The organism is Acetobacter tropicalis, from assembly GCF_030644465.1.
Taxonomy (GTDB): domain Bacteria; phylum Pseudomonadota; class Alphaproteobacteria; order Acetobacterales; family Acetobacteraceae; genus Acetobacter; species Acetobacter tropicalis.
The window spans coordinates 2,385,001-2,442,671 of record NZ_JAUYUW010000001.1; the positions used below are offsets into that span (position 1 = coordinate 2,385,001).

The following is a 57,671-nucleotide window of genomic DNA, read 5'->3' on the forward strand; positions in this document are numbered from 1 at the left end:
GCTGAAGGAACTAGGCAAATTACTCGTGTAACTTCGGGATAAGCGAGACCCGTTGGTGGGCAACCATTGGCGGGTGGCACAGACCAGGGGGTAGCGACTGTTTAGTAAAAACACAGGGCTCTGCGAAGTCGAAAGACGACGTATAGGGCCTGACGCCTGCCCGGTGCCGGAAGGTTAAGAGGAGGTGTGAGAGCACTGAATTGAAGCCCCGGTAAACGGCGGCCGTAACTATAACGGTCCTAAGGTAGCGAAATTCCTTGTCGGGTAAGTTCCGACCTGCACGAATGGCGTAACGACTTCCCCGCTGTCTCCAGCATCGGCTCAGCGAAATTGAATTCCCCGTGAAGATGCGGGGTATCCGCGGTCAGACGGAAAGACCCTATGAACCTTTACTGCAGCTTTACAGTGGCATCAGAGACATTCTGTGTAGGATAGGTGGGAGGCTTTGAAGCGGGGGCGCCAGTTCCCGTGGAGCCATCCTTGAAATACCACCCTGAATTTTTCTGATGTCTAACCGCGGTCAGTTAGCCTGATCCGGGACCCTGTATGGTGGGCAGTTTGACTGGGGCGGTCGCCTCCCAAAGTGTAACGGAGGCGCGCGATGGTGGGCTCAGGCCGGTCGGAAACCGGCTGTTGAGTGCAATGGCATAAGCCCGCCTGACTGCGAGAGTGACAGCTCGAGCAGAGACGAAAGTCGGCCATAGTGATCCGGTGGTCCCGCGTGGAAGGGCCATCGCTCAACGGATAAAAGGTACTCTAGGGATAACAGGCTGATCTCCCCCAAGAGTCCACATCGACGGGGAGGTTTGGCACCTCGATGTCGGCTCATCACATCCTGGGGCTGGAGCAGGTCCCAAGGGTTCGGCTGTTCGCCGATTAAAGTGGTACGTGAGCTGGGTTTAGAACGTCGTGAGACAGTTCGGTCCCTATCTGCCGTGGATGTTGGAGACTTGAGAGGATTTGTCCCTAGTACGAGAGGACCGGGATGAACACACCTCTGGTGCACCGGTTGTCGCGCCAGCGGCACCGCCGGGTAGCTAAGTGTGGACGGGATAACCGCTGAAAGCATCTAAGCGGGAAACCCACCTCAAAACTAGGTCTCCCCAAGGGCCGTGATAGACCATCACGTCAATAGGCCAGGTGTGAAAGCGCAGTAATGCGTGCAGCTAACTGGTCCTAATCGCCCAATAGGCTCACTCTCTTACCGTTCCCTTAAAAGAACGGCCCGTGCACAGAAATCATCCATGCAAAACGTCATACTTCATCATACCCAACCGTCCACACCACCCCAACTCAAGGGTGATTTGGATGACCTGGTGGCCATGGCGGGGAGTGATCCACCCGATCCCATCCCGAACTCGGCCGTGAAAACCCCCAGCGCCTATGATACTGCGGCTTAAGTCGTGGGAAAGTCGGTCGCCGCCAGGTCTTCCAAATCACCCAAAAATCAACACAAACGCGGGGTGGAGCAGCCCGGTAGCTCGTCAGGCTCATAACCTGAAGGCCGCAGGTTCAAATCCTGCCCCCGCAACCAGTGAATCCTGTTTAATATCAAACGCTTAGGCCGCCCATCGGGCGGCCTTTTGCGTTTCTGCTCCACGCGCAGGATGCGTATAGGATGCAATCGGGAGTGAAAGCGCAGCGTAGTTTGGGCTGATTTCACGTGTGCGTGAACGTGGGAGCGAGGTTCTTTAGGCAGTCCGGTCAGACTCGAACCGCAATGTCGTGAGCAAAGTTCTGGCCAAGAGCTTCAGTTGTGATCGACGCCATACGATATCCGTTCGCCGGGTTGCTCAGATAGGCCAGATAAGCACCGGCGCGGCCGCCATCGCCCCCATCAAGATCGGTGCGATCGCTCACGACGAGGCCTCGTTGTCTTAGACCCGGTTCGAGCAGGCGAAGGATATCCAGATAGAGCCCTTTCGAGGCATCAAGCAGGATCAGGTCGATTGGCTGCGGCACATCGCGGGCAAGCGCAGTCATGGCATCTCCGATGCGGATATGCCCGTGCACCCTCACTCTGGCGTGGCGACTGTCACCGTGCCGGTCGAAGGACGTTTTCGTGTGCTCGAACGACTGGTGAAGTAGAAAAGCTCCACAAGACGCCTCCTGCGTCTTGCGCGAGGACGGATCGTCCATATTCGCCGAAGATGACCCTCTGGCCGAGAATGTCCAGCGCGTGGCTCTGTATCCGCTGGAGCAGTTCCGGGCTTTCCGCGACATCCTAGAAAAGGGGCTTGTCCGAGGAGGAAATCGCGGCCGCGTTCTTCGTTCCCGTCACCGCCTGCGCTTGATGACGGTCTCCGAAAAGCTACTGGATATCTACGAGTAGGACGGCATGCGGCTTGAGCAACTGATGGCATTTTCCATCAACGACGATGCGGGCCGTCAGGAGCAGGTCTGGGAATTCGTCGCCCAGAGTCATAATCGCGCCCTATGTCATCCGCCAAATGCTGACCGAAAAGACAATCCGGGCGTCGGATGCTCATGGTCTCGTCGGTTTCCTGATACGAGCTTAGAACCCTCAGATGACCGGCACCCAGTGTGCATCTATTGCAAAACAGGCTTGGGCTGCAAACAGACTGGTTGAGGATGTTCTGAGGGAGCGAGTGCCAATGTCATCTGAAATGCTGATTAAACATCTAAAGCCCGAAATAATAACGATGCCTTTAAGAAAGAAGAAAAAGACCTCAATTTTATGAGAAATCTCTCCAAACTTCAGTGGAGTGAGTGGTTAAGGTAGTTCAGTCACTTTAATTATGGGAGCATATTTCCTTTAATTATAAACGTGATTTTTAATTCAAGTATATTATAATATTATTTGATTATGAAAAGGTTTTTGTTGATCCTCTACTTATAGCTAGATGACGGTTTCCAGTGATTCAGGAGTAAGGCATTGGTCACCACTGACACAGAGCTCATAGCCATCGCAGCGCCTGCGATAATGGGGTTGAGCAGACCGAATGCAGCGAGAGGGACCCCCAAGGTGTTATAGACAAAAGCGAAGAAAAGATTTTGCCTGACTTTGGCAAGTGTTGCCTGTGAGAGTGAGAGTGCATCCAGAACTCCAGCCAGATTATTTCTCATCAAGACAATGTCTGCTGTATCTCGTGCAATATCTGCTCCCGTTCCAATTGCAAAACTGACATCGGCGGCGGCAAGGGCAGGTGCATCATTGATGCCGTCTCCTAACATGCCGACACAGTGCCCGGATGCGTGAAATTTCTTTACAGCATCGGCTTTTCCCTCAGGCAGGACTGCAGCCATATAGTTCTCTATGCCGGCCTGCTGAGCGACCACCCGCGCTGTACGCTCATTATCACCTGTCAGCATAACAACTGTTATCCCAGCTTTTTTCAGGGCTTTAACGGTAGAAACGGCATCGGGACGAAGATGATCAGATAGAGCGATAAACCCGAGAAACTGCTCACCTTTTCCCACGCCAACAACAGTTTTTCCTTCCTCTTCCAGATTGGAGATAAGCGTATCATTTTCTATAAAACCATTCTTTTTCAGGAAATTTGGAGATCCAAGATAAGCGGAAAAACCATCCACCTGACCGATAACCCCCATGCCAGGAATGGCGTTTACACTCTTTGCAAGGGGAGCTTTTATTCCTTTTGAGTCCGCATATTCCACAATGGCACGAGCAAGAGGATGTTCAGAGCCTGCTTCTAGTGCAGACGCTACAGAAAGGAGGTCTTCCTGTCTGACGCCCGCTGCCGAAATGACATCACTGACTGTCGGTTTCCCTTGTGTCAGAGTTCCTGTCTTATCAACAATCAGAGTGGTCAGTTTTTGTGCCTGTTCAAGAGCATCTGCATTTCGGAAGAGAATGCCTGCCCGCGCCCCCAGTCCTGTACCTACCATAATGGCTGTGGGGGTTGCCAAGCCTAGGGAGCAGGGGCACGCAATGACAAGAACAGATACAGTCGATATCAAACTCCATGTTATATTGCCTGTAATGCCCCACCCAATCAGAAACGTTATGGCTGCAATAACAATAATCGCAGGCACAAAAATTCCAGATACCTTGTCAGCCAGCCGTTGAACACTTGCTTTTGAGCCCTGCGCCTGCTCAACCATTTTGACTATATGCGCGAGCGCCGTATTGGTTCCAACCCCGGTAGTTTTCACGCGTAACATGCCGTTGGCGTTCATGGTCCCACCAAAAACCTGATCTGTTTTCTGCTTTAAAACAGGAACGCTCTCACCTGTCAGCATGGCTTCATTGACATCAGAAGCGCCTTCAAGAACTATTCCGTCAACAGGGACAGTTTCACCAGGCCGCACAATAAAAATATCGCCAATGGAGACATCCGCTACAGGACGATCAGATATACCTCCATTGCTTTCTATATGAGCAATCTGAGGTTGAAGTTGCAGCAGGCTTTCCAATCCTGCTCCTGTTTGACGTCTGGCGCGCATCTCCATTAACTTGCCAAGAGAAATCAGGGTGATGATGGAAACGCTGGTTTCAAAATAAAGGGGCAGGTCTAGTTTGAGTAATACGACAGCCAGGCTGAAAAAATAGGCGATGCTGGTTCCTAAAACGACCAGAACATCCATATTGGCCGCGCCACCACGGAGCGCGTTCCATGCCTGTCTGTAAAACCGTCCACCGCAGAAAAACTGTACTGGGGTCGCTAACACCAGTTGTAACCACCCCGGCATCATCCCAATGTGACTGAAAAACATTGTGATCATTTGAACAAAGAAGGGGATGGAAAAAGCTGCGGTCAAAAGGAAATGATTACGTTCCTTAAGCCATGCTTCTTCGCGCTGTGCACGCAGGCTTTCTGGCTTTTCTTCTTGGAAAGGAAAGGAGCCATAACCGGCTTTCTCAATGGCAGCCACAAAATTTTCTGGGGTGGCAACGCCTGGTACAAAGTGGATAAGGGCCTGCTCTGTTGCGAAGTTAACAGTTGCCTGTGTGGCGGGGAGTCTGTTGAGAATTTTTTCGATACGAGTGGCGCAGGCCGAGCAGGTCATGCCTGTTAGAGACAAGGTCAGGCTTTGTTGCTCGACTGTGAAGCCTGCCTTGCGGATAGCATCAATAATCGTGTTGAGGGGGGGGGCGGAGGCATCAAGCTGGAGCTGAACTTTTTCGGAGGCAAGATTGACGGTCGCCTCTACTCCTTTAAGGCGATTAAGAATTTTTTCGATACGGGCAGCGCAGGCGGCGCATGTCATGCCTCCAACGGAAAAACTGACGGCGTTTGACATGTTTATCGCTCCTCAAGAACGTCTTGCTTGATTATACCCCATACCGGTATTTTCAACATATCATAGTTGGTCTGTTTGGCGAGAGAAGAGTCTCCGCATCTTCCAACGCCTTACTCTTGAAGCAGAAGGGGGAGCAGACAGTTTCCTTCAGAAACATCTTGGCGGATGTGGAAAGGGGGTGAGGAGAATGGACATGCAGGCTCTGGTAACTCTGTGAGGAGGTCTGAAAGGCAAATGATCTAAACTTCCGTTTTCTTGGATATCTGATCTATGCCGTAAATTAAGTGTGGGTGTGTATTAAGCGCAGAGATATTCTGATAAATCAGATAGAGTAATCTGATACACATACCGGGCAACTGACGGGAAAACCATGAAAACGGCGCAGAAGGAATCTGCTTTTTCAGCAGCATGTGAAGCATGTGCTCCTCCAGAGAGCGTGGCAGATAAACGGGTGCAACAGCCTAGAAAAAAAGCCCTTATCAACCGTTTGCGCCGGATAGAGGGCCAGATTGGTGGCGTTCTGAGTATGGTAGAGGATGATCGCTACTGCGTGGACATCCTGATGCAGATATCCGCAGTGAAATCAGCTCTGGATGGTGTCGCAATTCAGATTTTATCGACCCATGCCAATGGGTGTGTGCGTAAGGCTGTGAAAGAAGATGACGGAGATGAAGCAATAGAAGAATTGCTTGGGGTTATTCGTAAAATGATACGGTAATACAAGAAGAACAGGTAGAAAAACCCTTCTTGATCGGTCACAGCAGGATCATAACTATTGAAATTGCTCGTGAGGTAAAAACTCGGATAGAAGTTTTTCGAACCCTCCAGAAACATTGTTCTCAAAAATTTGAGAACAATGCAGAATATGAAGAAAAGATGCTGAACTGCCTGTTTTTTCTTCAGCATCCCGTTCTCTTGCTTCTCTTTGTTTTATCAGCAAAGCGCAGACCGATTATTTCTCAAACAAGAGTGTCTAACGATCCAAAGTTTCTGAAGGGGGAGAGAGGGGCTGCCCCATATCCATTTTCTGACATTCTTTTTCTTCTTGTTGCATTTTAGAAGGGAGAGTTTGTCCCTGCTTTCGCAACAAATCAATTTTATCACACAACGCCATCTGCTGATCCATGGTGAGGTGGGACATATCAGTCGGAAGCGATGGTTTTTCCTGCGCACGATCCTGATTTGCCTTTGAGACAGGTAGAGTGTGAAGAGATCTTTGAGGATGTGGCTCTGCTTGAGCTACATTTATGAAAAAAGACGTAATAATAACTATGGAAAGAGAAAGCATAACACAAAATCCTGAGAAAAATGAGAGATTAGAACCAGCTGCGTATTCCAAAAGTAAACCTTAGGGAGCCGGTTTCTTCTCCGTGATCGTGGGCAATTCTTCGGGCCTGAGTGAGATAACCCGCATAGGTAAAGGCGATGTAAGGCGCAAATTTTCGCCAGAGTTCATAACGAAGTCTCAATCCTGTATCCACATCGGAAAGGCCAGCGCCAACGCGCCTGCCTGTGTCGGATTTGGTGTAGAGGTTCAGTTCTGCCTGAGGTTGTAAAATCAGGCGGTTGGTTAATAGAAAATCGTAAGAGCCTTCAAAGCGGGCAGCAAAGCGTCCTCTATCACTGACATAAGCGGTAGCCTGCACTTCAAACTGATAAAGGGCTAGGCCCTGTAAGCCCAATGCCCCCCATGTGCGTGTGGGGCCATCATCAATGTCTGTCCGAATACCACCTTGAACATCAAAGTATGTTGAAATTGCCCGACTATATAAAAGTTCGTGGTCTCCATCGTGCAGGCGTCCCCGTTCCAGGGTTCCTTCGGTTTTCAGCCAGAGCTTATTATAATCCGATCCATACCAGGCCTCACCATCCCAACGGAAATCCGTTCCCCGCGCAGCGTAGCGGCCTTCGAACTCGTCCAGAATGCCATGGAAATAACGACCCTGATCCATAACAGGGGAGATGTGCCCAAGTGAAACCACGGGAATTTCAGAAGGCGCATCCGCTGCATGATACTCTTTTGGGGCCGCCCATGAACTGGTTGCGCCTGTCAGCATGCAGGCCGAAACAGTTGCAAGCCACAAAATCTGTTTCATTCCACAATCACCGTGCGAAACATGCCCAGATCCATATGCAGCATAAGGTGGCAGTGATACGCCCATGTGCCTGCCACATCAGCCGTAACCAGATAGCTCAGGCGGGAACCCGGTTGCGCGATAATGGTGTGCTTGTAAGGGCGGAACGCGCCTTGTCCGTTTTCCAGTTCGCTCCACAACCCATGGAGGTGAATGGGGTGCTCCATCATGGTATCGTTAATCAGGGTGAAGCGGACACGCTCACCTTTTTTGAGGCGGATAGGCCCGGATTCTGAATATTTACGCCCATTGAAACCCCAGATGTAGCGCTCCATATTGCCTGTTAGATGCAGGATGATTTCGCGTGTTGGGGGGCGTGGGTCTGCACCCGGTCGCGTTGCCCGTAACTGTTTGTAAGTGAGAACGCGCCGACCGTTATGTTCCAGTCCATCTCCGGGGCTATCTAACCGATTAATCGGCATAATGGCCACGTTCTGGTTTTCCACATTCAGCGGCGGCGGACCGGGGTCATCCACTTCCAGAGGTGGTGCGGGCATGGAGCCCATATGATGCATATGAGCTGATCCCATTTCAGGCATATCCATGCTAGCCATATCGTGCCCAGGCATGGACATATCCCCCATAGTCTCGCCGGGTCTCATGGTTCCCATACCCATGTCGATCATGGTGCGCACAGGGCGCGGGTCCATGGGCGGAATGGTACCAATCATGCCTGGGCGTGGGGCAAGAGTGCCACGTGCATAGCCTGTGCGGTCCTCACTCTGTGCAAAAATGGTGTAGGCCTGATTATCCTGCGGGCACACAATCACATCATATGTTTCCGCCACGCCAATGCGGAATTCATCCACGGGCACCGGCTCTACATCGTTCCCGTCAGCCTGCACGACAAGCATTTCCAGACCGGGAATACGCACATCAAACAGCGTCATGGAGGAGGCATTTATGAAGCGCAGCCGAACCCGTTCACCGGGGCGGAACAGGCCGTTCCAGTTCATATCCGGGGCATGGCCATTCAGGAGATAGGTATAGATAACGCCGCTTACATCAGAGATATCTGTGGCAGCCATACGCATGCGGGACCATGCAAGCCGGTCCTTGAGAGCTGCCCATGCACCTTTGGCGGCGCGGGCATCCTGCGGAAAGGAGGCTGCCGTGCGTTGCCTGAATGTATAATAGTCATCCTGCATTTTGAGATTGCTGATCATGTCCATGGGGGACACATCTGTCCATTCGGACAGAACAATCACATAATCCCGTTCACAGTAGTTGGGGTCAGGGTGGGCAGGGTCAATCACAATGGCCCCGTATAGTCCCTGTGCTTCTTGCATGCCGGAATGGCTGTGGTACCAGTAGGTTCCACTTTGATGCACGCGAAACCGATAGGTAAACGTGTCTCCCGGTTTGATGCCATCAAAGCTCAGGCCGGGTACGCCATCCATATCAGAGGGCACACGGATGCCGTGCCAATGGATGGAAGTGTCCTCATGCTTCAGGGTGTTGGTAACAGAGACGGAAACAGTGTCTCCTTGTTTCCATCGCAGAATAGGGCCTGGAACCGCATTCCCGATACAGGGCGCATTCAGGCTTTTATGGTCAATGGTCGTGCGGGTGTGGCCAACAGTCAGGTTCCATAGGGAGGAGGCTTGCGCAGGCAAAATGCCAGATGCGCTGGCCATTGCTGAAGCCTGATGCGGTAGTGTTGCCACCACACCTCCAGCACCCAACCCCTGAATAAACCGACGACGAGTCACCCCACTTCGTTGAGAGAACGAAATGGACATCAGAAAAATCCGAACAGGAAATGTACAACATCCTTTTTGTCCGTAAGGACCGCAGGACAGACTTTACATATCTGGCACTCAGAATGTGCGGATTTTGGGCGGGGGAAGCAGGGGAAGGCTGTCTGTTCCTATAAATCCAGCCGCTTTGTGAAACGCAAATGGCTGTCTACTGATCACCGGATAATAGAGAGACTTGGGAGACGAGGACGGCGGGGGAATGTCCGCTGCCGCGGTATGGGCGTCACAACATTTTTCATGATGGTGGACAGGTGGGGAATGTATGGAATGATGCATTCCGTTACATCCCGTCTCTGCTCTGTCATGGCAGTGAGCCACGACTATGCTGACCACATGCGCCTGTGCCTGAACGGGAGAAACGCCACCAAGCAGTCCGATCTGCATGAGCAGGCACGCAAACAGACTGATTGCGATCCGGCCATACATCCTGACCATTTAGCGCTCCTTGTTAAACTGACACACCTCGTATCGGTTTCAGTATACCCATGGGGGGCATATTGGAAAAGCTTTTATGTCGTGGAGAAAGGAGGCTCAGCATTTGCTCTCAGATTGTCAGGTGCGTGTGCTCACGAACAAAAGAAGAAAGACGCATGTTTGGCGTGTAGCTTGAGGTGCGGCACAGCTCCCTCTCGGGATTGTCCTTTCGGCTGGGCTGCGCCGCGCTTTGCGGATGATCAGGGTTTAGGCTGGCCGGTGGTGAGGGCGGCATTTAGAACAGAGGCAAGACGAACGCCCGCTTTCATAAGCTGCTCCCGGACAACAGTTTGGGCTGCTGCATCATATCCGGGGGGAAGGGTAATGGGAGCGCTGTCCTGAGAGCACCCAGCCGGGGTGTTCAGAATGTAGGCATATTGCTTGGCAAACGTGAAACTTTCTTGTGCCCAGTCTGCGGGTGTGCCCTGCTGCCACTTCTGTTTATCGTCATACGTAATCTGCATGAAGAGTTTGTCAGCCAGACTGGTGGGGTTGGGGTCAAGCTCGGAGACCAGCGCTGTATCCCAGTAGGAATGCAGGTTTGTGGTGCGGGGGCCCCCTAAAGCAATCCGCACACAATTTCCGCCTTTGTCATGATTATCCGCAGCATGCAGAGGTTGGTGAATATCTCCTACAAAATGCACAATATATTTTAGAGCCAGAATACGCTCTGCCGTTGGGGTTGTTCGGTCAGCCAGTTCTTTTTCAAATTGGGGGAGTTTGTTGACCACACAGTCCTGAGCAGGGCCAGCGCTGGCCAGGCCGGTTTGCGCGGGAAAATTGTAGCACGCCTGTGCCAGATCAGGATGGTCCAGTTCGATATCAACAAAGTGCCATTCGCCAGTTTCCTTGTGTCCGGCAGCCCGCCAGGAATCAGCCCAGGTGGAACGGGACACAAAGTCCGGCGGGGTGAGGGTGTCTTTATCCTGGCTCAGGAGGCTGGTGATCGTGTTCCGCACATCGGGCGTCAGATAGTCCCAAGCAAGTGCAGCCACCACCTGATGGCCTTCTCGTCCCCAAGCCAAAGCTTGGCTGCTGGAGGCCCCCACAGCCAGCATGACGCTGACCGCGACAGAGAAAGAGCGAGCACGTATTTTCATATAATGTTACTTTTCTGTAATTATTTTGCTTCTTTCGAAAATGTAGTTGTTTTTAGGAATGGCAGCCATTAAAAAATGCCTTATCTCATTACGATAAAAAAACAAAATGTCAGTTGCTTAAAACCTGTGGGGGCGGTGCGTCCGGAGGAAATATGAAATTATTATGAATGTCTTCTATTAGTAAAACAACTGAATAAACTGCGCGGCAAGTTCCTCCCATATTCCTCACTGAAAGTAGGATTGAATGTCTTCCAAGCGGCACTTCTCAGTTCTTGCCTGCCTGATCTGTTCGACTGTTCTGTCGTCACCTCTCGTGGCGCTGGCTGACACAGTGTCTGAAAAGAAGGCTGCTGGTAGCACGACCAGGTCCCAGCCCGCTAAGGAGACCAAGCCGTCTCAACAGAAGGCCGCTCTTCCAACCATGATGGGGCAAACCTCTCCAACAGATGAAAATGTGGAAGTGCGCGGCCACACGCGTGATCTGGGGGATGGGGATACTGGGCGTGCGTTTGGTGGGGGGCTCATGACGCCAACGGATTCTCCAAAATCTGTTTCTGCGGTCACCCGTGATTATATTGCCAAGCAGAACCCGGCCCTTAACCCGATGCAGTTGCTTCAGCTCCTGCCGGGTGCAAACGTTTCTGATACGGATCCTCTTGGTATGACGGGCGGCAATATGTCCGTCCGTGGCCTGACAGAATCCCAGATGGGCTTTACGCTGGAAGGCTTCCCTATCAATGATATCGGGAATTTTGCCGTCTATCCGCAGGAAATTGTTGATGCCGAAAACCTGAAGACCGTTCGGTTGGCGCAGGGATCTGCCGATCTGGATAGTCCGCATATCAGTGCGTCTGGCGGTGTGGTCGATATGTATATGATCGACCCCAAGAAGACCATGGGGGGGCATGTGGACATGACCTACGGGTCCTATAACGCAACGCGGGGCTTCGCTCGGTTTGATACGGGCTATATTGGGAACACCAACCTGCGTGCCTATTTCTCCTATTCGCAGGCGCGGCAGGACCACTGGCGCGGGCCCGGCTGGGAAAACAAGAAACACGGTGAAATGAAAATCGTGAATGACTGGGGCGATGGAAACCGTATTTCTCTTGCCGTAGTTGGAAACTCTTTGAAAAACAATGCTTACCCCAACGTTACGAAGGCAAGCTGGAACAAATGGGGAATTGGGTTTGATAACCCGGTGGGCAGCAGTGGACTGGTGAGTGGTGACCCGCCCAATACGGTCTATGAACGGCATTACGTGAAAGGGGATAGCAATTATTACAAAATGCGCCCTAATCCGTTCACCAATATCTATGCCTCAATGCCGTCCACTTTCAAGCTGACTGATCATCTGGTACTGACCGAAACACCTTACTTCTGGTATGGTTACGGCAATGGTGGTGGCGCGTATTCTACAAACATGAGCCAGATGTCTTATGGCAGCCAGACGCTGCCGGGCTCCATAAACGGCCAGACTCCGTCAGGCAATGTGATGTTGTACAATCCATCCCTGACGGAAACCTATCGTCCGGGAGCGACAACAAAGCTGACATGGACTGCAGGCATCAACCGTTTGATGGTTGGATACTGGTTTGAGTATTCGAAGCAGCGCCAGACCTCTCCTTATAGCGAAGTGAGCAGTGATGGCACGCCGCTGAGCTTGTGGGGAGACAGCAATAATGTGGTGCTGAGCAACGGTCAGACCGCTCAGTATCGTAATACGTTAACCCAGACACAGGTTCACACGCCATTTATTGGCGATAGTCTTTCCCTTCTTCATGGCAAGCTGACACTTGATGCAGGCCTGAAATATTCCATCGTCAAGCGGCGGGGCACCAACTATCTGCCAGATGTTGGCCAGAAATACGTCAATACAAACTACTATCAAGCTCTGCCAACGGCGGCGATCCGGTACAAGATTGATACCCACAATCAGGTTTTTGTCTCTGTTGCTACCAATTATCGTATGCCGCAGAACTATGCGCTCTATGATTCAGGTACCTATCAGGCTGGCCGAGGGTACAGCACGCAGGCCAATCCTGACCAGAAGCCTGAAATCTCCATTTCGGAAGAAGTGGGTTGGCGTTATCAGGATGATCTGATTTCAAGCTCCGTGACCTATTTCCATTACAACTTCACCAACCGCCTGTTTACACAGACTCTGGTCAATGAACGGGGACAGACCTGGACAACCAACATCAACGGGGGTGGTGAACATTCTGATGGTGTGGATGCAGAAATCGGCACCCGTCCTTTCCACCATGTTCGGCCTTATGTTTCCTTTGAATATCTGCATGCGGTGACAGACAGCAATCTGCCGGTTTCCTCAGGTTCCATAACGGATTACATGCATACCAAAGGCAAGGCAGCGCCTCAGGCACCGGCATATCAGGTTGGTTTTGGCCTGGATTATGATGATGGACACCGCTTTGCCGGCTTCAACCTCAAATATGTTGCAAAGCAGTATTCCACCTTCATGAATGATGAGCACATTCCAGGATATGTGCGTATGAATATCAATGTGGGCTACCGTCTGCCAAAAATGGGTATTTTTAAAAGCCCGACCATTCGCCTGAATCTGCAAAACATCTCTAATGAGCGGTATCTGAGCTGGATCAATGGTACGCAGGTGAATGCAAAATCAACCACGGGGATCTTTGGAAATACAATCCGTGGAAGCTCGGCGACTTATAAAATTGCCTCACCGTTTGCGGCGATCGCAACCATCAGCAGTGATTTTTAAAGGAACTGGTCTCTTCCTCTCAGGCAGGGTATCATAACGGCCTTGTATTGACTGAGAGGAAAACCATGCCGGTTATCGGGCGTAGAGGGCTGCTGAAAAGTGGTGGTGGATTAGTTACGGCAGGCCTTCTGGCGTCCATAAACAGGGCGCTGGCCATTCCGGCGGAGCGGCGGAGTGGCACTCTTGAAGATGTAGAGCATATTGTGGTGCTCATGCAGGAAAACCGCTCCTTCGACCATTATTTCGGGCATCTGAGTGGGGTGCGTGGGGTGGCAGACCGTCATCCCGTTCGCTCTCCAGATGGCACGCCTGTCTGGTCTCAGTGGCGCCAAAAAGCAGGGGAAGGGCGGATCATGCCCTTCCAGTTGCGCACCCATGTAACCAGTGCGCAGTGCGTGCTTGACCTTGATCATAACTGGAAGCCCACTCACGCGGCAATCAATGCTGGATGGAATGATCAATGGCCCCGGCATAAAACCGACATGACTATGGGCTACTATACGCGCGAAGACATTCCATATCATTACGCGCTGGCAGATGCCTTTACGGTCTGTGATCACTATTTCTGCTCTACCCCTACGCAAACGCACCCCAACCGTTTTTACCTCATGACCGGTACGGTTGATGCGGATGGAGTGGGTGGCGGCCCGGTTCTGGATAATGTGGACTGGGTGGACCGTGCGTTTTACCCTGAAGTGCCGGGCCCCTTTAGCTGGACAACCTATCCGGAGCGGCTGGAAGCGGCCGGTGTCAGTTGGCAGGTTTATCAGCAGGGGCTTTCTCCTTCCGATGTAGAGAACGGAAACTTTGGTACCAATGTGCTGATGAATTTCCGTAATTATGTGGACGCGCCGGAGGGTTCGCCTCTGCATCAACGTGCCATGACAAAACGCACGCTGGATAATCTACGGCAGGATGTCATGGCGGATCGTCTGCCACAGGTTTCATGGCTACTGCCGCCTGCGGCTTATTCTGAACATCCGCGTTGGACGCCGGGTTACGGCGCAACTTATATTGCCAGAGTGCTGAATGCCCTGACAGCCAACCCGCAAGTGTGGGCCAAAACCGTTCTGCTTGTCATGTATGACGAAAATGACGGCTATTTTGATCACGTGCCTCCGCCACAGCCTCCAACACCCGTATTGCCCGGTAAAAGCACGGTAGAGACACGCGGTGAAATTCATGACCGGATTACACCGTATGAACCCAAACGTTATACAGCAGATATGTTGCCGTATGGGTTGGGGCCGCGTGTTCCCATGCTGGCGCTTTCTCCATGGAGCACGGGTGGTTTTGTGTGCTCGGAAGTATTTGATCACACGTCTGTTCTCCGCTTTATTGAAGCTCGTTTTGGCGTGCGTGAGGAAAACATCACCCCATGGCGTCGCTCTATTTGCGGTGACCTGACAAGCGCGTTTGATTTTTCACGCAATCAGGGCCTCAAGGGTGGGTTGCCGGATACAGCGGATTACAAGCAGCAGGTTGATCAGTCCTGTAAACTGCCAGACCCGGCAGTGCCGGTGCAAAGCAGCCTTTCTGATATTGGAGAGCAGGAACCCGGGCGCCGTCCTGCCCGTGCGCTTCCGTATGTTCTTGCTGTTAATGAAGTGGATGGCCCCGCTGGTAGCCTGACACTTCAGTTTGAAAACCATGGAACAACAGGGGCATGTTTTTACGTCTATCAGGACAAGACCAGCGAAAAGCCGCGTCGTTACACGGTGGGAGCTGGAGCTTCTCTTCAGGATGAATGGCGTGAGGCTGAGGGCTATGAGCTTCGCTTGACGGTTATTGGTCCCAATGGGTTTGCGCGTTATTTCCACCGTCCGAGCCGGACGGCGGTGCGTGTAACCGCTCAGGAAAATACCCACACCGGCGGCCTGACACTCGCATTTTCCAACCGAACTCACCGCCCGCAAACGCTCCATCTGCATGACAATGCTTACGGTCAACCGCAGCAAACTGTGGTGGTGCCTGCCAATGGCGTGTCCCACACAGTGCTCACGCTTGCCAAGAGTGATCATTGGTATGATGTTAGCGTGCGTGTAGCATCTGAACCCAAAACAGAGAGCCGCTTTGCAGGCCATGTGGAAACAGGCAAGCCGAGCAGAACAGACCCGGCGCTGGGAAAGCCTGTTCTGCAATAAACAATTCTCAGAGCATAGAGCTCCAAGAAAACACTTTTCTTCTGAGATAAAGAGAGGCCGTGCCAAAAATTTTGGCACGGCCTGTTTTGTGCCTGTGTTTTCAAGAAGAGGGAGCAGCCACTGATAGGCTTTTTCTGGCCGACTTTTACCAGCCCCGCCAGCCGGAGCAAGCTTAAAACCTGTGTGGCAAGACCTACGGGCCACGGCTTAGGGATGAAAACCGTAGCTCTCTTTTCTACAGCGCCGTTTCAGTTAGCAAGAAGCGTATTATGTGCGGTGTCTGCTTCAAACTGCTTAAAATTATTCTCAAGCGCCATTTGTAAACGGGCTTTTTCGCTCGTGGCCAGAAAAGAACGGCATTGTGAGGTTTCTGAAGCACGGCAGGCTGAAACAATATACCCATCCTGCCACAGGCTTGCCCCGGGAATGAAGGAATAGATCAACCCATTGCGGGAAAGCTGCTTCAGTTCCTGATATGTCAGTGGCCATGTTGTGGCGGCGCGTAGATATTCTTGCGTCAGGTCTCCACGTGATACCCCTTCATCATCAGTAGAAAGGGCAACAGGAACACCGGCCCGGCGATACATGGCAAAGGGATGAGCCTTGCCCTTGATGTTGAGGATAATATCATTGCTGGTCAGGTTGATTTCTACCATAACCTTTTTCTGCGCCATTTCCTTCAAAAGGCCCGTGGCATCATTTTCCCACATGATATCTACCCCGTGTCCGATACGGCGGGCATTGGCTACCTCTATGGCGGAGCGAATATGGTGTGTCAGGCCTTCCGGCGGTACAAGGCCCGGTGTTAGTTCGCCAGCATGCAGGCTGAGTTTTATGTCCGGGTAGACAGCGTTTAACGCCTGAAACATGCGCATATGCTGGTCATAATCGCGCATGGCAATGGGGTCATCTTCCGGGCAGACAAAATTGACGCCCACAAAGCGGGGATCTGTATGGGCCATTTCATAGCCTGCATACAACTGCGCAAACACAGCAGATGGGGCAACGGTGCGCAGGGTTTGGTAAAGATAATGCACTGTTACAGCGCAACCGGGGTGAGCCTGCGGCGTACCGCAGTGCAGCACGTGTTGGGCTTGCTGTTCCATGTCGTCTGTTTCATGGCGGGCTTGGGCAACCAGTTTGGGAAGGTCTGCCTGAAGGGTTTTCATGGCCTGCTCATAATTCTCACCATGAAGAGGATGGGCGTTTCCGCTCGCAATCATACCGCCCAAGCCGGGTGAGATCATCAGTTCCACATACGTGATGTGATCTTGCGCAGCGCGGTCAAGCGCTTCCGCTAGACTGTCCCCGGCATGTTTTTCGGTTGCGGAGCCAAAACCTGCAAAGCTTGCAAAAAAATGGTCATGGCCTGACCGATCATTAGCCGTAGGCACAAAATCCCGCATGGAAAGGGCATCAATCATGCGGTTTTCGGCTGTTTCATCAGAGGGGAGGTCTGTTGCCGGTTTTTCGCCTTTTGCCGGGGTGGAGGTGCATGCACGGGGCAAGATTGTGCCCTGTTCAACTGAAACGCACAGCCCATCCTGCGCGGCCCATTTCAGATAACTTTCCGCATAAATGGCACCCACGAGATGGTTATGAAGGTCCGCTCCTTTGGGGAACTGGCGCATGAACACAGCAAGCCGCACGGGGTCTGTTTGCAGGGTGCTGAACATATGGGCCGTTTTCTGCTCGTCAGACGTTGCAGCCTGACAGAGGGAAAACGGCGTTGTCAGAACAGCGCAGGCCAGTAACAAGGAACGTAAAAACATACAGAAACACCATCCGGTAGAGACGTGGTTTATAGTTCCTGCGTAACAGAAACCATTCCACTCACATATCGGATTTATACATAAAAACAGGGGGCTCTCAAAACCCTGCACCACGCTTGAAGCTGAGGGTGAGAGAGTGTGGAAGCCTGCCTGATCAGAGAATTCCTTTACCGTTAAGGCGTGGCCGGTGCGGTATAGCGCAGAATACTGGCAACAGCGGCATCATGTGGCAGAGGGGTGCCGTAGCTGTTGTGGTAGCGCGTGGCAAAGGCGTCCCGCTCAAGCCGCTCACAATAGTCCAGATACCGGATAAGGGCCCGTTCCGCTCTGCGGTTGGGGCCATGCACCCGTTTATAATGTCGCCACAGGATCAGTGCATTAACGGACCACGCATCATACGCGTGTTCCCTTAGCCTCTGGCGAATGGACGGTGGCAGTTGTTCAAAGGCGGACCATTCATCGCCCGTATGCCGGTGCCAGATTTCATGACGCAGCGTGCGCTCGTTTGAGGGGGGAGTAATCTGTCCTTCCGAGTTGGATCTGTGGGGGTGGTGAGTAAACTGATACGCCGACATGCCACCCTCCATTATGCTGCTTCTCGCCGCCAGACGGGAAAGGGGTCTGGCAGGTGGGCATAGCGTTCAGGGTCAAAGCGGCCAGTGCCATCCTCTGGCGTCAGGCAGGCGTCCAATGCGGCGCGTAGGGCGGGCTCATCCATGTCCTGCGTGCCAATGAACACAATTTCCTGTCGTCGGTCTCCAAACACAGGGTCCCACTTGCTCAGTACAAAATCGCGCCACTGGTCAGTTTCCGGCCACTGGCTTTTGGGAATGGCCGCCCACCACAAGCCAATGGCCTGATTGCGTACCAGTGCGCCCGCTTGTCCAAGTTCCCCTACCCAGTCCGGGCGCGTGGCCAGCCAGAAATGCCCCTTGGCGCGCACTACGCCCGGCCAGTTGGCATCCAGAAAAGTCTTGAATTTAGCGGGCACGAAGGGACGGCGAGCGCGATAGACAAAACTACGGATGCCGTATTCCTCGGTTTCCGGCGTGTGGTCTTTAAAGCCATAAAGCTCTTTGAACCATAGAGGATGCTGATGGGCTTTGTCATAATCAAACCGGCCCGTGTTCAGCACACGCTCAAGGGGAACCTTCCCCATGTCCGTTTCAATAACATCCGCATCAGGGTTCAGTGCCAGCACAATCTGGCGGGCTGCTTCTCCCTGCTCCGGCGTGGCGGTAGAGACCTTGTTGATGACCACCACATCTGCAAATTCAATCTGTTCTACCAACAGATCGACCAAGGCACGGTCATCTTCCTCGCCTGCGGTTTCACCGCGGTCTTTCAGGAAGTCGGTTGAGGCGTAATCGTTAAGCAGATTTACGGCATCCACCACAGTGACCATGGTGTCCAGCCTTGCGCTATCGCTCAGGCTGTTGCCGTCTTCATCCCGGAATTCAAAGGTTGCGGCAACAGGCAGCGGCTCTGCAATGCCGGTTGATTCAATCAGCAGATAGTCAAATTTACCCTCTGCCGCCAGCCGATGAACTTCCTGCAATAGATCATCCCGCAAGGTGCAGCAGATGCACCCATTGGTCATTTCCACCAGTTTTTCATCAGTGCGGGAAAGATCGCCTCCGCCTTCTCGCACAAGATCAGCGTCAATATTCACTTCGCTCATGTCATTCACAATAACGGCGACCTTCCGGCCTTCCCGATTATTGAGAATATGGTTCAACACCGTCGTCTTTCCCGCCCCCAGAAAGCCGGAAAGGACGGTAACGGGCAGCAATGCGGGCATGGAGGGGGCTCCCTGAAGCTGAGTTCAATAACGTGATAACTGTTATAATATAACATAACATAACATTCAGTGCTCTTTCAATCGTGCGGAATGTTCTGGAAGCATGGGGGAGAAGACGGCTGTTTTCTTGACACTTCCTGCCTTTTGGCGGCATCAACCGGGCGTGATGGTTCTCTCCCTGTCAGGGAGCGATGTAAAAGGGAACCGGGTGCGGTTTTGCCATGCAAGGCCAAAGCCTGGGCTGTCCCCGCAACTGTAAGCGGCATGTCCTGCACATACTGGCTGGTACGTCAGGCCACTGGGAGCCTCTCCTGGGAAGGTTGGTGCAGGATGACCTACCGCAAGCCAGGAAACCTGCCATCAGCCGGGGTTGCAGACGAGAAGTGCTGATCGGGGGGTGTCAGCAAAGTGACTGGACCAGGGGTGCTCCTAAAGTTTTCGGGGTGGTCAGGGTCGGACTTTCTCTCGTGGCGACGTCTTTCTTACCGCGAGGCCTTGTTTCTCTGATGTTCCGCAATACTTTTCTCATCAGTTCCACTCTTCTCACGTTGTGGGGTAGTTCCGCGCTGGCGGCGGATGCGCCTGTTTCACCGCCGCTAAAAGCACAACCTGCCAAAAAACAGTCCGTCGCCACACCTACTCCGGTTTCTGTGCAGCCTGTTCCCAGCCAGCTCGTCTCCGAACTGATAACAGTCAGTGCTGCCCGAACGCCCACACGCACGGATGATATTGGCACGGCACTGACCATTGTTACGGAAGAACAGATGCTGACCCAGCAGCGCCGCACGTTGCCAGATATTCTGGCACGCCAGCCGGGGCTGAACGTGGTGCGCTCTGGCGGGTTTGGGGCCACAACGTCCATTTTGATGCGCGGTAATAACGCCAATGAAGTCAAGGTCCGGCTGGACGGCATGGACGTGAACGATGGCAGTTCAGCCAGCGGTATGTTCGATGCGGGTCAGTTTGTTACAGATGGTCTGGGCCGCATAGAAATTTTGCGCGGGCCACAAAGCGGTTTGTATGGTGCGGATGCCATGGCAGGCGTGATTGATATGACCACTGCGCAGGGGCAGGGGCGTTTCAAGCCGTTTGTGCGGATAGAAGGGGGGTCTTACGGCACCTTCAATCAGGTTATCGGCGCGCGCGGGAGCAAGGGGCGCTTCCACTACAATGTCGAACTCTCTCATTACCGGATGGAAGGGTTTCACGGCATTCCGCGTTATATTGACCGCTATTATGGGGCGACACGGGAGCAACGGCATAAAGGTAACCGTAACGACAACCGGTCTGCCACTATCCGTCTTGGGTATGATGTCACCCGAAATTTCGATCTGGGGCTGACTGCTCGCCTCATTCAAAGCAATTACCACACCTATTCCCTCTATGATCTGCAAAGCGAGGCCTACGGGGGAGGGAATGTGCGTGAGCAGAACAACATGAATGAGGCTGTGGTGCGCGGCACTGCGCATCTCGTGTCTTTTAATGGTTTTTTTGATCAGGTTATTGGACTTGGGTACATGACCAACCGTAACCGCTGGAATGAAACGGGCCTCTATGCCACCGGACCGGATTATTACCGTTCAAGCCGCCTGAAAATTGACTGGCACGGTACGTTTGATTTCAAGAAATACGGCACGCTCCTGATTGGTGCGGAGCATTTTCATGATACGTTTGATTCCAGCCATACGGCGGCCTCAGCGTATGATACCGGCTATCACACACAGGCTGGTATGGATACGACGGCAGGATATGGCCAGTATCAGGGCAGCTGGAACCATATTCTCTACGGTGCGGCTAACGTGCGGTATGATTCCAATTCCCGCTACGGGCATTATGTAACGTGGCGTGTTGCCCCTTCCATCCATGTGCCGGGCACTGGTACCATCATTAAAGCCAGCGCGGGTTCAGGCTTCCATGGCCCCACGTTGTATCAGCTTTTTTCCAGTCAGGTCGGTTCCAGCTATTCCCAGACGGGTAATCCGAACCTGCGGGCGGAAAGGCTGATCGGGTATGATGCCGGGGTGGAACAGAAACTGCTGGGGGATAAGCTGCATTTTGGCGCTACATGGTATGATAACCGCGTCAAAAACCTGATCCAGTCCACGGAAAATATCCAGATGGTGGGGGGATATCCCTATTATCAGTATTCCTATGGCAACGTGGCGCGCGCGCGTATGTATGGTGTGGAAGCTTTTCTTGACTGGAAGGCCCTCAAAACGTTGGACTTCAACCTGAATTATACCTGGACCCACGCACGGGATGTCAGCAGTGATCTGGCCTTGCAGCGTCGTCCGCAACACAAGTTCAACTTCAATACAACCTGGACCCCTATTCAGGATCTGACGTTCTCGGGGAATATCCTGTACGTCAGCGGGTGGCGTGATCTGCCGGTTATCGGGACATCCTATTGCAGCACCTGCGGCAAGGGGCACGGCTACTTCACCATAGATATTGCGGCCAATTACAAGATTAACCGCTATGTCAGCATTTTTGCGCGCGCCGACAATCTTCTTAACCGGCAGTATGAAGAGCCAATTGGTTATCTTCAGCCGGGCAGAGGGGGATATGGCGGTGTGACCCTGAGCTACTGATGCGGAGGTGGCTGCATCTGCTGGGGTTGTGTAGCCTGCTGGTGGCAGCGCTGCCTGCTCCGGCGCGGGCTGCCAAACGGATTGTATCCATGAATCTTTGTACGGATCAGTTGGCTCTGATGTTGGCTGACCGGGCCGAGATTGTGGGGCTTAGTCCGCTGGTGCAGGATTGTTCTGGGTCGGTCTTGTGTCAAAAAGCACAGGATGTTCCGGTTCTGTCGTCAACGGCGGAAAATGTGATTGGTGCGCATCCGGATGTGGTGCTGGCAGGACAGTTCACGGCCCGCGTTGCCGTGAAAGCTGCGCGGGAGGTTGGGGCGAAGGTTCTTACTCTTCCACCGGCCTCTTCTCTGGCGGAGATTCCAGTACAGATCATGCAGGTGGCACAGGCTGTTGGGCACCCTGAACGAGGCCAACAGATGGTGGATGCCTTCCTGAAAAGACTTGCGCTTCTCAGCATCTCACGTCAGGCGGAGGACCCCGTGGCCGCAGTGTATGAAGCAAATGGTTTTGTAGCAGGTGCGGGGTCTTTACCGGATGATGTGCTGGCGCATGCCGGGTTGCGTAATCTGTCAACGGTAGCTGGTATCACAGTGGCCGGACGCGTGCCGCTTGAAACATTGCTGGCTCAGCAACCTGACCTTCTGGTGCGGGACAGATCAGGGCAGGGCTATTCCCTTGCGCAAGCCATGTTGGATAATCCGGTGCTGAAACGCTTTTTTTCAGGAAAACACGTCGTGGATATTCCGGCCTCCCTCTGGCTTTGTGGTCTCCCCCAAACCTTGGATGCTGTCGCCCTTCTCCGGCACGCGCGGAATAACCTGAAGCAGACGGAGGACGCAGAATGAAAACGCGGGCCTTGGTTCTGAATGGCGTGCTGGCAGGCTGTATTGTAGGCCTTTCCGCATTGTCGCTGCTTTGGGGCGAGCATGCGTTTTCTTTCACACAGGCCTTGCTGGAGTGGCTGGCAGGGCAACACACGGCCGAGGCTGTCATTCTAGGCGAATTACGCTTGCCGCGTATGCTGCTTGCTATTCTAGTGGGGGGCACTTTGGGGCTTTCTGGTGCCGTGCTGCAAGGCTATCTGCGTAATCCGTTGGCAGACCCGGGCTTGCTGGGTGTGTCAGGCGGGGCGGCTTTGGGGGCGGTATGCGTATTTTATACAGGGCTCGCACAACTGGGTTTGGCCGTGCTGCCGCTTGGGGGGCTTGCAGGTGCATTGGTGGCGGCTGTTCTGCTGGTCATGCTTGTCGGGCGGGGTGGGGCTCTTGTGCTGCTGCTTGCGGGCGCAGCACTCAGCAGTTTTACCGCTGCCTTAACGGCCATGGTGCTCAATCTGGTGCCAAGCCCTTATGCGTCTTTTGAAATCATGCGCTGGCTTATGGGATCTCTGACAGATCGGACAGTATTGGACGTTCTGCTCGTGTTGCCCGGTGTTGGTATTGGGTGTGTGCTTATGGCGTCTTCCGCACGAGCACTTGATGCCCTGATCATGGGGGAGGATGTCGCGACAACGCTTGGTTTTCGCTTTAAGGGCGTAACGGGCGTGCAGATGCGGATCGTTATGGGGACGTCTCTGGCCGTTGGGTCGTGTGTTGCTGTATCGGGGGCTATTGGCTTTGTCGGGCTTGTTGTGCCGCATCTGTTGCGCGGGCTGGCAGGCCATCGGCCATCCCGTCTGTTACTGCCTGCTTTTCTGGGAGGTGCTACTCTTCTACTGGGGGCTGATATCGTGGTGCGTCTGGCTGCTACGCACAAGGAATTGCAGATTGGTGTTGTAACGGCATTGATCGGGGCTCCTGTGTTTTTTCACAGGGTGATTCAGTTCAGAAAACGCGGAGGGTTCTGATGCTGACCGTTACTGAACTCTCCTGTCGGCATGGCGAAAATACGCTGCTGCGTTCTGCTTCCGCCACTTTCCCTGCGGGGTGTGTCACCGGGCTTATCGGGCCGAATGGCGCGGGTAAAAGCACCTTGTTGCGTCTCATGGCGGGTTTGAGTGTACCGTCTTCTGGCACAGTCTTGGCGGAGGGACGGGCTCTTTCAACCCTGACCCCCCAGAAACGGGCGCGGATGCTGGCTTACATGCCGCAGGATATTCCTCCTTTTCCGCCCATGCCGGTGCGGGAAATCGCATCGTTGGGGCGGCTGCCTTATGGGGAGGGAGCCACCAGGGCTGAATATCACCCCGCTGTTGAGCGTGCTTTGGCGCTGACAGGATTGCAGGCTCTGGCTGGCCGCACGGCTGATCAACTTTCAGGAGGGGAGAGGGCGCGCCTTATGTTGGCGCGGGCGCTGAGCACGGAAACGCCAGTTCTGCTGGCGGATGAAGCTGTGGCGGCACTTGATCCTGCCCATGCACTTGCGGTCATGCATTTACTGCGTAATCTTGCGGCTGAAGGGCGCTGTGTTGTGCTGGTAATCCATGATCTGCTACTGGCAACGCGGTTCTGTGATCAACTGGTGCTTATGAAGGACGGAGAAACCGTAACCAGTCTGCCACCATCAGATCTGAGGGAAAATATTTTACGGTCCGTTTATGGTGTTACCACCCGAAGGATAGAGCAGGGATGGGTTCCGTGGGATCTGGCAAAAACGCCTGCGGGAGAGCGTTTTCACCAGATAGTTGGGACTTAGTGTTCAGGCGGAAACAGCACTTGCTGCCCGGATGCTCGCGGCGGACATGTTGGCGCTCAGCTTTGCAACATTCTGGATATCCAGAAAGGGGTTATGGGCAATATAAAGCAATGCCTCCAGCCCTGTTGTCAGCACGGTAGAGGCAATGAAGTTCATGCGGTCTGGAGAAATGTGGAGCATATTTACTGTCTGAATAAGCTTTTTTTTCAGATCATCCAGCATCTCGCTTGTTTCTGGCATAATGAACAAACGTGCACGCACATGATGCTGGTTCAGCTCAAAAAAACGCGGTGCGCCGCTAATACTCAGTAGCTCCTGCAAGACTGCGCTTTGGCTTTTGACAAGCATTTCTTCCAGCGTGTCAGTTTCACACCGAGAGTGCAGAATGGCGTTCCGGACACGTTTGATAATTTTGATCAGCAGCAGATCAAAAATAACATCTTTGGTTTTGTAATAATTATAGAAACTTCCGGGTGAAACTGCGCTGACGGAAACAATGTCTCGTATGGTGGCAGCATCAAAACCAATAGTGGAAAAAACTTTCCATGCGGCGCTTTCCAAAGCGTCCTGTTTGAAGGCTTTTGTCATTTCGCGTTTTTGAGACGCACGGTAAGCCCCACGTTTCCGGGGGACTGCTGAACTGTCCTCAGAAAGTTTATCCTGCTGTTGCCGTGCCAACGGTGTCCACACTCCTTGCTCCTTGACGATACGGTAAAGATTTCCACAAAAAGTCAAACAAGTATAGCCGCAGGCGTATGGCTTCTAGACAGAGCTCCATAAAATAAAGACATTCATGCCAAAATTATTAACCGTTCTTTCTTTGGAAAACGATATAGGACTTGATAAGTGCTCAACTGTTGCATTGAGGACCTCAGTAGATTCAGACAATGTTGGAAGACGTGCAATACTGGATGGAGCAGAACGGGGTGGGGAGATTTGCCTCTGTCCAGAGATGTCTGGCAGCGCAGGGAGCTGCGCCAGAACAGACACGGTTTATCCTGATAGAATATCGGCGTATCTTGACGGTAGTCTATCTTCAGAACGTAACCACTTCCTGAAAGTTGAATCATGACTGATGTCTTTTCTGCAAAAAGAGTATCAAAATGCTACATTCAGGATGCTGCGGATATGACAGTGGTGTCCCGCTTTAAAAGTCATCATGTTTTTGAAAATCTGATAGAGAAAGCTGCCAAACTATCATCCCCTATACCAGTCGGTGTGGTCTGGCCCTGTGAACAGCATGCGCTTGAAGCGGCGCTGGAGGCAGGGGAACATGGCCTCATGCAGGCAGTTTTGATCGGGGATAAAGAAATTATCACCGCGTTGGCAAAAGCCTCCAATCGTGATCTTGGAAAGGCGGACATTATTGATATGCCTACACCGGAGGCTGCCGCGGCGCGGGCTGTGTCTCTGGTCAAGGAAGGTCGCCTCCGTACCTTGATGAAGGGGAGCCTGCATACGGATATCCTGATGCATTCTGTTGTGGCGCCTGAAGCAGGATTACGGACAAGCCGCCGTATCAGCCACGTTTTTTTATTGGCTCTTCCTGACTATGATGATCTGGTTTTTGTAACAGATGCGGCTATCAATATTTTTCCGGACCTGGAAGCAAAACGCGATATTGTTCAAAATGCAATTGATCTGCATATCGGGTTAGGGCTGGGAGAGCCCCGTGTTGCCCTTCTTTCTGCTGTAGAGGTTGTTAACCCTAAAATTCCCGGCACGGTGGATGCCGCCTGCTTGTGCAAGATGGCGGAGCGGAAACAGATACTGGGGGGCGTTCTGGATGGTCCTCTTGCTATGGATAATGCCATCAACAAGGAAGCCGCGCAGATCAAGGGCATTGAGTCTCCCGTAGCAGGGCGCGCCCAGATTCTTGTCTCCCCTGATCTGGAGTCAGGAAACATGCTGGCAAAAAACATGATTTTCATGTCTCATGCAGAGTCAGCAGGTGTTGTTCTTGGTGCAAAAGTGCCCATTCTGCTAACGAGCCGGGCCGATAGTGTTCAGGCGCGTCTGGTCTCCGTTGCGGTGGGCGCAGTGTATGCGGAGTATCTGGCGCGCACGGGTCTCAATGAGAAATGTTGAGTGCTTTCATTTTTCGGTAAAGGGTTGCCCGGCTTACGCCCAGACTTTGTGCGGTGGCACTCACATTGCCTTGGCAGGCCGCAAGAGCTGAACGGACAACACTTTCTTCCGCTTTCTGAAAACTCACAGTTCCTTCAGAATCCAGTTCGGCCAGCAGATTAGGGTGGTCCTGAATCATGTCATCAGTCCATCCCATCAGGGTGCGAGCAGCGTGGGTTGCGCCGGTTACTTCACCATCGGTGTTGATGGCAACCAACGGGGAGGAGCAGTCTTCCGCAGGGCCAAGCGTGAGAATTCTGTCTCCCTCATAGCGGGTGCGGAAAAGCTGCTCTTCAATGCGGCGCCCTGACAGCATCAGCGTTTCAGTGACAAGGGCGGCATACGGGCGGGTGGTGTTGCCGCTCAGGGCGGCAAGGTTCAGTGCGCCTGCAATTTGTCCCTGCGCGTCAAATACAGGCACCGCATAGCTGGCAAGAAGAGAGAAACAGAAGCGCCAGTGGTCGCCTTGCCCCAGAAAAACCGGGCATTTCTCTTTTATGCAGGTTCCAACGCCGTTTGTGCCTGCTGCAGCCTCGTTCCAGATGGCACCTTTCCGCAGATACAGGCGGCGGCAGACCGAAAGATGGGTTTCATCCACGCAGCGCGCCAGAATGGTGGCATCAGGATCAGCCAGCAGCACCATAAGGCCCATCCCCTGTACAAGCTTGAACAGCCTGCGCATCTCGCCCATGGCGGATTTTAACAGAACAGCGGAGCGGCCACTGATATGCAGGAATTCGGAGCTGGAAAGGACATCGGCTGTCCATCCCTGTGCCGGGTCCAGATTATAGGCTGACATACAACGTTGCCAGGATTGCTGAACATAGGGCGCATTCACGGATGTCAAAGGATAGGCAGTACGGCCAGGAAGAATATCACTTTCCGTCTCAGAGAGAGGTTTTTGTTTACCGTTCATGCAGTTACCAGCCAACTCGTTTTTTTATCCTCCTTGCTGGAGCAAAGAGACCATTTCTTGAGCTTTGACTTACCTGTTACTATATCTCCTTGCCGATTTTAAAGAAAATTCTGTGTGTGGCAGAGAACGGGTGAGGCTGAAAAGGCTTCCTACCAGAGATACACGAACTTCATATAATATGCGTTGGTTTCAGGGGTATTGCGTCCTTCCAGAGAATGAGAGTAGCGGCCGGTAAAGGAGACATGCTTCGAAATATTGAACATGAGACCCGGTCCCATGGCAATTTCGCGGCTGTTTGAATTATCCAGATAGTGCCCGGATGTATTATCATATGTTCCGGTAACATTCTGCCAGTCAAATGCCAGAAAAGGTTCTATTTTTTGGGTGGCTTTCCAACTGAATCGCAGGTTGGAGTAAAATACAACGCCAGGAAAATAACTGTGTTGGCCTTTGACATGCTTGGTGGAGCCGGTAACAGTTCCTGCATCGCCATCAAAGCTGAAATGTTTCCACTCATAATCAAAGATAAAACTGGAAATGTTGGACCAGTAATTGGGGGATGTTGCATCCCGTGTGCCAACGGGTGTCTGCATGAAAGTCTGAAACCCGAACGTGCTGTGCGCATTGGGCTTGAACCACGCTGCGGGTCCTACAATGGTCGGTCCGAACCCACCATAATTTGAGCCATCTGCAAGCGTGAAGCTTTCACTTTGAATGAGCTCAAACGCAAAGCCTACGTGCGGAATGGCGTCAAAACTGCGGAAATGCACGTATTTGGTCATGCCGGACCAGGTGTGGCTGCCGCCACGGGCTTCGCGCTGGCCTACGCTGTTATACGTGTTGCCTGCTGCATTTCCGTTGCCGTACTGCACAAGAACATTGAAGGGCTTGAAATCAACCGGCAGATCGTACTCGTGCGGGCCGATAATCCCGAGCGTAATGTCTGCTGCCTGGGCTGAAGATGCATAAACCAGCGCCATGCCGGGTATGACGAAACGAAGCAGAGAGCGGAGCCGCTCCGGCTTTTCTGTCAGATGCATGAGAAGAATTTCCGTAAAAAGAAACGGGGCCCCGGCAGAAGCCGGAAGCCCCGCAATAAGTCTGCTTATTGGGCGTTGGAGCCCTGAGCACCGTCGAGCGTATAAGCTATGATGTAATCACCGCTTCTTGTCCCGAGGCCACCGTGGCCACCGGCTGCAATCAGAACGTACTGCTTGCCGCCAATCTCATAGGACATGGGTGTTGCCTGACCACCTGCGGGCAGACGGTCACGCCAGATCACCTTGCCGGTGGAAAGGTCAAAGGCGCGCAGATAGTCATCTGCTGTAGCCCCCATGAACACCACGCCACCTTTGGTTACAATATTGCCACCAATATTATACATCCCGGTAGGCAGCGGCAGGTTGTTGTGGGTCCGGAAAGGCCCCGTATCCCGCGTTGTGCCAACAGGGTGCTGCCAGACAATTTTCTTGGTTACCAGGTCAATGGCCGTCAGCGTGCCCCATACTGGCCCCTTGCAAGGAATTTGGAGCGGGTTCAGCCAAGGGTTGGTGTAAGCAATGTAAGGCGTGCCATAATCCGGGGAGACGGAAAGAGCATCTCCTTTGGCGGCAGGTTCTTCACCCTTGCCATCCCACTTCGGCAGAGTGCCGGAATTTTCAAGCGTCGAACGTTTTTCCAGCCGGATGCGGAACGGCAGGTAGCTTGCATTGGCCAGCAGAATTTTGCGCTGCGGGTCAATGGTAATGCCCTGCCAGTCCACCACGCCATAGAATGCCGGATAGACAATGGTTGTCTTGCCAACATGCGGCGGTGTGAACTGCCCTTCGTAAGCGGACTGACGATACTCGATACGGCAGATCATCTGATCCAGCAGGGTGGCACCCCACATGTCCGTTTCTTTCAGGTCAGGCGGTGTAAGGGAAGGCATGGCTGTCGGGTAGGGCTGCGTGGGAGATACGCGGTCATCCGGGGCGATGCCAGCGGTGGGTACCGGTTTTTCTTCCACCGGATAACCGGGCACCGGCTGGCCGGTACGGCGGTCAAGCACAAAGAATTCCCCGCGCTTGGTGCTCTGTACCAGGGCTGGGATAGTTTCCCCATTCGGTCCTGGCAGATCAACCATGGAGGGGCCAGACGGAATGTCCATATCCCACAGATCATGATGCACGGTCTGATACGTCCAGCGGCGTTCGCCGGTTTCAATATCAAGCGCAATGGTGGCGGAGGATGTGGCATCATCAAACGGACGGCGTGATCCACCCCAGTTGTCCGGCGGGGAATTGCCGGTGGGAATGTAAACCAGACCAAGGTTGAGGTCTGCCGTATAAACGCCCCACGCGTTGGGAGTGTCGCGTGTCAACACATCATCCGGGCCGGGCTTCCAGGTTTCCGGTGTGTGGCCAGCATCCCAGACCCATTCAATTTCGCCAGTGGTGGCGTTGAATGCGCGAATGGCGCCGGAGGGTTCAAAGTTTGCCTGGTTATCAAAAATCCAGCCGCCGGTGATCACCCGGTTTTTAGCCACCATGGGCGGGGAGGTCACAAAGTGGAAGCCCAGCGGCACATGGCCAAGATACTGCCGGAGGGAAATAAAGCCGTGGTCCCCAAAATCATCACACGGTTTGCCGGTTTCCGCGTTTACGGCCACCATGCGCACGTCTGCTACCGGGGAATAAATCCGGTTGCGGCAACTTGTCTGGATTTCATCGGGGATGTGATAGTAGGACACCCCACGGCAGGCCAGATAGACGTTTTTGTCCAGATCCGCTGTGTTCGGCTTGGGGTCAAACTTCCACTTGATCTTGCCTGTTGCGGCATCAACGGCCATCACCCAGCTATGGGGAGTACACATATAAAGTGTGTCTCCAACCTTGATGGGGGTGAGTTCCAGATTGAACTCATGGCCTTGGTCCGGACCTGCAACAGTGCCTTCTCCGGCCTGCTGAACGTCACCCGTGCGCGTCATCCAAGCCCGTTTCAGGTGGGTGACATTGGCAGGCGTGATCTGCCCAACGGGAGAATAGCGGTCTCCTCCAACGGTGCGGCCGTAAGCGCTCCAGTCTCCATCCGGTTCACCATTGGAGGCCTGGTCGCTCTGCCCCTGCGCATTCATGCGGTCAGCCGGTAAACTGCCATTGATGGAATAGGAGGAGAAGCAGCTTGCCAGAACGACCAGGCTGGAGACGGCAACCGCACCCAGCACTTCGCGTTTATCGGTAAGCCAGCTTGCGCCGGTGCGCCATACCCAAGGCAGCAGCAACCAGACGCCAAGGCCAATGAGGGTAAGAAGACGGACTTCCAGCCCCCAGATATTGAAGCCCACTTCAAAAAGGGACCAGACAGTGGCCACCAGCAGCAGGGCTGCATACAGGCGGGCTGCCAGTTTGGGGTTCTTGAAGCTACTGAAGACAATGGCAAGCAGTACACCGCCTGCCAGAATATAGAACCAGGACCCACCAAGGAAGAGCAGTTCAGCCCCTCCCAGGAACAGGAATAGTCCAATAAGAGTCAGTAAGGCTGAGGTTATTATGGAAACTAACCCCTTATTACTCTCTTGCATGATGTGTTTCTCTCAGAGTGTGTTCAATCGGCCAGAGCAGCCTGTGAAGCAATCAGTTCCACGTCTGTCAGCGACCAGCGTGTCTGATGAACAGGAAGTGCCCCGAAATTGTCACTACTGAAAGAGGGATGGTCACCGATGTTTGTAGCAAAAAACCGGAACTGTTTCACGGATGAGACACTCCAGGAGACCTTATACCCTTTTTCGCCGTCAGCCTGCGGAAGGCGAGCGATCAGAAGCCTTCTCTCTCGGCGTTTCCGGGGCTCTTCGGGAGTGTCCTGAACGTGCTTCTCTGTAAGTAAAATGAAAGTGAGTTATTTTTAGAAGATAGTAAAAACAATGCGTTAAATGTCATGAACAGGAGGAAGCGCTTTGGCTTCAATCTGAAGTTCTCGTTCCATAAAGTCAAGTTCCTGACGAATTGTCCATTCTGTTTCATCGTTAATGCGTTTTTCAACAACACGTTTATGCAGAAGCTCTCGCATATTGCGGATAATATGGAACCGTAAGGATAATTCCGTTCGTTTTTCCCGAATGGCAGTCAGCCTTATCTCGTCTTCTGCGGCTTCTGTATCATCCAGACGCCTCTGCATATCCTGATATTCGTGGAGCAGTCGCGAAATAGCTTCCTGCTTCAGATCATGCGATTCGTTCTCATCTTGAAGTGCCAGATCGTTCTGCTGTTTGTGAAGAAAATGGAGTGCGACCTCAGCCAGTTCGATCCGCATGGCGTTGAGTTCACGCTGGGTAGGATCATTATCATCAGGAGCCAGACCCGCCAGAAGCGGCGGCATGGTCAGGCTTGCCAGAAGCAGTGAGCAGATGATCACCCCCGCTGCGAGCGTTACCAGAAGATCGCGGCCCGGAAAGCCGGTTGAGACGGTAGTTGCAACCGGAAGAGACAGAATGGCTGCCAGTGTCAAAGCGCCTCGTGTTCCTGCCACGGTCATGACCGCCATGGTGCGGAGGGAAGGGATGACCGTATTGCGGTGCCGTATTCGGGCAATGATGCGGCGAGCAGTAGTGGAAAGCCAGATCCAGAAAAAACGGGTCACGCTCATGATAAGCTGGATCAGGAGAATGGCTACAAGCAGTTTCCAGGGGGAAACGCCTCCTTCACGTGCAAGCTGAAAGCCGTTGCGCACCAGTTGCGGTAGTTGCAGCCCCAGAAGGAGGAAGATGGCGGCGTTAAAGGTGAAGTTCACCATGTCCCACACAGTTGCTGCACGCAGGCGTGTTTCTGTAGTGGCCTCGTTCATCACGCCGGTAAACTTTACGGTCATGCCGCCTGCTACGGCAGCCAGAATGCCTGAACAATGCAAGCTGTCAGCAATAAGGTAGATGGCAAACGGCAGGATCATAGCGAGCGTAATATGGGTCGGGGCATCATCATATCCGCGCACGAGCAAGAGGTGCTCCGCCCGGCAGGCGGCCCAGGCCAGACCACACCCGATCAGAACGCCCCCCACGGACATGACGCAAAAAACCGCCAGGGCATGCTGGAAAGAGAAGATTCCAGTCATGGCGGCGACAACGGCAAACTTGAAGCACACAAGGCCTGATGCATCGTTCAGCAGGGCTTCACCGTGCAGAATATGTACAACCCGGGCGGGGGCTTTTCCGCCTTCAATCATGCTGCCAACGGAAACGGCATCCGTGGGGGAGAGAACGGCCGCCAACGCAAAAGCGGCGGGCAGAATAATGGGCGGGATAAGCCAATGAATAAAGTAGCCACAGCCGATAGTGGTGAAAACAACCAGCCCCAGCGCAAGAAAGATAATGACATTTCGTAATTCCCCGAACTCGCGCATGGGCATGCGGTACGCATCGGCAAACAGGAGAGGGGGGATGAACAGGAGAAGAAAAATGTCTGGATCAAAGCCAACCTGCAAGCCGCCGAGTGCCGTCAAACTACCGATGGCAATCTGTATCAAAGGGAGAGGGAGGGGAATGCGGCAGATTTTTGCCAGCAAAGCGGTCAGACCTGTAACAGTCAGCAAGGCCAGCACAATAAACAAAATATTCATTAAGTTCTGTTATCCCGTCCCCAACACACTCATCAGGCTAAGCCATACTGAAAGTCATGCGGCTATAGGGTCACATTATGTAGAAAAAAAGTCACAATAACGATGTGCGGTAGCGGCAACCCCACCTTGATGCAGGGACATAGGATTAGGACATTCACCGCAGACTTTATTTTGCACCTCCATCACGCGAATGTGTGAGAGCGCAATGAGTATGCATTTTATTGGGAAGTCTTCATTAAAGCAGAAGCCATGGTTTTTGGGAGAAGCCTTTCACCAAAACATGATTTTCCAGCAAAAAGGGGAACTTAGGGCAGTAGGTGGGTTTTCAGATACATCTGGTATCACCCACTTTCTGAAGCCACACCAAATGCTCCTTTTCCCACAAGCGAGGGGGTATTTTCTTCTCAGAAGGAGGTGTGCTTCTAATTGTAAGGTAGTTTTCAATGAAAACATTTTTGTGCCTGACAACGTTCGGTCTTTTCCTGCCGTTTGCGACGGCTCTGGCTGATGATAGCGCAGATCTGCAAGATACGCTGAACAGTTGCTATGCAGGGAAGCGTAGCTGCCTGGTTGATCTCCAAGGTGCCACCAAAACCCTAACACGTCCGCTAAAAATCAATCCGGATATGGTGACGATCAGAAACGGAACATTCGAATGTATTATGAAAAGTGGCACCTGTTTTTATGTTTCACAAGAAGGTTTTCCTCGAGCCCAACAGGAAAGCATACATCGATTGGAAAATATTACGCTCCATGGAAATAAATCCATTGATGGGATAACCATGAATTACACTGATAACCAGAACCATAATATTAATGCTGAAATTACGTTATCCAGCGTATCCATCCAAGGGTTCAATCGCGGTCTCTCTTTTGGAGACAATGTATGGGGGGTGGATATGTTCAATGTTGTCATTGGCAACGGTAATATTGGCATCTACACGCAGCCGGGAGCATATAATGCGGGTGAGCGGTCAACTTTTGTTGGTGGAACCATTTATAACAATGCTATCGCCGGAATTGATGAGGAATCATGCTGGGAGTTTGACTTTGAAGGTACCAGTTTTGATTTCAACACTCAGCAAATGATTTTGAGAGGTCCTACGTCCTTTACAGGTCACATTGAAAATTCCGAAACGGAGAAACCTGAAATTGTCCTGTCCGCTCTCGTCGGGGTACCTGCTGGATCACTTTATATGAGTCCGGGCTCAACCATCACAGTGGACGGATGGGATGCAAAAAATCCCAAACAGCCATGCTATGTTGAAACTAGTCTTCCATACAATAATATGAAGATTCCAGCCACACTTTATGGGTTTGGCGGAACAAAGGGAGCTGTATGTGGCCCTGGAAAAGTGGTTACATGGGACGGTCAGGATTTCAGAAAAATAGCGACCCCACTATAAATTGGCTGGTGAAAGATAAAGAACATTATCCAACCTAAGTTTAAAAGAAGATGATCTAACCATCCATACGGCCACGTGAGAGGCTTTTGCGTCCAGAAACCCACAAATGTGTAAGGGTGTGAGAGGCGGAAGTTCTCTCCTCCTGAGTGATCGAATACATCCAGATAATACCGTAGAACAAAGGAAAACCAACCAGGAAAATTCCAATACGCAGCAGGTTTTGCGTGGGGGGAAGTGATAAAATCAATAGTCCTAGCCCAGTGAGAGCCATTGGCATAAGATGTCTCACAACGGAAGAGAGTGTTGGGTAAAGACGAATGCCAATTGTTATTCGTGCAACACTATCAAAAATGCTTCGTCCTGCCCAGACAAAAGCTGCTCCATTCACACCAAACCAATGCAGGAACAGGAGTAGAAAGGGGGCATAGAGTAATGCTTCTACAATGGAAAGGATGGCATTGATTTCCGCCCGCCCAATGCCATCCAGAAACCCTGCGGCAACGGTATCTATTCCGAAGAAAAAGACGCCAATACTCAGATACTTCATGATAACCGTACTATTATGTGCAAAATCTGGCCCGACCCAAAAGCCAAGAATATCCTGACTGAAAAGGGAGCCCAGAAAGCAGAACGGGAATAACAGGCATACAACTGTCAGGATGCTGTTACGATAAAGAGTGATGGTGGTGAGTGTGTCTTTTCGCCAGGAAGCCGCCATAGCAGGATAGGCAGTACTACTGACAGCCAACGTGATCATGGAAAGGCGAGCAACAACATCAAACGGCGTTGTATAATACGCCGTTGTTGCGGCTGAAAGTACAGTCGCAATCATGAAACGATCCATATAGGATAATATGGGAAACATCAAATTGGAGATGGTCATCCATCCGCCAATGCGAAACAATGGACGAAGTAAACTGAATGAAGGCCGTGCGGTTAAAAGGGTTGGCATAAGACGCACACAGATAAAAGCATACCCGATCGTCATAGCCAGCCTACAAAGCGCCAGCATGAGCATAACGCCTACAAGGCTGTTCCACACCTGCAAGATCAAAAGAGGGGCAAGATAATACAGAACGGATATGGGAATATTTAACAGGTTGGCGTTACGGAATGCCTGATAGGCGGACATCACCCCCCACATGGCGGCATTCATCATGACCAGCGGTGCCGTGGCGCAAAGGACCCACATGGCAACAACGGTTTCGTGCTGCAACTCAACAGGAATTTTTAACCCATTGTAGACCCATATCCGTACAAAGAAGGCTGCACATCCACCCCCTACAAGACCAAAAACGCCTAGCGTCAGAATTCCTGTCAGGGTTAGCGTGGCGCTTTCTTTATCTTCTCCATCTGAAATACGTTCTGCTATTGCCCGTGTTAATGCTCTGCCGAGTCCGAAATCGAATATCCCAAATGTACCAATCAGGCTGAGGGCGATTGTCAATACTCCCCATCGTGAGAGGCCCAATTTTGCAACCAGATAAGGGGTAATCAGAACGGCAATGGCAACGGGCCCGATCCGGCCCAACATATTCCATCCTGAATTAAACAGAACAGTGCGCATGCGTGTCAGGTTTGCACGGTCCGTAAGTGTCATGACGCTGAGGTCCTGCTTGTTTAGAGGAAAGTTTTCTAGGGAAAGTATGTTTTTATAATATATGTTTCTTATTTTTTGCACAAAATTCTAATGTTCATATTTTTTTCAAGACAGTGATTGCCCTCTGATATCATACTTTTCTCACAGAGCATTTCCTTTCTCTTGTTAAACGGATTTCATCATGTTTGAACGAGGCGGACAGGTTGAAGTTGCTCTGATGGATATGGAGGAAGGTGAGAATATTTTTTCTATTTATTGAAAATAATCTTACAAAGGGTTTAATGTTCTTTAGGAATTTTTGAAAAGTCCTCGTGTGATGAAAAAAAATATAACATTCTCAATCGTCATACCAAACTATAATTATGAACGCTACGTAAAGGAGGCGATTGAAAGTGCTCTGAATCAAGACTGGCCCAATAAGGAAATTATTGTTGTTGACGACGGGTCTACTGATGGATCGCCCGATATAATACGATCATTTGGCAACAGGATTGTTTCTGTTTTTACAGAAAATCGCGGTCAAAGAGAAGCTAATAACACTGGTTTTTCAAGAAGTTCTGGAGAAGTGGTCATCTTTTTGGATTCGGATGATATCTTGCTTCCTGGTATGTTGAAAGAAGTGGCTTCTGTCTGGCGGGAAGGTCTCAGCAAAGTCCAGGTGATTATGCAACGTGTGGATTCAAATAAGGCTCCTATCGGGCGCACCATTCCCAAATATCATTCTTCACCCACGCCAGAACAGATACGGACCTGGGTAAATGCCTCTTTTGAATATCCAAGTCCTCCAGCTTCAGGAAACGCATGGTCTCGCACCTTTCTGGAACTTATCTTTCCACTTGATGAGACATATGATGCGTTTACGGATTCAACCTGTATCGCTATGGCTCCGTACATGGGAGACATTGTCACTATTGCAAAGCCACTCGTTTTATACCGAATGCACGGTGCAAATGATAGCCAGATGACAGCAAGGGAGACAAACTATAGCAGGGAAGTTGCACGAGGATTAAAACGGTTCCAAGCAGCACAGCGCGCGTGTGCTCTCAAAAATCTATCACCACCTGATATAAGAATTCTTTTTCATGGAAGCAATTTCCTACAATTTCGTATTGCGTCACTCCGTTTAACGCCAGAATTGCATCCTCTTCCTGGTGACGGCAGAATGCGTGCGTTTCTGGATAGTCTTATGGTGTTGTTCCGTAGCGGGTTCCAGAATATATCAGATCGCTTTCTTATAATGGCTTGGTCCATAGTGACACTTTTGGCGCCAGATCGGCTTGCTCGCGTCCTTATTAAAAAACGCTATAGCTCCTAAGTAGATAAGGAGAACAGCTATGGGGAAATGGTGGCACAAAATATTATTCTATACCTTTTGTGCTTTTTCTTTCCTACATACTTAGTATTTTCTCAGGAGAAATTTTCCCGGCTAAAATATCCCGTACGGCGAGCCAATTCCCGATTACTCGTCCTCTTCTATCAATATAAGGTTCCGGTCGAATACTCCGGAAGATATTCATGCCCATATTTCGTGCGATACTACGTAAGGCATGGTCAAGCGGGTAAGTTCCTTTGTGTGCAAGGTAAATTGGATTGATAACTTGTGAATAACCGAGCTTCCTGCCGGGGGTGCGCCCTGTTTTGCTGCCCATATGCACGCCTCTAGCGGTATTGATCCTTACAACACGCCCTAAGCGTCCAGCCCGGCGAGAGAAATCAATATCTTCGTACCATGCGTAAAGAGGAAGGCGCTCATCAAAACGGAGTCCCGTCTCCTGAATAATTGAAAAACGGCACGCCATGTTACATCCATACCCGTTCCATGCTGGTTCTATGGTTGGAAGGTCTGTTACTTCAGGATGAGGGGCTTTTGCAATGATGGAACGAGCTGCTTCGAGACTGAGACCCGGTCCTTTCGCACCATCTGCAAGCACTCGCCCCGTCGCGATAGCAATATCCGAATGGATAGAGAATACTCCAGCACATTCACGTAAATAATTTTTCTCAGGAAGAAAATCATCGTCAAAAAAAATAATAATGTCAGCCTCTTCCACATGGTCCAGTATGGCATTCCGTTGATGAGATGCACCACGGGGCCCGTACAGAATATGTAACCGTGAATCTGGCACAAGCCCTTTGCAGTCATCCTCGGTTGGGGCACATACTATAACTTTGTGTGGTAGATGGCTTTGTTTAAACAGTTCGAGAACTGTTTCCTCTAAAAGTGCAGCGCGTCCACAGGTGGCGATCGCAATAACAATTTTCTGATCCTGTGCGTTCTTTCTATCATTCTGAGGTATGACTGCGGAAAGAGAAGGCTGTTCTGCTGTAATTTCCTGAGACAGGCTGAGGTGTTTTTCTGCGTAATTTTGGGAGTTCAGGTCGCTGCGAATACGTGCCTGAGCCTTTTCTACCATGTCTGCTCGTTGTTCAGGGGCATGCATAAGCGTGAGAATAGCTTGTTTTAACGCGGCCGGGTCCCTCGGTGGTACATAATAGACAGACTGACCATCAAAATAATGCCGTAATCCACCTGTGTCCGTTGCAATAACAGGAAGGCCGCGCAGTGTTGCTTCCAGAATGACTGTAATGCCAGAGGCGTGAAGGTTTGGGGTCAAAGGAGCGACCACAATATGGGCTTTATCATACAGGGAGAGTAACTGATCATTATTGGCAGCGGCAACGCGTGTTACGTGGTCTGCGCGCTTCAGTTTTTTGGTTGTAGCAATTGTGACTTGGCACGATAGACCGTCTGGAAGGTGGCTTGTCGCTTTGATCAGGGTTTTCCAATCACGATCCTGGTCATTTCCTAGAGACAGAATACGAATGGGATCGCCGGGTGTATAGGGAAGCGGAGCATACGGTTTAATTTCATCCGCTCGGATGCCAAATTTCACGCATTCCAATCTATTGTTTGGAAAGATAGCTTCTGCTTTTTTCAGATTTTCAGGGGAATGAAAAGTCAGAAGATCCGCGCGGGAGAGCAGAGAGCGTGAAATCAGTTTTCGCCAGAAGGGTTGTTGAGGCCATCTATCCATCAACCAGATGCTTTGTGCAATCAGTGGAGGATGAGCTTTGTGAGGATTTAAACGATACAGCAGCAATACAGCCATTGCTTGGCCTTCGGTATGTGTCCAGACAACATCTGCAGAGAGAATGCCTTCTCGATTATGCCATGCATGGACGAAATCAAAACCGATTATAAGACGGGCACCATAACGGATCAGACGTCTAAATAAATTTTCCGCTTTATCTTCTGAATGGATAATAGTGGCTTCCGGTCCGGCCGCCCGGTAATACCCATATGCATATGGCTCGTTAATGCCTGGTATTTCGCCTTTCTTCCACCGCGTATGCCAGTCACTTGCTCCATATCCATAACTGAGTTGGACAAAGACACGAAGGGGAGCAGAAGCTGGAGGGGGCATGAAGCATGATCCTGAGCGGAAGGTTTATTAGAAAATACTGACTGAAACGATTTTGAAATTCTGATCAGCCATCCGGGAAATAAGAGCGGTATAGGCAGTGGTGGCGTGATAACTGGAAGGAAAAGCATGACAATGGTTTCCTACCAGAACAACGTGCAGACCAAAGCGTGAGTTGACTGTGCGTGCAAAGCGACTTCCATAATCCATGACAGCCATGCGGGATGTTAGAGGGCGTCGGACAGGGCTACTGACAAAGATACGCTCGCTGGCGGGGTCATTGATACTGCACCATATCGATTGCTCTACGGTTTCTGAGCGTGCAGCATGGCTGAGAATCAAAGAAAGAGAACCAAAAAAAATAATAGAAAACAGAAAAAATTTTCGACAGCGTGAAAATATTTTCTTCATGAAAAGACTGCCTCCGTAATTTGCAAAAGAGAGCGTGCTGCTTTTTCCCAGGTAAAGGCTGCTGCACGCGATAATCCCGCCTGCCGCATTTCCTGTGCCTGAATGGGGGTATCAAGAATATGCAGAACGCTTCGGGTAATGGCCTCAGGATCATGCGGGTTGACGTAATACGCAGCCTCACCGCATATTTCGCGCAAGACAGGAATGTCGGCTGCAACAACAGGGCAGCCGCAGAGCATGGCTTCCAGTGGGGGCAGACCAAAGCCTTCATAAAGGGACGGGAAGACAAAACAGGCTGCATTTTCATAAAGAGCACGTAATTCTTTGTCACTCACGCGCCCGACATAGACAGCAGCCTTTGGCAGTGTCTGTTTACCGTGATCACTGAAAACTGTTGTGTTCACGCTACCGCTGATAACAAGAGGAGTACCGCGTTGAGCAAGAGCGTCCGCTAGATGGCTCAATTGCGCCAGATTTTTATGAGGGGCGAGATTGCCGACGGCGAGCACATACCCTTGAGAGCGTAAAGAGTGACGTTTCAAAATAGAACCATCAGCAGCCTGGCTTTTTATGTGCTCAGCACCTTCGCTGATAACAGAAATCTGTTCTGCGGGAATGCGTAGATATTTGGAGAGCTCGCTACGCGAAAAATGGGAGACCGTTATCAAATGAGCCCGGCTATAGCGCAGCAAGGTTAGAAGAACACGGTACCATGTACGAAATTTCCAGGAATAGGAATTGGGCTGACTAAAAACACCCGCATCATGAATAATGACGATGTGGCGTCTACCAAGCAGAGGGGCCGTGTTGCCAAGATTGATCAAAATACCTTTGCGTGTAGCCCAAGGAAGTTCAAACTGTTCCCATAATTGCCCACGTTGACGGCCTACTGCGCGGACAGGGTATTCATTCACCTTCTGTTCAAGAAGAACAGTGTTTGGTGTTAATGTCACAGGAGCCGAGTAGCCATTTGCCACACTCACGTGGGCTAATGCCGCGTTGATTTCTAATGCAAACCGTTGCACGCCACTTAAAGGCTGCGTCAGAAAGCGTCCATTCACGTAAATATCTGGTCTTACCAACGCACACTTTCCTTATCAGAGATTTTTAGCTTGATGCCAGAAGTCCGTAGCGTTTGTAGATATGAAAAGGATGTTTCTCGGCTTTTCCAAGACTATTGGGAGGCGCCTGTGTCAGGACGGCACCCAAAGTGCGGGCATCGTACGTATGTAGCGTGCGTAAGGCCTGCGTGAGAGTGGATGCCGATGTATGACCCCACTTTACCACCAGCACTACGCCATCGCTCTGGCGCGACAGAATGGCGGCATCCGGGAAGGCAAGAGCGGGAGGCGTGTCCAACAGGATCATGTCATACTGTGATCCGACATGCGTCAGTATCCGCCCCAGCTCTTCGGGCAAGAGCATAGCTCCGTTGCCATGGTGGCGGATGGCATCAGGTGTCAGAATATCAACACCGGGCAGCACATCCCGTTCTAGACCGGCCATAAGAGGGTCAACGGGCATCTGGTTGTTCTGTGCCACTCTGAGCGCGCCAAGTATGCGCATGGTTGAAGGGTTGCGGATGTCACAATCGATCACCAAAGCCCGTTGGCCACAGCGGCCTGTATTGGCTGCTAAGGAAAGCGCAAAAGTTGTTTTGCCCTCTCCTTGTTCTGCCGAGGTAATCAGAACAACCTTGGCGCGAAAACGGCTATGGCCGAACGATAGAACACTACGGATGGAATCTACCGTTTCAATATAAGCGGAGCGCTGGGCAGAGCCATATTGCCGCATAAGGGAGCCGGTAAAAGCGGGTACCAGCCCCAGCGCAAAAAGTCCCGGGATAGCGTCCAGTTCGTCCAGGCTGCGTATCCCTTTATGAACACGGTCAATCACGAGAGCTGATCCTGCTCCCGTCAACAGTGCAAACAGGAACGCGATGGCCATATATTGTTTGCGCGGCGGCCCTTGAGGTTTAAGAGGCGCTTCTGCACGTGAAATCAGATCGGCTTCAGCAACCTGCAGTTCCGCCTGGGTTGATGTCTGCGCGAACCGGCCAAGATAATCTTGATAAACCGTACGGGCCGCCGTTGCCTCGCTCTGCAACTGGCGGAGTGTGACATCGGCTTCGTTCTCCGCGGTTACCTGTTTCTGCAGGGTATTGACCTGTTCAGAAAGGGCGTTCACTCGCGCCTGAGCGCTTGCCAGCTCCTTGGCCGCACTATTCGCAATGCGATGGACCTCGGCCCCTATCCGGCTACGGATATGCGTTGCCGCCGCGCGTGTAGACTGGAGTTCGGGATTGGCATCCATAACAACCTGGCTCAGACTGGCGGCCCGGCTGCTAACCTGTGCTTCCTGCGCTTGTAATTGTTGAATCAGTGGTGAGGAAACAGCCTCAGGAATACTATCCAGACTTCCATTTTTAATTGCGCTACTGATTTCTGCATATCGCGCACGGTGCGCTTCCAGATCTCCACGAGCGATCATAAGCTCATGGTTCATCTGGCTTAACTGCTGGTCTGTTACCGTGGCGCCGCCGCTCATATTGTTTTCCGTGCCGGCTACGGGTGCGCGTTCCAGCTCAGCAGCGATCAAGCCATTTTTTTCACGGAAAGCCTGTACCGCTTGTTCAGCCTTGCGCAGACGTTCACGCAAGGGAACAATTTGTTCATCCAGCAGAGCATTAGCCTGCCAGGTGGCGGTAACCTTCATGCGTCTTTTAAAATCGAGATAAACGTCCGCATAGGCGTTGGCAATGCGCGCACTTGTTTGCGCATCACCCGTGCTGGCGGTGATGGTGATAATGTAGGAACGCCCATCGTTCAGAATGGAGACCCATTTGTTTAAAAGGTCACTTACAGCTTGGATACGTTCATTTTCTGTTATTGGCTCTGGTAGAGCAGGGCGTGTGAAAAGGCTTGCTACGGTATTGGATATGCGTTTGCTCAACGGTACGTAGCTAAGGTTTGCCTGAATTTCAGGATCATGGGTCAGGTCCAGCTTTTGAACCACAGCCCGGGAGATTGTGGGGCTACGCAGGATGCTGACCTCACTGTTCACCGCAACGGTATCGACTTCCGGCGAGGCGACGGTCGCTTGGAGGTCTCGGAAAGGAGCTTGCCGGGTTCCTACAATCAAAATGGAGGACGCATCATAATAAGGCTTCATGGAAAAAATAGCGATTGCAGAGGGAATGGCAATAGCCAGAGTAACAACGGCAATCGTAACCTTGTGCCGGTTCATGATACTGAAGGCATGCAAGGGCGAGACCTGCTGGGCCACCACAGGCAATGACGATTGCCCGTTATAGGGTGATGGAATTTGCAGCGTGTTCATCGCTTTTATCCTCTCACAAAGTATGGTGAGATTAAGGTTGGTTTGGAAAAAATGCGGGAGTGCTGGAGCATTATTTTACCGAGCCCCTTTTTGTGTAAGGACCGCCGGAATGGTCTTGATTAGAATGATAATATCGCGCCACAAACTCCAGTTCCGGACATACCAGTTGTCCAGTTGGACACGCTGCACATAGGATGTGTCGCTCCGTCCGCTAATCTGCCATAGCCCTGTAATGCCCGGACGTGTTGCAGTATAATAAGCGATATCTTTTCCGTAATGGGTCTGTTCTGCTGTAATGATAGGACGTGGGCCAACAAGGCTCATATCCAATTTCAGAACATTCAGGATCTGGGGCAGTTCATCCAGACTGGTCTTGCGGAGTATCCGGCCAATGCGGGTAATACGGGGGTCAGATGTAAGTTTGTAAGTGGCAGCCCATTCTGTGGCAGCTTCTGGATTATGGGCAAGAAGATCAGCCAATACGGCATCTGCATTCATAACCATTGTACGGAACTTTAGACACCGGAAGGGGCGACCATTCCGGCCAATACGGGTGTGGCCAAAAATGGCGGGTCCGCCATCCATGCGAACTAACGCATAAATTATGGCCAGAATGGGTGAAATGGCGATTAAAATCAAGGACGCAACAAACAGGTCCAACGCCATTTTTGCCGAACGATGAAATGGTTTTTCCAGATTACTCTGGAATGTCATCATCATACCATCGTGGCTGAAATAAGAATGATATGCGTAATCAAGTGGTAGCCCAGAGACAGAATACATCAGGCAAAAAGACAACCGTGTTCTGGTAATATGTTCTATGACGGCATGGCTATATGGATCCTGACTATTCAGGACCAGCATGAGTTTTGCCGCACCATGAGTTTCGAGTAAGCGATACTTCAGGTCTTCTACAGATGTTTCTAATAAACGAGTGGCAGAGAGACATCCTACAGAACGAAGACTTGGAAAACGCTCACTGGAAAAAACTTCGATAGCATGAGCGCAGGCTTCAGGCTCCCCGATGAGTAAAACAGGGAGGCGCCATACCCCCACCTGATTCAAAAGTCTTTTTGTTGTTTGCCGTAAAGAGAGGTCAATAAAAGGGAAAACCAGAAAGGGCAGGAACGTGTACAAAGGCGGGATATCAGGCCAAGAGAGTGCAATAAAGGCTATTCCACCCATAAGGGACGCCCCAATCACCTGTGCCGTTTCGTTCCAAAATGGCTGTCGGTCTGTATAATGATGTTTGTAAATAAAATATCCAGCCATAAGCGAGAAAATAATAAAATAAAAAGGAAGTATGCTTTCTGTGTAAAATGTAATCTCATTATATACTATGTTTTGGCTGGCTAAAGAAAGAGTAAAAGCCATGCAGTCCGTTATGATTAATGAGAGAGCACATATGACTTGCGCCTCCCTGTTTTTCCGTGAGGAGGATGGAGGACTCCTGCGACCTTTGGAAAAGAAAGACTCATGATCAGTGAGAATGGTAGACGGGGCAACTGCCGCGTTGGAACCGTAAACATCCATGACACACTCCGTATTATTCCGAACATGTCGAACACAAAAAATTTGATAGTGTGAGATTTATTGGATGACGGTCCAGCAGGGAGCAGCACGTCTGCTCGCCTACCTGACCACAACAAACCCTATACGCAGCGGCCTGTCTGTTGGTTGCATGATATGAGAAAAAAAAATCAAGGCGAATAACGTAAACGTGATGTCTTTTTTTTGGGGAAGTCATGCAAGGATGAAAGAGGAAAGTTAACTTATAATTGGGAAGTTTTCCTTATTTATAGACTAGCCTTCTTTCTCTCGATAAGGAGAGAAAAGCGTCTCTAGAAATCGTCATCAGTAAAAAATGTTTCCGTCCATTTCGTCACAGAATGATTGGTAGAGTGTCTGGTGCGTAAAATAATGGTCATTGGGCTGGGCTTGACTGCTTCTGTTCCGTTGTGGAGCGGCGGAAGCGCAGTTGCTCAGGTTATTGATACATACTTTCCCCCCGCAGGGAGTGCCGCAGGCGATCTGGCGCAGGAGCCTGCCCAGATACGAGCAATGGGAGAATATGCACCTCTTGGCAAGCGGTTTGGCCCTTTCCAGATCAATGCAGATGGTGGTGAAGCAATTGGATATGATACCAATGTTGACAAAATTTTAGGAGGGAAATCCAGCGCGGTTATCAACACGCAGGCGAACCTGAGTGCTGTGGCCCGATGGGGAAAACGCGATGTTCTGCACGGTAATATTGGCGTGGATGACGTGCGTTATCCTTCCCGCAGCATTCAGAACCGGACGAATTGGACCGCTAATATAGGGGGGGTGCATGATTTTGGTCATGACACTGTGGGCGCGTCCTATACCCATCTTTCTCTTGTTCAGATGCCAACAGATATGGCGGCTTTAGTTCTAAGCAGGCCTGTTCCGTATCAGGTGGACGATATAAGGCTAAGTTATACAGCCACCACGCATGGAAGAATAAGCTTTATTCCACAAGGAGGAATTCAAAGATATCATTTTAGTTTTTTCCCTCCTTCTGAATTTCAGCCGACACAAAGCTACCGAGACCGTGTGATTATTACGCAGGGTGTGACCACACAGTATGAATTGCGCCAGGATAGTCATGCTCTGCTGGTGGTGCAGGGTATGCAAATTAGATATCAGAAGCAGCTTGAAAACGCCCCGTCCCGTGATTCGAATGGCTTTTCTGTGATGGCAGGTTATGATTTCGGGCTGCATGGTCCTATCCGATTTCGGGGTGTTGTCGGTTATCAGACGCGGCGTTATCGGGCTACGGCTTTTGGCGTGATTAACTCCCCAATAGCCGAGGCAGAGTTAAAGTGGTTACCAACGCGCCTGACAACTGTTACAGCGAGTGTGCGGCATGGAATTGATGATGGTGCTTTTGAAAATATAGTTGGATATACGTTTACGGGTGCGCGTGTAGGAATAACGCATAATTATAGAAGAAATATAGTTTTCTCTGCCTATGGGCAAATGCAGAGGGCGAACTATCCGGCGACTCCTGCTTTTGTAGAAAATACTGTGCTGTACCAAGGACGCAACAGGCAATCTTTCTATGGAGGAGGAGTAGGTGCTGAATGGCTGATTAACCGGCATCTGCGTTTGTCAGCTAATTATGACTTCAGCAGTCAGAGTACCATAGGGAGTGGACGGTTTCCCGTTCATCGTTTTCTGATCAAGGTTCAGTTTACGCTCTAAAAACGTTTTCTGGTGCTGAGTATTCCACACTCAATAAAAACATAGCGGCTGGAGGAAATGACGTATGGCGACGACCCGTTCAGAATTTTACCGTGTTGCCATTGGGCGGTCGGTATGTTGGGGCGTGATTGGCACCCTGCTTGCCGGGTGCACCCCAGGGTGGAATTTAAAGCCTGTGCCATCTTATGATCCCAGCCTGTACCGCTTGGGTGTGGATGATGAAATTCGCGTCATGACATATGGGCAGGATCAGTTTACCTCCAGCTTTCGCGTTGATAGCCAGGGTAAAGTCGCTTTTCCCGTTGCGGGAAATCTGCCAGCCGAGGGGTTAACTACCGAAGAGTTTTCAGAGGAAGTAAGAAAGGCTTTGCAGTCTGCGCAGATGTTGCGAGACCCCAAAGTTGCGGTTGAAGTGTCTGCATACAGGCTTGTTTCGGTTCTGGGTGAAGTTGCAAAGCCCGGGCAATATCCTTACCAGCCTGGTATGACTTTGCTAACAGCCGTGGCAGCAGGGGGAGGTTTTACCTATCGTGCCTTGGAAAGTCGTGCTTATGTGGCCCGTCAGGAAGGGCATCATACAACGGTAGGTCTGCTCAAGCCTTATGACTATGTAAAACCGGGGGATGTTATCAAGATTTATGAGCGTCATTTCTAGAAAGAAAAAGCGCTTAGCGGCGGAGGAAAAAGCCTCCAATAAGAATAGCCCAGACAATCAGCCCCAATGCAACACCGATTACGAGACCTCGAGCAGGTCGTAATCGGCTGGGTGTGGAGATAGGGGAAGGTTCGCTGGGTGAGGTTTTGGAAGATTGCTTACGTATTTTCAGCTTCAAATGTCATGTCCCGTAACAGAGAGGCTTGGCGTGCGAGTAACTGAAAACAGATAACATTTCATCTTTTCATCTGTAAAGCACGCGCGCTTATACGTTTTGCCATTGTTTTACAATGGAACAGAGGGGCTGAGCATGAGCGATGTTACTCAGAAAAATAGGCTGCATCATAATCTACGTGTTGCCATTGTTCATGAATGGCTAGAGCATTATGCTGGGTCAGAACGTGTTGTTGAACAATTACTTATCATGTATCCGCAGGCAGAACTGTTTGCGATCGTGGACTTTATGCCCGATGCCGAACGTGTCATGCTCAAAGGAAAAGCGGTTCAGACAACATTTATTCAGCGGCTTCCCTTCGCGCGACGTTATTTTCGGTACTATCTCGGCCTCATGCCTATTGCTGTTGAGCAGTTGGATCTTGCAGGGTTTGATCTGATTATTTCGAGTAATCATGCCGTTGCAAAAGGCGTAATTACCGGACCAGATCAGGTCCATGTGTGCTACGTACATTCTCCGATGCGCTATGCGTGGGATATGCAGGCTGCCTATTTGCGGCAAAGCAATATGGAACGTGGGGTCCGTAGCCTCTATGCGCGTTGGTTGTTGCATACTTTGCGAAATTGGGATGTACGTTCGGCTGCTGGTGTTGATGTATTTGTGGCTAATTCCAATTATATCGCACGCCGTATTAAAAAGGTTTATCGGCGTGAAGCAAAGGTTGTCTATCCGCCAGTTGATATCAAGATGTTTGAAAACATCCAACATAATCGTCAGGATTACGTTGTTGTTTCAAGAATGGTACCATATAAGCGTATTGATCTGGTTGTAGAGGCCTTTTTACGTATGCCGGATAGAACTTTACATGTTGTTGGGGACGGGCCTGAACGTGAAAAAATAGAGCTTCTCGCGGCGCATGCACCTAATATTATTTTACATGGCCGGTTAAGTGATGCCGAAGTTGAAAATTATTTGTGTAAGGCAAAAGCATTTGTTTTTGCCGCGGAGGAGGATTTTGGAATTACAATGGTGGAAGCGCAGGCGTGTGGTACGCCTCTGATTGTTTTCAACCGGGGCGGTGCGCGCGATATTGTTCTGCAAGCAGATGAGAAAGAGGGACCAACGGGGATATTTTTCCGAGAACAAAGTGCTGAGGCAATTGTTGCGGCGGTTGATCAGTTTGAAGCGACATTCCCTTCTATAGAGCCGCAACTTTGCCGTGCTAATGCTCAACGTTTTTCAGAAGAAGCGTTTCGCCAAAATATGTTTAGGGTGGTTGAAAGCGCTATGTCGCTACAAAATTAGTAACGACGTAAATTAAACAAGAAAATAATAAAAATATAAGCAACCAAAAGGCAAGGAAATGACCGTACCGATTGTAGGAATGATCCTTTTCCCCTTGTGCTTGTTATTATGGACACGTCCTGTTGCCATGTTGCATATTTTGTTATTTGCAGGCGTGCTTCCCGCAGCAGCGGCTCTTGTTATCGGCGGTTTGGGTGTGCAGCCAGCTATGCTCCCGGCTTTGGCGTTTATAAGTTTTGTTCTGCTTCAGTGGATAATGGGCGTGCGGTATCCGGGAGATAGAACTGTTATGGCTCTGTGCTTTCCTTTTATCCTTGTTGTGATCTGGACCGTTATAGGTTCCCTAATTATGCCACGTCTGTTCATGAACCAGGTTATGGTCTGGCCTCAGAAGGGTGATACCGTAGGGGGACGTGTTTTACTGTCTCCAAATTTTGGTAATATTTCACAAGATATTTATCTTATTATCAATACAGCTTTAATGATTATAGCAGCACGGTTCCTGACACGAACTGATGTGAGTATTGAGAAACTGTACCGTTCTTTCCTTTTGTCAGGCTGGTGTGTTGTCATAATTTGTGCGTGGCAGTTTGCACATCGCGTCGCAGGTTTGCCGTATCCCGATATCTTTTTTTATTCCAACCCTGGGTGGGCGGTTCTTAATACTCAGATGGCAGGTCCTGTCCCACGAATTAATGCTTCATTTTCGGAACCTGCGGCCTGCGCTACGTTTCTTTGCCAAATCTTGTTTTCCTGCGTGTGGATCGTTTTACAAGGCTATTCGGTCGCATGGGCAAAATGGCTGATTCCAGCGTCTGCGTTGGCATTAGCAAGCACAACCTCCACGACTGGGTTTGCCACGATGGCCGTAGGTGTCTGCCTTCTTCCAGTCGCGATCATGCTGACAGGAGTGACCCAATTGATGGGAAATATGATGCGTCTGGCCATCGGCGGAGCCGCCGTGGTTGGCTGCGGCGTTCTTGTGTTGGTAACAGTTGCTCCCCAAATTGTACCTGCGGCACAACTGGTGTATCAGTCCACGACAGAAAAACAACAAAGCCAATCTTACCAAGATCGGTCCCAAGCGGATCGGGATTCCATGGCATTAGTTGGAGAGACGTATGGTTTGGGGGTAGGGTGGGGAAGTAACCGCGCATCCAGCCTGATTCCAAGCTTGCTATCCACTGTAGGAATTATAGGAGGTATAGGGCTTCTAATTTTTGACGGAATGCTTTTGAGAGCAGCCATGCGGGCCCGTAGGTCTGTTCCCCCAGGACCTGACCGGTTAGTTATTGACGGGACGCTCTCTGCCCTTACCGGGGGAATTATTGCCGCTTGTATTTCGAGTCCAACATTAGGCCTTCTAGATTTCTATCTATTGATTGCAATGTTGGTCTCAGCTATTGCACGAGTTGCTTTACAGCAACGTGAAGCGGGGGTGCGAATAAATTCTCCTGTTGCTCCCGATATCTTTATGGAACGGGAGGCACAGAGAAATTTATTGAGGAATTCATGATAAAACCAAATTCAAAAAAGAATTTAATTGTAAATTTTTTCTATAATAAAATGATTATTAATAAATATTCTCATATTTTTTATTTTTGAGGAATTATTTGTGAAAGTTCTGTAACTGGTTTTCTGGCAACGGTTCCTTCCATTTAGCCAAAATGTTGAGGCCCTGTTGGAGAAGAGTTTCCGTACGGTCAGGGCTGTCGGTTTCAACATAAATGCGTAATTCAGGAGCATTACCGGACGGGCGAAGGTGAACAATGTCATCATTCTGAAAAGTCATTCGCAAACCATCTGTCTCATCAACATGAGAGAGAAATCCACAGATTTCGGAGAACCCAAGATTTTCTACATTTTCGTTTGGATTTTTCCGCAAAAGATCTATGTGGTACAAACTTTTTTCCGTAGGCATTTCTGTCAAACGATCGCTTTGTGTAAAGCGCCTTGGCAAATCATTCACAAGGCTAGAGAGCCCTTTTTTTTCTAGCTTGGCTGCCACCAGTGCACAAATCATTGGAAGGACAGAATCACGGGTTGGCAAGGCAGAAAGAGTGCGCTCTTCATATGTCACATCTGATCCTAAGAGGAATCCTCCATTTGCCTCGTAGCCAACGGCAGGCGTTACACCTGCTTCTATAGCTTTCATCATTTCAGAAATGACAAAAGGAGAGCCAATACGTGTACGTTGCATATGCTGAGCAAATCCTGCTTTTTCTAAAGCGGTATTGCTGCTCACTGGGGTGGTGACTGAAGCCGCCTTGAGGAAACGGGATGCGAGAATTCCCAATACATCGCCTCGTAGCCAGTGTCCATCTTTGTCTGCCAGCAATGGCCGGTCAGAGTCACCATCTGTGGTAAGAATGGCATCAAACTTTCTGGGCTCAGCCCATTTACGCGCTAGAGCAATATCCTCAGGGCGAACAGCTTCAGTATCAACGGCAACAAAACTTTTGGATCTGGCAAGAGGAATGGCTTCAGCGCCCAAGCTTTCTACAATGTCAACCAGAACATCTCGGCCCACGGCAGAATGTTGGTAAATACCAAGGTAAAAGCCCCGAAGAGCGTCCGGGCCAAAGAAATCACGATAGCGGGCGATGAAATCAGGTAAAACGTCAGTAATGGGGGGGAACGCAACGGATTTTATGAGCATACCTTCTGTATCGAACATCTCTTTCGGTAGTTCGATATCTTGGGCTCTCATCGCCTCTTCATCATTTTTAAGAAATTCACCTTGGGCCCGATTGAACTTAATGCCATTGCGATCAGCGGGAATATGGCTACCTGTAACCATAAGGGAAGGAATTTTCAATGCGAAAGCATAGTGACATAATGCTGGGCTCGGCACAAAACCGCAGAATAAAGGTCTGCCCCCCATATATTCTATAGCAGCAATACAGGCTCCCATAATACGTGGCGTGCTAGAACGTAAGTCGCCGGCAACCGCTACCATGGTCTGCGGAGAAAATTCACCTAATGTGGAAAGGTGCTGAAGATATCCCATGGTGTAGGCAAAGCACACCATATCAGTCATTTTACTGACAAGGCCACGTGCGCCGCTGGTGCCAAAGTTAACACCGGATTGTTCCATCCACTGAGAAATTTTCATATTTTATTCCTTGCTTTACCCCTGTCTATCGGAGAATTATCCTAGTTTGAAGTGAAAAAATATATTTAGATTCATAAATAAACCAGAAATGACCGTAGGCTTTACATTTTTTTAATACTATCGGTTTGGAATTACACATTACATCGTTTTCAAGCCACGGTATCGAATTTGTGCATGGGGCGGATAAAAATGTCTGTGGCTTCTGCTGTTGGTGGCAAAAGAAGGCTATTACATAACGCGATAGCCACATCGTGTGGTTGCAGAAGTAAGTGAGGGTTATAGGGTTTTCCTAATGCCTGATGAATGGTTTCTTGGCGTGGGGTTGCCGTGGTCCCCGGAAAAATGGAAATAACCTTAACTCCTTCGGCATTAATTTCATCTCGTAATGCGTCGGTTAGGGATTTTAGGGCTGACTGTGTAGAAGCATACAAACCTCTCTCCGCAGTGTTTGCCGCGCGGATAATAGAAGAATTGACAATGACGATCTGCCCGTTGTTCTCACGGAGAAGAGGCAAAGTATGCTGTATGAGGCTTAAGGGGGCCTTAACATTCACAGCAAACAAATTATCAAAGTCAGACAAGGGAGTTTTAGCTAAGAAACCCCGGTGAAATATACCAGACGAAATAATAAGGTAATCCAGGCGTTTGTAACGCTCATGAGTCCTGGCTATGAGTTCTTGAAGGGAGTGCGGTGAGGTAATATCGCACGGGACAGCTAAAGCTTTAGGTCCAGCTTGTGTCGCGCAGGATTCTACTTCAGATTGTGTGCGTGCTACGCAAATAACCGATGCACCAAGCTTAGCCAAATGAAGGGAGGTTGCTTTGCCAATCCCTCTGCCTGCACCAGTAACAAGAGCGACACGATTATAAAAAGGAAGTTTGGGATTCATGAGTGCTCCTTTACTGGGATGTCATGGATAATGACGCAGATTATTGATGGTTAATTTATGAAAAATTTGATAAAATAGAAAAATTATTCGATATATTGTATTGTTACTATGGTGAGAAAGCATTCTGTTGCTTGTCCGAATAAAGTTTCAGAAGATCGGCCTCCTGTAACAACTCAATCGCGGAAAGAATGGCTCGGAACGATTTTTTAGAACGAACTGCTATATCGAGAATGGAGTTTTTCCCATCGGCAAGGTTTAATACCCATAAAAGACATAATTGATCAGGCATATCATTTTTAGTGTGATCGGCTTTCGATATATTCGGCGATAAGGGATAAAGGCCACGCTTGCCAAGTTGGGGTTCTCCATAGGGACTTGTACTTACGGGATAAAGAGCATTTTCAGTAATAGTAATCAAATCTAGGAGAACACAAAGGGATTCTTCCAAAGCGCATGGAGTTACAAAATCAAGATTATCTGCTGAAGTATGGTATTCAGGAAAAGTGCCATTAGGCGAACGCATTAGGCAACCCACTGGCAAGTTAAATCCGGGAGAGCAATATTGGCGCTCATCGTAGCCATAGGGTTCAAATTCCCAAATGCGTGCTTTGGGATGGTCGGAGAAAATTTTAGCCATGATAGTATTAATATTGGCAGAATCCTCCCGAGCTTTTTTATAAGTAAAAGAGCCTTTATCACCCAAACAACTAAGAACAAGACCATTTTTTATGTTTTTTGTTTTTTCAGTATTTTGAGCAAGCCATGCGATGGAGCCAATTGTCCCTGGAACAAAAAGAAACCGATAGGAGAGGCGGCGCTGGGGGAGGCTCTGCAGTTTTCGGATAAGCTCAATGGCGATGGCAAGGGAGGATAAGTTATCATTTGCAAGGGAAGGATGGCAGCAATGTATGGAAAAAACGAATTCTTCCTGCGAGATGCCGGGGATAAGTACTTCTCCGTAAGTCAGAGAGCCAGAAGAAAGTGTGGCGTCAATTTCTACTGTATAATGAAGATCCGTTAATTTTTTTTTCTGATTTTCAGAAAGGCAGAAGCCCCAATTTTCGGTGTAATAGCTTGTTTTGTAAGGTATAAAATCAGGATAATCTGGAAGAGTGAAAAGATGCTCTTCGAGATCCTTACGTGATAGAGTTCCGTGAAAAGGTTGACTATATTGTAGAATATGAAGGGTCGACCAATTGAGATCCAGAACAATTTTTCCAGACGTATCTATAATTTTAGCGGAATTAACATTCCATTCATCAGGGACCATCCAATCAAATAATGGAGTTCCACTTGGAATAGACACGATAGAAAAATCCTGAATTTGATTGGCAACATATTCAAGTGTCTGTCTTATTCCTTTTCCTGTAATGCTACGTAAAATAGGGAAAAGTATCCTAATATGCTCATAAATTATGCTTCCGGATACGGGTTGAGATATGGCTGGAAAAAGATGTTGCTCAAACATACGAATAACCTTTGCGGGATTTTATCATTTTATTTTGAGAAAATTTTTATTTTTGCAGAGTCTATTTATAGTGAGAGAAATTATTCGAAAAAAACGAGAGAATAAAGCTTTACACAAAGGACCTAAATAAAAACGAAATGGGAAACTGCGTAATGTGCGATGAAATTTACTAAAGGGGTTGAGAAAGCGTTCTGGGCGGCCTTCGTAGTGTATTGTACTCAAGAGGAAACGTTTAGAATCTAGGACAGGATGAATGTAAGCCTGATCCATTAGGTAAGGAAGACATTCTTCTAAAACAGGGGGGTAGTGAGAAAAAAAATCTGCTTTTCCGTATTCAGTCAACTGGGCGACTTGAAGGTTGCTTGCGGCTGCTTCCGTACCAACAAAAAGTTCACAATGTGGCCAGTTTTGAATTTTTTTCTCGCGATATTTTTTTGTTAAGCTCAGACGTTTATTATAAAGGAACGCTACAGATTTTTTTGAGAATATAGCAAAGGGAAAATAAGTTTTCTTTATGTTTTCATACAGATAAACACCTTCAGCACTGCGAATATAAACACACTCTTCAAGGGGGGAACGAGATGTTATTGCAACTATATCTTTTTCTCCTGAGTGTAGAGAGAGTATTAGTTGTTCAAGGTCACAGTTTATAACAACATCATATTCGCATAAGATGTAATAATCGTAATCTGGGAAAAGAGATGCATAGTAGTAAAGTGGATAGTCTGCGTTCCACCAAACAATATTTTTCTCAGGCCCTGCTTCAAGACCCATTTTTAATAAATCATCCAGGGTAAAAATGACAAAAGGAAAATCTTCAACAGGAGGGCATAGACCATCAGTATTATTAGCAAGAATAGCTATGTCATGTGGAGTATTTTTTGGTAAACGCAAAAATTGCCTTTGAATGAAATCATCCCATATATGGGTACGAAACAGGATGACGCACTTCATAGAGGTTCCCCTGAGTTAAATAATGAAATAATTCATCCTAACAAGACAAAAATAAATAAACCAAACCATTTTTTCAAAAAAGACAGATGTATTTATGGGTTCCAATAATTATCTATAAATTTCTTATAATTCGAAGAGATTTTATGTTGTGTATCTTTCTGATGAAATGAGCGCAAAAGGAAGAAAAAATAATACATATTATAGGAGTGGATAAAGGATCATTGTTTGTCAGAAAAAACTTAATTCCATACACGCCATGGCGCTTGACCTGTGCTCCACAAATGGTCCAAGTGCCGTTTGTCTCGAAGTGTATCCATTGAATACCAAAAACCATCATGAGGAACGGCCATTAACTCCTGATCTCTAGCAAGATTTTCTAACGGATGCCGCTCAAATACTGTTTCATCATTTTCAAGATATTGGAATACACGAGGTGAAAGTACAAAAAAACCTCCATTCACGTAGCCTAATCCTTCAGGTTTCTCATGGAATTCCTTGACTTGTGAATTTTGGATTTCAAGCGAACCGAAACGACCAGCGGGACTGATTGCCGTTACTGTTCCAATTTTTCCGTGTGAGTAATGGAAAGAGATGCTGTCTGAGATATTGAGGTCTGTTACTCCATCTCCATAGGTTAAACAGAAATCATCGTCTCGCAGATAGTCCTTTAAGCGCAAAAGACGTCCGCCCGTCATAGTATCCAAGCCGGTATCAACAAGTGTTATTTTCCAACAATCTCCATTTTTTCGAAGTGTTTTTATCGTTCCTTCAGAAAGATCAATTTCAATATCAGATGAGTTTTGATCATATTCAATAAAGTAGCGTTTAATCATTTCCGCCTTGTATCCTAAAGGGATAACAAAGTCGTTTATCCCGTGAGCAGCATAAATTTTCATGATATGCCAGAGAATAGGACGGCCACCAATTTCAACCATTGGTTTTGGGCGCGCTTCAGTTTCTTCCATCAAGCGGGTTCCATAACCGCCTGAGAGGATGACTGCTTTCATGGTTGTATTCCTTATTAAGAGACTGTAGAAAGCTTTTCCGATATAGACTGACACTGCGGATTACTGTTTTCAGACCAATAGAGAGATGAGTTCACTTTTCCCGTTTCTATAAGAGCAGAAAGCGTATGAAGACGGGTTAGTCTTGAAGGTGCGGTAGATACCTGATGGTGGTTGCACCGAGTGATCCCATCGATCAACGATGAGATAGAGTCGGCAAGAGATAACTGAGGAATAAATTTAGCAGCTAGAACGCTCAGATAAGAGAAATCCACGCGGTAAGAACGTCTGTCTGGTGGTGCATCATGGTTTATGTCTACTGTTGTGCCAGGAATCTGACTTGCTACAGCATCGGCCAAATTTTTGACTGTATAGTTAGCATCATTACAACCTGCATTAACGATAATAAATTGTTCTCCAGACCGCGTGATTGCCCATTCAAATATGCGCGCCATATCACGAATATCAATGAGGGGCCGCCATGGACTGCCATCGCTCAGAACATGAATTTTTTTTGTTCTCAAAGCTGTAGCAACAAAATCATTGAGCACCAGATCAAGTCGCAGACGTTCAGAAAATCCGCAGGCGGTTGCAAAGCGGAGGCATGAAATAAACATTTTGTCTGTCGCTAGTTTTTTTAAGTCATTTTCCGCTTCTATTTTGGATCTGGCATATGCTGTTAGCGGATTGGTTGCGTCATTTTCGGTAAGGGCCTTCTCAGAGGCGTAACCGTACACACTACAACTGGATGCAAAAGCAAAGTGCCTTACACCAGCCAAAATAGATAGCCGAGCGATGGTGATGCAGCTTTCTCGGTTAACTTCGTCCGTCACCTTTCCGAACTTTTGGCCCATGGGATCATTAGAGATGGCGGCGAGGTAAATAACAGCGTCTACACCATTCAGAACGGAAGGAGAAAAGCGTCTTACATCCCCAAAATGTTGTTCATTGAGAACAATTTCTGGTACCGGCCCTTCACATGTCAGATGATCTGCAAATAGAGCTGTATCATACCCTGATATATGAGCATCGGGAAATTGATTGCGCAGATGTCGGCAGACTACAGGTCCAACATAGCCCATATTGCCAATAACAAGAATATGCATGACGTGCCCCCCTTTTTGTATCCACTCAAAAGGAGAGTTCCCGTTTTTTATGGCTTGGGGTTGGTGGGATGACAAGTGTCTCGGGGGCATGCCCCCGAGACACTTGTCTGGCGACCTGATCCGGTGTCCTGCCATCCAATTGGGAATGGGGACGCACCGTGTTGTAGTCTTCCCGCCAGTCAGCCAGAACCTGTCGGGCATGGCTGAGGGAGGTGAACAGCGTTTCGTTGAGGCATTCATCCCTCAGCCGGCCGTTGAAACTTTCGACAAAGCCGTTCTGCTGCGGTTTCCCGGGGGCGATATAGTGCCATTCAACCTTCATCTCATCTGCCCATTTCAGGATGGCATGCGATGTGAACTCCGTACCGTTGTCGCTGACAATCATGAGGGGTTTGCCATATCGTTCTACCAGAGCCGTCAGTTCCCGCGCCACCCGTCCACCTGATAATGACGTGTCGGCAACCAATGCCAGGTTCTTGCGACTGAAATCGTCGATAACAGCTAGAATGCGGAACCGGCGGCCACAGATCAGGGCATCCGAGACAAAATCCAGGCTCCAGCGCTGCCCGGGTTCCTGA

Annotated in this window: 42 protein-coding genes, 1 tRNA gene, 2 rRNA genes, 1 pseudogene and 1 riboswitch (2 of these 47 only partly in view); of the genes and pseudogenes, 18 read left to right on the plus strand and 28 right to left on the minus strand. The window is 50.0% G+C overall.

What is annotated here, in order from left to right:
- The 3 genes from QWU00_RS10870 to QWU00_RS10880 all read left to right on the plus strand — a co-directional run.
- Positions 1-1,201 (plus strand): 23S ribosomal RNA (locus QWU00_RS10870); it begins 1,540 nt to the left of the window's first position.
- 111 nt (positions 1,202-1,312) lie between these two features.
- Positions 1,313-1,428: ribosomal RNA gene (rrf, locus tag QWU00_RS10875) — 5S ribosomal RNA — on the plus strand.
- Positions 1,429-1,457: 29 nt separating this feature from the next.
- Positions 1,458-1,534: transfer RNA gene (locus QWU00_RS10880), tRNA-Met, on the plus strand.
- 170 nt (positions 1,535-1,704) lie between these two features.
- Here the strand turns inward: QWU00_RS10880 and QWU00_RS10885 are convergent.
- Positions 1,705-1,983: an O-methyltransferase gene (locus QWU00_RS10885; RefSeq protein ID WP_304651039.1), complete on the minus strand. Its 279-nt coding sequence runs from the start codon at positions 1,981-1,983 to the stop codon at positions 1,705-1,707.
- A 39-nt stretch (positions 1,984-2,022) separates the two neighbouring features.
- Here QWU00_RS10885 and QWU00_RS10890 point away from each other — a divergent pair.
- Positions 2,023-2,483, plus strand: a pseudogene (locus QWU00_RS10890) (ParB/RepB/Spo0J family partition protein); the annotation flags it as partial.
- 367 nt (positions 2,484-2,850) lie between these two features.
- Here QWU00_RS10890 and QWU00_RS10895 read toward each other — a convergent pair.
- Positions 2,851-5,226 carry a heavy metal translocating P-type ATPase gene (locus QWU00_RS10895; RefSeq protein ID WP_035380013.1) on the minus strand — a complete coding sequence of 792 codons (2,376 nt, stop codon included), beginning with the start codon at positions 5,224-5,226 and terminating at the stop codon, positions 2,851-2,853.
- Between the two features lie 370 nt (positions 5,227-5,596).
- On the opposite strand from QWU00_RS10895, the gene QWU00_RS10900 reads away from it, so the two are divergent.
- Positions 5,597-5,944 carry a metal-sensitive transcriptional regulator gene (locus QWU00_RS10900; RefSeq protein ID WP_035380015.1) on the plus strand — a complete coding sequence of 116 codons (348 nt, stop codon included), beginning with the start codon at positions 5,597-5,599 and terminating at the stop codon, positions 5,942-5,944.
- A 255-nt stretch (positions 5,945-6,199) separates the two neighbouring features.
- Here the strand turns inward: QWU00_RS10900 and QWU00_RS10905 are convergent, their stop codons facing one another.
- From QWU00_RS10905 to QWU00_RS10920, 4 genes are all read right to left on the minus strand, one after another.
- Positions 6,200-6,514 carry a hypothetical protein gene (locus QWU00_RS10905; protein WP_035380017.1) on the minus strand — a complete coding sequence of 105 codons (315 nt, stop codon included), beginning with the start codon at positions 6,512-6,514 and terminating at the stop codon, positions 6,200-6,202.
- Between the two features lie 28 nt (positions 6,515-6,542).
- Positions 6,543-7,283, minus strand: a complete 741-nt coding sequence (locus tag QWU00_RS10910; protein ID WP_035380075.1) for a copper resistance protein B — start codon at positions 7,281-7,283, stop codon at positions 6,543-6,545.
- A gap of 35 nt (positions 7,284-7,318) precedes the next feature.
- Complete coding sequence (locus QWU00_RS10915) at positions 7,319-9,103, minus strand: copper resistance system multicopper oxidase (protein ID WP_035380019.1); 1,785 nt, start codon at positions 9,101-9,103, stop codon at positions 7,319-7,321.
- A 692-nt stretch (positions 9,104-9,795) separates the two neighbouring features.
- Positions 9,796-10,695: a S1/P1 nuclease gene (locus tag QWU00_RS10920; RefSeq protein ID WP_035380020.1), complete on the minus strand. Its 900-nt coding sequence runs from the start codon at positions 10,693-10,695 to the stop codon at positions 9,796-9,798.
- A gap of 244 nt (positions 10,696-10,939) precedes the next feature.
- Here QWU00_RS10920 and QWU00_RS10925 point away from each other — a divergent pair, with 244 nt between their 5' ends.
- Both QWU00_RS10925 and QWU00_RS10930 read left to right on the plus strand, forming a co-directional pair.
- On the plus strand, positions 10,940-13,441 hold the full coding sequence (locus tag QWU00_RS10925; RefSeq protein ID WP_035380022.1) for a TonB-dependent receptor: 2,502 nt from the start codon (positions 10,940-10,942) through the stop codon (positions 13,439-13,441).
- A gap of 65 nt (positions 13,442-13,506) precedes the next feature.
- Positions 13,507-15,585: a phosphocholine-specific phospholipase C gene (locus QWU00_RS10930; protein WP_035380025.1), complete on the plus strand. Its 2,079-nt coding sequence runs from the start codon at positions 13,507-13,509 to the stop codon at positions 15,583-15,585.
- Positions 15,586-15,833: 248 nt separating this feature from the next.
- Here QWU00_RS10930 and QWU00_RS10935 read toward each other — a convergent pair whose 3' ends face one another.
- The 3 genes from QWU00_RS10935 to zigA all read right to left on the minus strand — a co-directional run bounded on the left by QWU00_RS10935 (position 15,834) and on the right by zigA (position 19,158).
- Complete coding sequence (locus tag QWU00_RS10935) at positions 15,834-17,357, minus strand: adenosine deaminase family protein (protein WP_035380027.1); 1,524 nt, start codon at positions 17,355-17,357, stop codon at positions 15,834-15,836.
- 173 nt (positions 17,358-17,530) lie between these two features.
- Entirely contained in the window at positions 17,531-17,932 is a 402-nt protein-coding gene (locus tag QWU00_RS10940; protein ID WP_052051339.1) for a DUF6525 family protein, read from the minus strand.
- A gap of 11 nt (positions 17,933-17,943) precedes the next feature.
- Positions 17,944-19,158 (minus strand): zinc metallochaperone GTPase ZigA, encoded by a 1,215-nt coding sequence (gene zigA, locus QWU00_RS10945; RefSeq protein ID WP_035380030.1) that lies wholly within the window; start codon positions 19,156-19,158, stop codon positions 17,944-17,946.
- Positions 19,159-19,308: 150 nt separating this feature from the next.
- Positions 19,309-19,534: riboswitch (cobalamin riboswitch) on the plus strand.
- Positions 19,535-19,661: 127 nt separating this feature from the next.
- Between zigA and QWU00_RS10950 the strand changes: the two genes are divergently transcribed.
- From QWU00_RS10950 to QWU00_RS10965, 4 genes are read left to right on the plus strand one after another with little or no spacing between them, the layout of a single operon-like run.
- The gene (locus tag QWU00_RS10950; protein WP_392388297.1) at positions 19,662-21,749 is read left to right on the plus strand and encodes a TonB-dependent receptor plug domain-containing protein; all 2,088 of its coding nucleotides are present in this window, start codon (positions 19,662-19,664) and stop codon (positions 21,747-21,749) included.
- Positions 21,749-22,597 carry an ABC transporter substrate-binding protein gene (locus QWU00_RS10955; RefSeq protein WP_035380034.1) on the plus strand — a complete coding sequence of 283 codons (849 nt, stop codon included), beginning with the start codon at positions 21,749-21,751 and terminating at the stop codon, positions 22,595-22,597. Before QWU00_RS10950 ends, QWU00_RS10955 begins: the two co-directional genes overlap by 1 nt.
- Positions 22,594-23,598 carry a FecCD family ABC transporter permease gene (locus QWU00_RS10960; protein WP_035380036.1) on the plus strand — a complete coding sequence of 335 codons (1,005 nt, stop codon included), beginning with the start codon at positions 22,594-22,596 and terminating at the stop codon, positions 23,596-23,598. Before QWU00_RS10955 ends, QWU00_RS10960 begins: the two co-directional genes overlap by 4 nt.
- Entirely contained in the window at positions 23,598-24,386 is a 789-nt protein-coding gene (locus QWU00_RS10965; protein ID WP_052051336.1) for an ABC transporter ATP-binding protein, read from the plus strand. The genes QWU00_RS10960 and QWU00_RS10965 overlap by 1 nt, the downstream gene beginning before the upstream one ends.
- 3 nt (positions 24,387-24,389) lie before the next feature.
- Here QWU00_RS10965 and QWU00_RS10970 read toward each other — a convergent pair whose 3' ends face one another.
- The gene (locus QWU00_RS10970) at positions 24,390-25,064 is read right to left on the minus strand and encodes a TetR/AcrR family transcriptional regulator (RefSeq protein WP_035380085.1); all 675 of its coding nucleotides are present in this window, start codon (positions 25,062-25,064) and stop codon (positions 24,390-24,392) included.
- A 390-nt stretch (positions 25,065-25,454) separates the two neighbouring features.
- Here QWU00_RS10970 and QWU00_RS10975 point away from each other — a divergent pair, with 390 nt between their 5' ends.
- A complete protein-coding gene (locus QWU00_RS10975) occupies positions 25,455-26,474 on the plus strand; it encodes a bifunctional enoyl-CoA hydratase/phosphate acetyltransferase (RefSeq protein ID WP_035380037.1) in 1,020 nt (339 codons plus the stop codon).
- On the opposite strand, the gene QWU00_RS10980 is transcribed toward QWU00_RS10975, so the two are convergent.
- From QWU00_RS10980 to QWU00_RS11000, 5 genes are all read right to left on the minus strand, one after another.
- Positions 26,458-27,429: a helix-turn-helix domain-containing protein gene (locus tag QWU00_RS10980; protein WP_176364748.1), complete on the minus strand. Its 972-nt coding sequence runs from the start codon at positions 27,427-27,429 to the stop codon at positions 26,458-26,460. The two genes, QWU00_RS10975 and QWU00_RS10980, sit on opposite strands and share 17 nt — an antisense overlap.
- Positions 27,430-27,578: 149 nt before the next feature.
- Positions 27,579-28,469, minus strand: a complete 891-nt coding sequence (locus QWU00_RS10985; protein WP_035380039.1) for a transporter — start codon at positions 28,467-28,469, stop codon at positions 27,579-27,581.
- 65 nt (positions 28,470-28,534) lie between these two features.
- Complete coding sequence (locus tag QWU00_RS10990) at positions 28,535-30,991, minus strand: membrane-bound PQQ-dependent dehydrogenase, glucose/quinate/shikimate family (RefSeq protein WP_035380040.1); 2,457 nt, start codon at positions 30,989-30,991, stop codon at positions 28,535-28,537.
- A 23-nt stretch (positions 30,992-31,014) separates the two neighbouring features.
- On the minus strand, positions 31,015-31,161 hold the full coding sequence (locus tag QWU00_RS10995; RefSeq protein WP_156105414.1) for a hypothetical protein: 147 nt from the start codon (positions 31,159-31,161) through the stop codon (positions 31,015-31,017).
- 174 nt (positions 31,162-31,335) lie between these two features.
- The gene (locus tag QWU00_RS11000; protein WP_035380041.1) at positions 31,336-33,018 is read right to left on the minus strand and encodes a Na+/H+ antiporter; all 1,683 of its coding nucleotides are present in this window, start codon (positions 33,016-33,018) and stop codon (positions 31,336-31,338) included.
- Between the two features lie 443 nt (positions 33,019-33,461).
- On the opposite strand from QWU00_RS11000, the gene QWU00_RS11005 reads away from it, so the two are divergent.
- Positions 33,462-34,424 (plus strand): hypothetical protein, encoded by a 963-nt coding sequence (locus QWU00_RS11005; protein ID WP_035380042.1) that lies wholly within the window; start codon positions 33,462-33,464, stop codon positions 34,422-34,424.
- 55 nt (positions 34,425-34,479) lie between these two features.
- Here the strand turns inward: QWU00_RS11005 and QWU00_RS11010 are convergent, their stop codons facing one another.
- Positions 34,480-36,024: a flippase gene (locus QWU00_RS11010; RefSeq protein ID WP_035380043.1), complete on the minus strand. Its 1,545-nt coding sequence runs from the start codon at positions 36,022-36,024 to the stop codon at positions 34,480-34,482.
- Between the two features lie 298 nt (positions 36,025-36,322).
- On the opposite strand from QWU00_RS11010, the gene QWU00_RS11015 reads away from it, so the two are divergent.
- Entirely contained in the window at positions 36,323-37,339 is a 1,017-nt protein-coding gene (locus tag QWU00_RS11015) for a glycosyltransferase family 2 protein (protein ID WP_304651040.1), read from the plus strand.
- Positions 37,340-37,412: 73 nt separating this feature from the next.
- On the opposite strand, the gene QWU00_RS11020 is transcribed toward QWU00_RS11015, so the two are convergent.
- From QWU00_RS11020 to wbaP, 5 genes are all read right to left on the minus strand, one after another.
- On the minus strand, positions 37,413-39,449 hold the full coding sequence (locus QWU00_RS11020; protein ID WP_035380048.1) for a glycosyltransferase: 2,037 nt from the start codon (positions 39,447-39,449) through the stop codon (positions 37,413-37,415).
- A 27-nt stretch (positions 39,450-39,476) separates the two neighbouring features.
- Positions 39,477-39,857 carry a hypothetical protein gene (locus QWU00_RS11025; protein WP_052051337.1) on the minus strand — a complete coding sequence of 127 codons (381 nt, stop codon included), beginning with the start codon at positions 39,855-39,857 and terminating at the stop codon, positions 39,477-39,479.
- A complete protein-coding gene (locus tag QWU00_RS11030; RefSeq protein ID WP_035380050.1) occupies positions 39,854-40,939 on the minus strand; it encodes a glycosyltransferase family 4 protein in 1,086 nt (361 codons plus the stop codon). Before QWU00_RS11030 ends, QWU00_RS11025 begins: the two co-directional genes overlap by 4 nt.
- Before the next feature lie 25 nt (positions 40,940-40,964).
- A complete protein-coding gene (locus QWU00_RS11035) occupies positions 40,965-43,196 on the minus strand; it encodes a GumC family protein (protein ID WP_035380052.1) in 2,232 nt (743 codons plus the stop codon).
- A 75-nt stretch (positions 43,197-43,271) separates the two neighbouring features.
- Positions 43,272-44,729, minus strand: a complete 1,458-nt coding sequence (gene wbaP, locus QWU00_RS11040; RefSeq protein WP_035380053.1) for an undecaprenyl-phosphate galactose phosphotransferase WbaP — start codon at positions 44,727-44,729, stop codon at positions 43,272-43,274.
- 375 nt (positions 44,730-45,104) lie between these two features.
- On the opposite strand from wbaP, the gene QWU00_RS11045 reads away from it, so the two are divergent.
- The 4 genes from QWU00_RS11045 to QWU00_RS11060 all read left to right on the plus strand — a co-directional run bounded on the left by QWU00_RS11045 (position 45,105) and on the right by QWU00_RS11060 (position 50,072).
- Positions 45,105-46,421 carry an outer membrane beta-barrel protein gene (locus tag QWU00_RS11045; protein ID WP_035380056.1) on the plus strand — a complete coding sequence of 439 codons (1,317 nt, stop codon included), beginning with the start codon at positions 45,105-45,107 and terminating at the stop codon, positions 46,419-46,421.
- A 64-nt stretch (positions 46,422-46,485) separates the two neighbouring features.
- A complete protein-coding gene (locus tag QWU00_RS11050) occupies positions 46,486-47,076 on the plus strand; it encodes a polysaccharide biosynthesis/export family protein (protein WP_035380058.1) in 591 nt (196 codons plus the stop codon).
- 310 nt (positions 47,077-47,386) lie between these two features.
- On the plus strand, positions 47,387-48,556 hold the full coding sequence (locus QWU00_RS11055) for a glycosyltransferase (protein ID WP_035380060.1): 1,170 nt from the start codon (positions 47,387-47,389) through the stop codon (positions 48,554-48,556).
- Positions 48,557-48,614: 58 nt separating this feature from the next.
- The gene (locus QWU00_RS11060; protein WP_052051338.1) at positions 48,615-50,072 is read left to right on the plus strand and encodes a hypothetical protein; all 1,458 of its coding nucleotides are present in this window, start codon (positions 48,615-48,617) and stop codon (positions 50,070-50,072) included.
- A gap of 93 nt (positions 50,073-50,165) precedes the next feature.
- On the opposite strand, the gene QWU00_RS11065 is transcribed toward QWU00_RS11060, so the two are convergent.
- The 7 genes from QWU00_RS11065 to QWU00_RS11095 form a co-directional block, all read right to left on the minus strand.
- A complete protein-coding gene (locus QWU00_RS11065) occupies positions 50,166-51,653 on the minus strand; it encodes a phosphomannomutase (protein WP_187668623.1) in 1,488 nt (495 codons plus the stop codon).
- Between the two features lie 167 nt (positions 51,654-51,820).
- Positions 51,821-52,561 carry an SDR family oxidoreductase gene (locus QWU00_RS11070; protein WP_035380064.1) on the minus strand — a complete coding sequence of 247 codons (741 nt, stop codon included), beginning with the start codon at positions 52,559-52,561 and terminating at the stop codon, positions 51,821-51,823.
- Between the two features lie 106 nt (positions 52,562-52,667).
- Positions 52,668-54,029, minus strand: coding sequence for a DUF4910 domain-containing protein (locus QWU00_RS11075; protein ID WP_035380066.1), 1,362 nt, complete (start codon positions 54,027-54,029; stop codon positions 52,668-52,670).
- A gap of 24 nt (positions 54,030-54,053) precedes the next feature.
- Complete coding sequence (locus QWU00_RS11080) at positions 54,054-54,983, minus strand: hypothetical protein (protein ID WP_035380068.1); 930 nt, start codon at positions 54,981-54,983, stop codon at positions 54,054-54,056.
- A 239-nt stretch (positions 54,984-55,222) separates the two neighbouring features.
- On the minus strand, positions 55,223-55,990 hold the full coding sequence (gene rfbF, locus QWU00_RS11085) for a glucose-1-phosphate cytidylyltransferase (protein WP_035380071.1): 768 nt from the start codon (positions 55,988-55,990) through the stop codon (positions 55,223-55,225).
- A 14-nt stretch (positions 55,991-56,004) separates the two neighbouring features.
- Entirely contained in the window at positions 56,005-57,093 is a 1,089-nt protein-coding gene (locus tag QWU00_RS11090) for an NAD-dependent epimerase/dehydratase family protein (RefSeq protein ID WP_035380073.1), read from the minus strand.
- A 25-nt stretch (positions 57,094-57,118) separates the two neighbouring features.
- The gene (locus tag QWU00_RS11095; RefSeq protein ID WP_150395601.1) for an IS3 family transposase occupies positions 57,119-57,671 on the minus strand; it runs 598 nt beyond the window's last position. Within the gene, positions 57,119-57,671 belong to an annotated coding region that runs on past the window's edge; the region does not span the whole gene.

Coding starts and splice junctions, on each gene's coding strand:
- QWU00_RS11070 (WP_035380064.1), bottom strand. CDS start 52,561: ATGAATCCCAAACTTCCTTTTTATAATCGTGTCGCTCTTGTTACTGGT.
- QWU00_RS11005 (WP_035380042.1), top strand. CDS start 33,462: ATGAAAACATTTTTGTGCCTGACAACGTTCGGTCTTTTCCTGCCGTTT.
- QWU00_RS10975 (WP_035380037.1), top strand. CDS start 25,455: ATGACTGATGTCTTTTCTGCAAAAAGAGTATCAAAATGCTACATTCAG.
- QWU00_RS11000 (WP_035380041.1), bottom strand. CDS start 33,018: ATGAATATTTTGTTTATTGTGCTGGCCTTGCTGACTGTTACAGGTCTG.
- QWU00_RS11065 (WP_187668623.1), bottom strand. CDS start 51,653: ATGGAACAATCCGGTGTTAACTTTGGCACCAGCGGCGCACGTGGCCTT.
- QWU00_RS11010 (WP_035380043.1), bottom strand. CDS start 36,024: ATGACACTTACGGACCGTGCAAACCTGACACGCATGCGCACTGTTCTG.
- QWU00_RS10980 (WP_176364748.1), bottom strand. CDS start 27,429: ATGAACGGTAAACAAAAACCTCTCTCTGAGACGGAAAGTGATATTCTT.
- QWU00_RS11020 (WP_035380048.1), bottom strand. CDS start 39,449: ATGCCCCCTCCAGCTTCTGCTCCCCTTCGTGTCTTTGTCCAACTCAGT.
- QWU00_RS10985 (WP_035380039.1), bottom strand. CDS start 28,469: ATGCATCTGACAGAAAAGCCGGAGCGGCTCCGCTCTCTGCTTCGTTTC.
- QWU00_RS10965 (WP_052051336.1), top strand. CDS start 23,598: ATGCTGACCGTTACTGAACTCTCCTGTCGGCATGGCGAAAATACGCTG.
- QWU00_RS10905 (WP_035380017.1), bottom strand. CDS start 6,514: ATGCTTTCTCTTTCCATAGTTATTATTACGTCTTTTTTCATAAATGTA.
- QWU00_RS11060 (WP_052051338.1), top strand. CDS start 48,615: ATGACCGTACCGATTGTAGGAATGATCCTTTTCCCCTTGTGCTTGTTA.
- QWU00_RS10935 (WP_035380027.1), bottom strand. CDS start 17,357: ATGTTTTTACGTTCCTTGTTACTGGCCTGCGCTGTTCTGACAACGCCG.
- QWU00_RS10885 (WP_304651039.1), bottom strand. CDS start 1,983: ATGACTGCGCTTGCCCGCGATGTGCCGCAGCCAATCGACCTGATCCTG.
- QWU00_RS10990 (WP_035380040.1), bottom strand. CDS start 30,991: ATGCAAGAGAGTAATAAGGGGTTAGTTTCCATAATAACCTCAGCCTTA.
- QWU00_RS10895 (WP_035380013.1), bottom strand. CDS start 5,226: ATGTCAAACGCCGTCAGTTTTTCCGTTGGAGGCATGACATGCGCCGCC.
- rfbF (WP_035380071.1), bottom strand. CDS start 55,990: ATGAAAGCAGTCATCCTCTCAGGCGGTTATGGAACCCGCTTGATGGAA.
- QWU00_RS10940 (WP_052051339.1), bottom strand. CDS start 17,932: ATGTCGGCGTATCAGTTTACTCACCACCCCCACAGATCCAACTCGGAA.
- QWU00_RS11050 (WP_035380058.1), top strand. CDS start 46,486: ATGGCGACGACCCGTTCAGAATTTTACCGTGTTGCCATTGGGCGGTCG.
- zigA (WP_035380030.1), bottom strand. CDS start 19,158: ATGCCCGCATTGCTGCCCGTTACCGTCCTTTCCGGCTTTCTGGGGGCG.
- QWU00_RS10960 (WP_035380036.1), top strand. CDS start 22,594: ATGAAAACGCGGGCCTTGGTTCTGAATGGCGTGCTGGCAGGCTGTATT.
- QWU00_RS10930 (WP_035380025.1), top strand. CDS start 13,507: ATGCCGGTTATCGGGCGTAGAGGGCTGCTGAAAAGTGGTGGTGGATTA.
- QWU00_RS11055 (WP_035380060.1), top strand. CDS start 47,387: ATGAGCGATGTTACTCAGAAAAATAGGCTGCATCATAATCTACGTGTT.
- QWU00_RS10900 (WP_035380015.1), top strand. CDS start 5,597: ATGAAAACGGCGCAGAAGGAATCTGCTTTTTCAGCAGCATGTGAAGCA.
- QWU00_RS11075 (WP_035380066.1), bottom strand. CDS start 54,029: ATGTTTGAGCAACATCTTTTTCCAGCCATATCTCAACCCGTATCCGGA.
- QWU00_RS10915 (WP_035380019.1), bottom strand. CDS start 9,103: ATGTCCATTTCGTTCTCTCAACGAAGTGGGGTGACTCGTCGTCGGTTT.
- QWU00_RS11035 (WP_035380052.1), bottom strand. CDS start 43,196: ATGAACACGCTGCAAATTCCATCACCCTATAACGGGCAATCGTCATTG.
- QWU00_RS11025 (WP_052051337.1), bottom strand. CDS start 39,857: ATGAAGAAAATATTTTCACGCTGTCGAAAATTTTTTCTGTTTTCTATT.
- QWU00_RS10910 (WP_035380075.1), bottom strand. CDS start 7,283: ATGCTGACAGGCGCAACCAGTTCATGGGCGGCCCCAAAAGAGTATCAT.
- QWU00_RS11090 (WP_035380073.1), bottom strand. CDS start 57,093: ATGCATATTCTTGTTATTGGCAATATGGGCTATGTTGGACCTGTAGTC.
- wbaP (WP_035380053.1), bottom strand. CDS start 44,729: ATGGATGTTTACGGTTCCAACGCGGCAGTTGCCCCGTCTACCATTCTC.
- QWU00_RS11080 (WP_035380068.1), bottom strand. CDS start 54,983: ATGAAGTGCGTCATCCTGTTTCGTACCCATATATGGGATGATTTCATT.
- QWU00_RS10920 (WP_035380020.1), bottom strand. CDS start 10,695: ATGAAAATACGTGCTCGCTCTTTCTCTGTCGCGGTCAGCGTCATGCTG.
- QWU00_RS10925 (WP_035380022.1), top strand. CDS start 10,940: ATGTCTTCCAAGCGGCACTTCTCAGTTCTTGCCTGCCTGATCTGTTCG.
- QWU00_RS10955 (WP_035380034.1), top strand. CDS start 21,749: ATGCGGAGGTGGCTGCATCTGCTGGGGTTGTGTAGCCTGCTGGTGGCA.